The sequence below is a fragment of the Richelia sinica FACHB-800 genome, from assembly GCF_014698825.1.
Classification (GTDB): Bacteria; Cyanobacteriota; Cyanobacteriia; order Cyanobacteriales; family Nostocaceae; genus FACHB-800.
The window spans coordinates 1-57,671 of record NZ_JACJTT010000025.1 but is presented as its reverse complement, the minus strand read 5'-3'; the positions used below and the strand labels follow the sequence as shown (position 1 = coordinate 57,671).

Here is a 57,671-nt window from a genome sequence, read left to right as displayed (position 1 = left end):
CATGACGAGCCATTAAAAAAGCCACCCTAGCCGCAGGATTAATACTGCCAAGAATGCAGGCAAAAAAGCTAAACAGCGCCCCCAGACCTACTAATTCTCCCAAGAAGCCTACCCCAGCTTGTTGAGAAAGAAAACCTAGAGGTTCTTCCGTATGAGCAATCGATACTCCAGTGCCGCTAAAACCAAGAACTTCTATATAAGTAGTAGAAACAAAAAACAAACCAGCTAACATCACACTACCCATAACTGCTTTGGGAATGGTACGTAATGGTTTTTTCGCTTCATCACCTAAGCTAGTTGCACTTTCAAAACCTGAAAAACCAAACATCACTAATACCAAACCCGTCGCTACGTTACCTGGACTGACACCAGAAAGAGTTAACTGCGACATATCCAGGGCAAAACCTTTATGTGCCCAGATGATGAAACACAAGATAGCAATCAAAACTAAAGAAGCACCCTCTATCCACAGCATAGCTATGGCTGAAAGTTGAATATCTTTGTAAGCTGCATACCAAGAAATACCTGCACCAATGGCTAACAGAGTGATACTAGAGGGATGAATTCCTAAATGGGCAATAAATATGCTACTAAAGTTAGCAAAACCACAAAGAACAGACATCCCAGTAAATAAATAAGCCAGTACCAAACTCCAACCACAAATTACACCGGCCGTTGGCCCTAAGCCTTTAGTAATGTAGGCATAGAGGGAACCTGGAGACGCGGAACGGCTAGCAAATTGGTTGATATTAACGCTGACTAACAATAGCCCCACCAAACCAATCAAAAAACTTAACCAAGTGCCATTTCCTGAAAGGGCCACAATCAAACCAATGTTAGATGCTGGTATGGTTGTGGGTGCAATTACTGCAAAAGACTGAGCCAAGACTTCTGAAAAAGATAGACAATTTTGTCTTAGTCCATGAATACTTTGATATGACGATATTTCTTTACTCATTTTCGGATATTGATAAGGGTAAATGAGACCAATGAAGATAGGTTAAGGAGAATTATTGATAGAAGTCTTCATAAATAATTAAGGCAAAATGTAACGCACATTTCTTGGGCTGAATTATGGACAATGACCATCAGAACTATTCTTGATTTGTGATCAATAAGGCAGGCCAAACTGTAGTCATACTCCCTAAAGTCGTGCAAAATATGTTAGATGAATCAGACTTATTTGTAAGTTGGGAGACAACTTTTATATGGCAGAAAACTGTCAAAGCTATCTCTATATAGCTCTGATCACTATAACAACCTGTTGCTAATTTAGATTGGTATTTTTATTTACGAATTAGATATTACCCTATGTATTTCTGACAATCAAGTACGAAATCTAAAATATTTTGATGATTTATGAGCTTTGAAAATACCACAAAATATATCGGAGTTAGTGCTATTTATCTATATAAAAAAAATTTTATGTTATTTGAAATTTTAGTAATAAAATATACATACAAGACAGAAGATTTATACTGTACATATCATCAAACATTATTTTTAGCCTTGATTTTAAATAGTTTTCAGCCTCAAGCAAATTTAAATATAGTAAACATACTATGTATAAAAAATATATTTAGATTATGATTGTCAACAGCAAATGATGATGGTAATTTGAAATTACGGATGTTTTTTAGGTCACTCAAATACTGCTGTTTAACAGTTTTATTTTGAGCGGAAAGTTTCTTTCAAAACTGCTGAAAAATTGTTGATTTCTTATGGCAGTTGCAATTTCAACATAGGCTAAACTTAGGAATATTCAATATGAGCATCTTCAAAAATTGTTTGATGGTTGGTTGCAATCTTTTGTGCAACTCTTATCTTCTCTGTACCAGCTTTTGCAGATCCACCAAGATATGAAAAAAATCCTGATTACATTGCCGTAACAAAAGACTTGAGTTTTCTACAAAATGCCAAAGCACAGCAAACTCCTTTGGAAGGTTATACACCAGAGGAGATTGACCAAAGAATCAGCGAGTTAGAATTACAAAAATTTGCGTTTGAGTCAGGAGTTGATTGGGGGCAATGCAGTAATCAAACAGGTAAGACTTTGGCTATATATGGCCCAGCCGGCAATTCCCAAGAAGGTAATAACATCAACCCAACGGCATTATATTTTTTAGGTGATGGTCAAACTACAAAAAACAAATGGAACTGTAAAGGAATCTATATACCTGCCGATGTTTCAGCCATAGCTTTAGGTGTGAATGGAGACAAGCAAGAATTAACTGGTGGTGTGGTAATCAAAGTACCTAACGGTACTCAGTTAGTGTTGAAAACTAACCAAGATACAGGTGCAATTGAATTTAACCAAGCGGGAACACAAATCCTCCAACCCGGTGAAATTAACTGGTTTATTCCTAATGTTTCCCAAGCAATTGTAGATGCAAGAATTGCCAATGCACCTACGAAAAAAGCTTAGAAATTTATGCACATCAAGTTGCATTTACAACTCAAACTGGGAAATTGTAATTGCAGCTTGACTTCCTCATGAATAGGAAATTACAGCTTGTGGAAACACAGAAATGTTAGAGGTTGTTTCCGGAGATGGCAGAAATTTATCTACCAAAAATTGCTGAAATGTAACGAGGTCGTTTTGCCAGTTATTAATTAACTGTTGTAAATATTGAATTTTAGTGGCTGAATTATTTGGTAGAGGATAATTGAAGCTGCCCGAAAATAAAATTCCCCCTAATTGCTTCTCTCCTAATTGAACATTAACTTGGTTAATTCCTAAGTTCAACACTCCCTGCTGAAGCCGATAATTTAATTGCAAGGCAGCGTTTACTTCACCTTCACCAAACTCTCGCCAAGAACCTGGCGTTAACAGTTTACCCCATATATATTTTTGGGCATCAGCTTCTGAGTCAAAAATTAGCAACCCTCTGGGATTAATTCCCACTCCCTGATATTCAAGTTGCGAAAGTTTTTCTACCAGTTGATTGGCAATTTTTGCTACTTGCATATCATTTCCTGTTTTTCCAGCTATGGCTTCCAGGAGAATAATTTGATTTGGTTGGACAACGATACCGAAGCCATTGGTAAAAAATAGCTGGACTAGTCCATTGTTATAAACTGGTTGACGGGCTAATTCCCAATCTGAGGGAATAATACCTGTGTATTTCAAAAAATCCGGGTTTAGGGCGGCAGGATTCAGATTTTTGGCAGTGAGAGCGATCGCTATTTCTTGTATTTGTAAGTTTGTGGCCATCAAGTGTTTCCCTGGAATTTATTTGCAGATTTTTATCAATGTTGCTTGAAAATTCAACATTGTTATGCGTATACAAATATATAATCAGCCTTTATCCAAATATATAAACCTATTTGCTAGCTTCAAATCTTAAAAAAAGCTTGTTTCCTGCTGGAAAATCAAAAATATAGTAGTTGCTGGTATTAGGACATCAATTGATAATCAAACCCAGATGACAAAGACTTTTTACACTGTCCCCTGTTCCCTCCTATACCTTTTTGAATATTGATATTTTCTCAAATTCTGGGGTAAAGGTAAAGTTTAATATACAATTATGAGAAGGAATATTAAAAAATGTAAAGTTAAGTATCAATGCCCAGTCTTTCCCTTGACAAAAATCCTCGTCGCATCATTGTCATTGGTGCGGGTATCGGTGGACTAACTGCCGGGGCATTATTAGCCCATAGAGGTTACAACGTCTTAATTCTCGACCAAGCCATAGTTCCTGGTGGTTGTGCTTCCACTTTTAAGCGTCAAGGTTTTACCTTTGATGTTGGTGCCACTCAAGTAGCTGGGTTAGAACCAGGAGGAATTCATCACCGGATTTTTTCTGAGTTAGGAATTGAATTACCTGCTGCAACGCCTTGTGACCCAGCTTGTGCAGTCTATCTTCCAGGTGAGTCCACACCCATTAACGTATGGCGTGACCCAGAACAATGGCAAGAGGAAAGACAGCGACAATTTCCCGGTAGTGAACCTTTCTGGCAGTTATTAGCAACTTTATTTGCAGCTAGTTGGGAGTTTCAAGGACGTGACCCTGTACTACCTCCTCGCAATATTTGGGATTTGGGTCAACTGTTAAAAGCAGTACGTCCCAATACATTCATTACTGCACCCTTTACTTTCCTCACTGTGGGTGATGCTTTAAGGTTATACGGTTTAGGCAATGACCAACGGTTGAGAACCTTTCTCGATTTGCAACTGAAGCTATATTCTCAAGTCAATGCCGAGGAAACAGCTTTACTGTATGCAGCTACAGCCTTGAGTGTATCCCAATTACCCCAAGGACTGTTTCATCTCCAGGGTAGTATGCAGGTATTAAGCGATCGCCTGGTGGCATCCTTAGAAAGAGACGGTGGTAAATTATTGATGCGTCACACCGTCGAACAAATTCAAGTAGAAAAGGGTAAAGCTACTGGTGTAGTCATCAAAAATCAAAAAACTGGTGAAGTGTGGACAGAACCAGCTGACCATGTAGTAGCTAACGTCACTGTACAAAATCTGGTGCAGTTATTGGCAGATAAAGCACCATCAGGATACAAATCAAGGGTAGCAAAATTACCACCTGCTTCCGGTGCCTTTGTCGTTTACTTGGGTGTAGATGCTAGTGCTATTCCCTTTGACTGTCCTCCCCACCTGCAATTTTTATATGACAGCAAAGGCCCCATTGGTGAAAATAATTCCCTATTTGTCTCTGTCAGCCATCCAGGAGATGGCAGGGCCCCAGCAGGTAAAGCGACAATTATTGCTTCTTCTTTCGTCGATCCTAAACCTTGGTGGCAAACCCAAGATTATGCCAAGTTAAAACAACAGTTTACCCAAGATGCGATCGCTCGTCTTTCCCAATACTTTTACCTGAAGCCAGAAACCTTAATTTACGTAGAAGCTGCCACACCCCGTACCTTTGCCTATTACACAGGACGCGATCGCGGTATAGTTGGTGGTATAGGTCAGCGTATTCCTACTTTTGGCCCCTTTGGTTTTGCTAATCGTACACCAATTCAGGATTTGTGGTTAGTTGGTGACTCTACCCATCCTGGTGAAGGGACAGCGGGGGTAAGTTATTCAGCATTAACAGTAGTCAGGCAAATTGCAGCTGAAACAAAAAATTTGTAGGGGTCAAGCGCAATGCTCAACCCCCACGACCAAATATACTTTAGGATATCCGAGAATTAGTACAGAACCCTTAAGAAGCTACCTGGGCAGTAGAACGAGTACGTCTTCTTCTGCCATCGGCAACCGTTACCGCAGACCCAGAGGTTGTAGTAGATGTAGAAGTGGATGCAGATAAATGTGTAGGTAGTTCATCAGGAATTTGCATCAACAAGGTCACTGTAGGTTGACATTGCAATTCCTTGCGGAGAGAACGGGCCAATTCTCTTTCTAAAGTTCCTTGCAAACCACCCCAGTCCATATCATCATGACCGTTGCCTGTGCGGAACTCTGCCCAACGGACACTGAGAATTTCTTCTATTCTCTGTTGTACCCATTTTTGCAGCAGCGATCGCTCTATACTCGTCACCACACCCCGCAGGTGAATTTCTGGTTTCGCTAACAGTTTGCCATTCCAACCAATAGCTGCGGCAATGGTGACAATACCTTCGGAAGCCATTTTTTGCCGTTCTTGCAAGACTCTAGCGCTGACCATCCCAGAACTAGATGTATCCACAAGTTCAATACCTGATGGTACTTTTCCAGCCACACGTAAGGAATTTTCTGTTAATTCAATTACGTCACCATTCTGGATAATTACCATGTTTTCTCTGGGAATACCCATACTTTGGGCAGTTTCTGAATGCTTCACCAACATCCGATGTTCACCGTGAACAGGCACAAAGAACTTAGGACGGGTGAGGGCAATCATTAATTTCTGGTCTTCTTGGCAACCATGACCAGAAACGTGAACGCCTTTATCTCGACCGTAAACTACCTTGGCCCCTTGAATCATCAATTTATCGATGGTATTGACCACCGCAATGGTGTTACCAGGGATGGGGTTAGCAGAGAAGACAACGGTATCACCTTCTCGAATCTTGATATGGGGGTGTTCTTTGTTCGCAATTCTGGTCATAGCTGACATGGGTTCCCCTTGAGACCCAGTGGTCAGAATCAGTACGTTTTCATCGGGTAGATGACGGACGTTATTCAAGGGTTGCAGCAGACTATCTTCACACTTGACATAACCTAAGTTCCGGGCATGGGCAATCAAGTTGAGCATGGAACGACCCACCACTGTCACCACGCGGTTATGCTTCTGAGCCAATTGCAAAATCATGTTGATGCGATGGACACTGGAAGCAAAGGTGGTGATAAATAGCCGTCCTTTGGTTTGACTGAATACCCGGTCTAGGTTGGGATAAACAGAACGTTCAGAAGGTGTAAAACCAGGTATTTCTGAGTTAGTAGAATCACTTAATAGGCACAGTACGCCTTTTTCCCCATGTTCCGCTAGGCGTTGGATGTCAAAGTTTTCACCATCGACGGGGGTGTGGTCAAATTTAAAGTCTCCTGTATGGATAACTACACCCAATGGGGTATGCAGGGCAACAGTGAAGCTATCAGCGATGGAATGGGTGTTGCGAATATATTCAACAAAGAAGGATTTACCAATTCGCACCACATCACGGGGTAGAACTGTTCTCAATTCGGTGCGATCGCGTACCCCTGCTTCTTCCAGTTTACCCTCTAGCATCGCCATAGCTAGTCTAGGTCCGTAGATGACAGGAATTTCAAATTGTTTGAGGTGAAATGCTATGCCACCAATATGGTCTTCATGACCGTGGGTGACAATCATTCCCTTAATTTTGTGGCGATTTTCCCGCAGATAGGTTGTATCTGGCAGAACAATATTCACACCGTGCATTGCTTCTGTGGGAAAAGCCAAACCTGCATCCAATAGCACGATTTCGTCATCGTACTCGAAAACACAGGTATTTTTTCCGATTTCGTGTAAGCCGCCCAGGGGAATAATTTTCAGGGCGGAATCAGCCTCGTTTTTAGCCATTTTCTCCTTAGTGTATGGTCGTTTGTTGATGTTCAGTTGATCTTGGTTTTTATGTATCAAATGCAACAGCAAATCTTTATTTAAATTTCAGTTTTAAGGTCGCCCTGTTTTCATAACTACTTGCAATTTTTTGGCGATAAACATGGACTGAAAACTGAATGATTTTTATATCGCTCGGTCAGAGCTAATTAGTTTCAATTACTGCTTACTAACAATTCCTTTATGTGTCTTTGCTTAACTCAGACGATCTATTTTTACTTATTGGCACTCAGATTAAACCAATTTTTTTCAGAACCGCCTCTAACTTTTGACAGATTTCTAAGTCTGTTTCGCATAATGGTGGACGAGTTGAACCTACCTCCCAACCTTGAAGTTTAAGTGCTTGCTTAACGGGAATGGGATTTGTCGTTAAAAATAAAGCTTTAAACAGGGGAAAAAGTTGCAGGTGAATGTTCGTAGCCAGTTGGGTTTTACCAGCATTAAAGGCTTGAATCATCTCCTGTAGTTGATTACCTACTAGATGGGAAGCCACACTCACAACCCCTTTAGCACCTACTGCTAACAGTGGTAAAGTCAAGGAATCATCACCAGCGTAAATCTGAAATTCCTGTGGTGTCAAGCGCCGGATTTCACTGGCCTGATCTAAATTGCCACTGGCTTCTTTGATGCCGACAATGTTGTCTATTGCTGCTAAACGCGCCACTGTTTCAGCACTCAGATTTTGACCAGTACGACCAGGAATGTTGTATAACAACATGGGTAAATCAGGACAGGCTTGGGCTATGGCCTGAAAGTGCTGATATAGTCCCGCTTGGGGTGGCTTGTTGTAATAAGGGACAACTTGTAAAGAGCCATGTACTCCTATTTTAGCTGCTTTTTGGGTAGCAGCGATCGCTTCCTTGGTGGAATTAGAACCACACCCTGCAATTACCTTAGCTCTCCCGGCGACGGACTGCAACACCTCAACAAATAATTGGTATTCTTCATCCCAGGTCAAGGTAGGGGATTCCCCCGTTGTGCCGCACACCACCAGTGTATCTGTACCGTTGTTAACTAGATAATCTGCTAATTTAGCTGCTACATCATAATTAACACTGCCGTCTGTCTGAAACGGCGTAATCATCGCAGTTACAACTGTGCCAAAATCTCCCACCCTCTTTTCTCTCCTAATCGGTCATTTGTGAGTTGTCAATTATCAATTATTACCAGCTATTTTTACTGTTAACCATTCACCACTGACAACGGACGCATTAGATTCTTTTCTACTAACAATTCAGCAATTTGCACGGCATTTAAGGCTGCACCTTTACGGATTTGGTCACCACACAACCACAGTTCTAAGCCGCAGGGATGGGAAATATCTTGACGAATTCTTCCCACTAACACTTCATCTTTGCCACTAGCTTCCATTGGCATGGGGAAATAATTTGTTTGCCAATTTTCCACTAGTTTCACTCCAGGGGCTTGACTTAAAATTTCCCTGGCAGCATCTGGGCTAAAGGGTGTGTCAAATTCTAGGTTAATTGCTTCTGAGTGAGCGCGGAGTACGGGAACCCGTACACAGGTTGCAGTGATGCGGATATCTTGATTACCGAAAATTTTGCGAGTTTCATTCACCATTTTTAACTCTTCCTCGCAATACCCAGAATCAGTTAAGGGGGAGTTGTGGGGAAATAAATTAAAGGCCAAGGGGTAGGGTAGAACTTCGGCTACTGGTTCTTGTCCTTGTAAAATAGCACTGGTTTGGATTTTCACTTCTTCCATTGCCTTAGCACCAGCACCACTGGCAGACTGATATGTGGCAGCAACAATGCGTTTGATTGGCTGGACTTGATGGAGAGGCCAAACCGCCACGGACATTAAAATGGTTGTACAGTTGGGATTGGCAATAATGCCTTTGTGTTTAGCTGCGGCTTGAGGATTTACTTCTGGCACAACTAGTGGCACATCAGGGTTCATGCGAAAGGCACTGGAATTATCAATCACCACTGCGCCTTTATCCACTGCTACACCTGCCCAAGTTTTGGAGGTGCTACCCCCAGCACTGGCCAAGACTATATCTACTTTATCAAAGGCGCGATCGCTCACTGGCTCCACCAGCAAACTTTCTCCTCGAAAATTCAATCTCTTGCCCGCACTGCGTTCCGAAGCGAGTAACTTTAACTCAGCTAAAGGAAAATTCCGACTTGCTAATAATTCCAGCAACTCCGTACCTACAGCACCGGTTGCACCCAAAATAGCCACACGATAGGATTTAGACAAACTGACTTTCTCCTTCAAAGGTTGATTAATAGTTTATAAGCAGCAAAATTTATCTTTATTTATAATTAAGAACGACCAATATTCAATAAACTCTAACTTTGGTTGTTTTCTTTAATTTAGTTTATGCTACGTAGATTTTACTTAAGTAAAACTATAGTTTACAACAACTTCTAAAAAAATAAATCATATACTATTATACAGCAAACTGCAAACCCAGTACCAAATGAGAAAAACTATTGCCTGTCACCAGTATTTCTTGAGGGCTGCCCCAGGAAAGGCCCATGGTCAACCACCAAAGACAAAATCCTGATGTGCTAGCTTTGAGTCAGAGATACCACCAACAGGTACTAGAAAACTCCTGATTTGTCTAATTGCCAAGTTTTTAGGCTGTAAGTTGACTGAAAAAGACCTAGCCGCAGAAAATTGATCAGGTTTTGTCAAACTCAGGACTGAATCAGTGTTAAACACGTAAAAATTCAGGTCAGGAGGCAGTGCTATGAGTAAAGATATAGCAGAAAATTGTTAAGTCCATAGCCATTAGCAGTAAACTGGATCTCTGCTAAAGGGCATCTGTCCCAAATTTGGATTTGCTCTTGTTACCCAAACAAATCCTATCCCTATCTGAAGGCATCAAGCAAGCAATGCGATCGCAAGCCACTTGTATGTACTCGGAGTTAAAAACACCAGAACACAGAGACACAGCATGAAAGTTACCCAGGAGAAACTCCCCGCTAGCCAAATTGGGCTGGAAATCGAAATTACATCGGAAGTTACCCAAAAAACATACGAAAAGGTCATTAAAAATTTAACCAGCACTGCCAATATTCCTGGGTTTCGCAAAGGCAAAGTACCCCGGCAGATATTACTACAGCGTCTTGGCATCACTCGCATCAAAGCCTCAGCCTTGGAAGAAATCATTCAAAATGGCATTGAGGAAGCAGTCAAGCAAGAATCCCTTTCTCCCATTGGCCAGCCTTCACTACGCTCTTCCTTTGAAGACTTAATTAATAATTATGAGCCTGGTAAACCTTTGACTATTTCTGTGGCTTTAGATGTCGAACCAGAAGTGCAAGTCAACCAATACACTGGCTTACAAATCAAAGCTGAGGAAATCAAATACGACCCTGCAAGAGTTGATGAGGCCCTCGATGGTCAAAGGCAACAATTAGCCACCCTCATTCCCGTAGAAGGACGTGCTGCCCAATTAGGTGATGTGGCAGTAGTAGACTTTAAGGGTGTCTTAGCCAAAGAAGAAGGCGACGACCCAGATGCAGAACCCAAACCCATCCCTGGTGGAGAAGGAACAGACTTTCAAGTTGAATTACAAGAAGATAAATTTATCCCTGGCTTTGTCGCTGGCATTGTCGGCATGAACCCTGGAGAAACCAAAGAAGTCTCTGCCCAATTCCCTGACCCCTACGCGAGTGAAGAATTAGCCGGGAAAGCAGCAATCTTTACCATTACCCTCAAAGAAATCAAGGAAAAAGAACTACCAGAGTTAGATGACGAATTTGCTCAAGAAGTCAGCGAATTTGACACCCTGGCAGAATTACGCTCTTCTTTAGAAACCAACTTCCAAAAAGAAGCGGAAGAAAAAACTAGAGAAAACAAACAAGAAGCTTTGTTTGCAGAACTCCTCAAACAGGTAGAAATTGAATTACCCACTACCTTGATTGAAGAAGAAGTTGATGCCCTATTAACTCAAACAGCAGTCCGTCTATCTCAACAGGGATTAGATGTCAGAAAACTGTTCACTCAAGATATCATTCCCCAACTACGGCAACGGTCACGTCCAGAAGCTGAAGACCGTCTAAAACGTTCCTTAGCATTGCGAGAAATTGGCAAAAAAGAATCTATCACCGTCACAGCAGAAGAATTAAACAATAGAGTCACAGAACTGTTAGAGCAATATTCTGAGCAGGACATTGATGAAGATAGACTACGCTCAGTCGTAGAAGAAGAATTGTTAACGAAAAAAATCGTTGATTGGTTGTTAGAACATTCTGCTGTGGAATTGGTTCCTGAAGGTTCTCTCACTCCCCCAGAAGCAACAGAAACCGCCTCCGAAGCGGCTGAAGCAGAAACCACCAGTCCTGAGTAAATAGACAGGGAATAGGGGCAAGAGCAGAAAACTCCACTCCTACCCTACACCCTGCACCTATGACAGGATGCAACGGGATGAAATTCTATAAGGCATAATGGTTAACACATAGCTAAAATCAGAATTTCATCTCACCTCACAGCAGGTATAACTGCTGTAACCTCTGTCCCACATAGTTTTTCAATGTTCTCATATGCTTAGATCGCAGTCGGGAAACTACCCAATCAATAGCTTGAGTCCCATGAACATTAGCTCTCATTTGAGTAGCCCTAGTAATATTGTTCCCATGGTAGTAGAACAATCCGGTATGGGGGAACGGGCCTTTGACATCTATTCCCGCCTACTGCGCGAACGGATTATTTTCTTAGGAACTCCCATTGACGACACTGTTGCTAACTCCATTGTTGCTCAGTTGCTTTTTCTGGATGCAGAAGATTCAGAAAAAGACATTCAACTCTACATCAATTCCCCTGGTGGCTCGGTCTACGCGGGGATGGCAATTTATGATACAATACAACAGATACGTCCTGATGTTGTCACCATCTGTTTTGGACTAGCCGCGAGCATGGGAGCATTCCTCTTAGCATCTGGAACGGCAGGCAAGCGTATGTCGCTGCCAGACTCCCGGATTATGATTCACCAACCCCTTGGTGGCGCTCAAGGGCAAGCCATTGACATTGAAATCCAAGCGCGGGAAATTCTTTACATTAAAGGGAAATTGAACCAGTTACTATCTAGCCATACTGGTCAGCCTTTGGAAAGAATCGAAGCAGATACAGAACGCGACTTTTTCATGTCGGCCGAAGAGGCGAAGAACTATGGCCTGATCGATCAGGTAATTTCTAGACAAAATCTTCCCACAGCAGGGGAAAACGTCACCATTCTGAAATAAGAGGCTGGTATGTCTAAGTACGACTCCCATTTAAAATGTTCGTTTTGTGGCAAGTCTCAAGAGCAGGTGCGTAAATTAATCGCGGGTCCGGGAGTCTACATCTGCGATGAATGCGTTGACTTGTGTAATGAAATCCTCGATGAGGAGTTACTGGACACCAATGGTGCAGCGACACAACCTGCACCAAAGGCAGAACCACCTCAAAAACGCCGGACACGTTCGTCCAATATTTCTTTTGGTCAAATCCCTAAACCCAGAGAAATTAAAAAGTATTTAGACGAACATGTAATTGGTCAAGATGAAGCCAAAAAAGTTCTTTCCGTAGCAGTTTACAATCATTACAAACGCTTGGCGCTGCTTCAGTCCAAAGGTAATGGCAAAGGCAGCCCAGATGATGCCGTAGAATTACAAAAGTCCAATATTCTGTTAATTGGCCCAACTGGTTGCGGTAAGACTTTATTGGCACAGACCCTGGCAAAAATCTTGGATGTTCCCTTTGCTGTAGCTGATGCGACCACACTGACAGAAGCTGGTTATGTGGGGGAAGACGTAGAAAATATTTTACTACGACTTTTACAAGTGGCAGATTTGGATGTAGAGGAAGCACAACGAGGCATTATCTACATCGATGAAATTGATAAAATTGCCCGCAAGAGTGAAAACCCATCCATTACCAGAGATGTGTCTGGAGAAGGTGTACAACAAGCCCTACTGAAAATGTTGGAAGGGACAATTGCCAATGTTCCACCCCAAGGCGGACGTAAGCACCCCTATCAAGATTGTATCCAAATAGATACTAGTAATATCTTGTTTATCTGCGGTGGGGCTTTTGTCGGGCTAGAAAAAGTTGTAGACCAAAGAGTAGGGAAAAAATCCATTGGCTTTGTCCAGCCAGGAGAAGGTCAAAGTAAGGAAAAACGCGCGGCTGATACCTTGCGACATCTGGAACCAGACGACTTGGTGAAGTTTGGCATGATTCCTGAATTTATTGGACGCATCCCCATGGTGGCAGTGGTCGATCCTCTGGATGAGGAAGCCTTGATGGCGATTTTGACCCAGCCTCGCAGTGCTTTGGTGAAACAGTACCAAAAACTGCTGAAGATGGACAATGTCCAGTTAGATTTTAAACCAGATGCCTTGCGAGCGATCGCTCAAGAAGCATACCGGCGCAAAACTGGGGCCCGGGCTTTACGGGGAATTGTGGAAGAACTAATGCTCGATGTTATGTATGAGTTACCATCCCGCAAAGATGTCACTCGTTGTACAGTCACCAGAGAAATGGTTGAGAAACGTTCCACAGCGGAGTTGCTGGTACATCCTTCTTCACTACCGAAGCCAGAGTCAGCGTAATAGTCATTGGTAATTAGTCATTAGTCTTCATTTGTTCCGACTTTTGACTTTTTAATTTTATTTGTGATTTTGACTAATGCCTTATCTCAATCTTCGTGGCGTTGAACATTACTACGAGTGGATGAAAAAACCATCAGGTGTAGCCAAGCCAATTATGGTTTTCATTCACGGTTGGGCTGGTTCTGCTAGATATTGGCGTAGCACTGCTGAGAGTTTATTAGACCAATTTGATTGTTTACTGTACGATTTGCGGGGGTTTGGACGTTCCTGTGGTAAACCCACTATCAGCCAGGTTGGTGAGGCTGTAGCTGAGTCAAAGTCAACCTCAGCACAAGCTGAAGCCCTAGCCGAACTGAGTTATGAATTAACAGAATACGCTGAAGACTTGCTAGTTTTACTCGATGAATTAGAACTTCAGCAAGTGTATATTAATGCCCATTCCATGGGTGCTTCTATTGCCACCTTGTTTTTCAACCGCTATCCCCAACGAGTAAAAAAGGGCATATTAACTTGTAGCGGGGTGTTTGAGTATGATGAACAAGCTTTTGCCGCCTTTCATAAATTTGGTGGCTATGTGGTCAAGTTTCGTCCTAGATGGCTAGTAAAAATACCTTTGGCAGATCAGATGTTTATGGCGCGATTTTTACATCGTTCTATCCCCAAATCTGAACGCATAGCCTTTTTACAAGACTTTATTGATGCTGATTATGATACAGCATTGGGAACAATTTTTACTTCCGTGAGTAAAGCTCAAGCGGAAGTTATGCCCCAGGAATTTGCCAAGTTGACAGTACCAACATTGTTAGTTTCAGGAGAATATGACAAGATTATTCCTGCTCAGTTGGGTAGTCAAGCTGCGAAATTAAATGACAAAGTTGAGTTTGCTTTAATTCCCAATACAGCCCATTTTCCGATGCTGGAAGACCCAGATAGTTATTTGCAAAGGGTACAAGAGTTTTTAAGGGTTGAGGGTGTGAGGTAAAAGTTTAATTGTGTTCTTTGTTTTGAAACTCCTCTCTTAACTTAATCCTAGTTCTCGCTTGAGTAAACTAATAGATTGAAGACTAATGTAGTTTTCACAGCGCACTAATTTGGGTGTGCGAATTAAATCTTCTACTACTGTTTGCAGTCCAGCTTGTACGGCTGTATAGCTGGTTTGGTCGGTACAGAAAATCATTTCTGCCCGTTTCACTATGGCATGGAGTTTATAGGCATCCTTGGGTTGGGAAGTCATCACTAGTAATTCATCGCCACGTAGTCCATGCAAAATGACTTCTGTTGCTCTAAGAATGCCAGGACTGAGACTAACTATGCCAATACAACTAGCTTTAGGGAGATTTTTAACTAGATTAATTTCTTTACCATAGTCATGGATATCCAGGGGAATCACACGCACTGCTTTGGGTGCGGCGATCGCTTCCACATCTCCGATAAAATAGCGACTGGTGACTAATGTGGCGGAAGTAGTTTGGTCAAGAACTGCGGCTAATTCTTCCATTGCTACCAGTTGGACGGGAATTTTTAAGGATTCTTCCAGTTCATCGACCATTAATTCCCCGGCCCCAATATCTTGATATGGTGCAATGACTAATACCCTGGCACTACAACGTAATCGCCAATCTACTTCCGCTAAAAATATTTCCCTGGCTTGATTGAGAGAACAGCCTTGACTGAGTAGTTCATCTAGGGCTTGTTGGACGACCTTGTAAGCGTCAGGATGTTGTTTGAGGATGGGTGATTGTAACTTGCTTCCACCTTCATGTCCTTGGGCGCGAACATAAATTCCTGAACCAGCCAAACTTTCCACCAGTCCATCTTCTTCCAACTGGCGGTAGACTTTGCTAATAGTGTTGCGATGTAACCCCGTCTGCATAGCTAAAGCCCTGGTGCTGGGTAGTTTATATCCTGGTGGATATTGACGGGAAGCGATCGCAAATCGGATTTGATTAAATAACTGGGTTGAAGCGGGAATTTCGCTGTCTGGCTGAATACGGAATTGAATCATCATTTAAACTCCTCAAGATTAGTAGCTGATTTTCACCTCCTTTGCTAGCTGTTAAATTGTTGCCCTGGATGGGGGATAAGTCTGGGGGAAATTGCTAATGCGCTCACTTTGACTAATTGATAATTTGGGTGGAGATAACCAGAAGATACTGGCATAGTTATATCAAACATTTATATAGCTTTAGTAAAAAATATTATGACAGAGCAGGCTCTCCACACTTCCACAGTTAAAATTTCTCTACGAGAAACGACTTCAGATGAGCAAAATCTGCAAATCTCTGCCTATGTAGCCCAACCCCAAACACCCGGTGTATATCCAGGAATTGTGGTTTTGCAAGAGATTTTTGGCGTGAATGCCCATATTCGGGATGTTACAGACAGGATAGCAAAATTAGGCTATGTAGCGATCGCTCCTTCCCTGTTTGAACGTATTGTCCCTGGTTATGAAGCTGGTTATACCGAAGCTGACATCGAACAGGGCAGACAATACGCTTGGTCACAAACAACAGTTGGAGAATTATTAACTGACATTCAAGCCTCCATTAACTACCTGAAAACTATCCCCCAAGTCAAACCAGACAGTTTTGGTTGTATTGGCTTTTGTTTTGGCGGTCACGTCGCTTATTTAGCCGCCACCTTACCAGATATTAAAGCCACAGCAGCTTTTTACGGAGCCGGCATTCCTACCCGTAGTCCTGGCAATCAAACACCCACCTTGACCCGGACAAAAGATATTATGGGTAATATCTATGTCTTTTTCGGTCTTGATGATGCCAGTATTCCCCCAGAACATATTCACGAGATTGAAACTGAATTAGCCAAATACAACATCCCCCATCGTTTGTTTCGCTACGATGGAGCTAACCACGGATTTTTCTGTGACCGTCGCGCCAGCTATAATCCTAAAGCGGCAGCAGATGCTTGGGAGCAAGTCCAACGACTCTTTAGCAATGTTCTCGCAAGCAATGTTCTCGCAGGTTAAGTCAAGAAGGTTTGAGTATGGGATTTTTCCAGAGCCTCATTAGCAAAATTCTCTGGAATTTCTCCAATCCTTAATTTCTTCTTTTCATAAAAATTTATCTTCAAAAGCCATGAATTCCGCATCGAATAGTTCTCAAACAGCCAATTCATCCTTCACCATGGATGATTTCGCCAAAGCATTAGAAACTCACGACTACCAATTCCAAAAAGGACAAATTGTACAAGGCAAGGTCTTTCAAATTGACCATGATGGGGCGTATGTTGATATTGGTGGTAAGTCGTCCGCTTTTTTGCCTCGTGATGAGGCTGCTTTGAGAGCAGTCACTGATTTATCGGAAGTCCTACCCTTAAATGAGAAGTTGGAGTTTCTGATTATCCGTGAACAGGATGCAGAAGGTCAAGTCACCCTTTCCCGTCGGCAATTAGAAATACAGCATATTTGGGAAAAATTAGCCACCATGCAAGAAAATTCCCAGACGGTGCAAGTAAAGGTAATTGGGGTGAATAAAGGTGGTGTCACCGTCAACATTAACTCTTTACGGGGATTTATTCCGCGATCGCACCTGGCAGAACGTGATAACTTAGAAGCATTGGTAGGCCAAAGCCTCACCGCTGGCTTTTTAGAAGTAGACCGTAGCAACAAAAAACTCATCCTTTCCCAAAGATTAGCTGCTCGTTCCAGTAACTTCAACTTGTTAGAAGCTGGTCAGTTGGTAGAAGGAAAAGTCACTGGTATCAAGCCTTTTGGTGTATTTGTAGATTTGGATGGTGTTAGCGCTTTACTGCATATTAAGCAGGTAAGTCAGAAATTCATTGAATCCTTAGACAAAGTATTTCAAGTGGGACAGTCAATCAAAGGCATCATTATTGACTTAGATGAAGGAAAAGGAAGAGTAGCCCTCTCTACCAGAGTCTTGGAAAATTATCCTGGAGAAGTTTTAGAAAACTTCGCCGAGGTAATGACTTCAGCTGAAGCTCGTGCTAACCGTGCTAGTGCTAAGTCAGAATAAATTGCCCACATTTTGGTGTGGGGGTGGGTTCACAGATATCCTCATTTATTAAAAAAGATGCAAATCAATCTACCCCCACAACCATGACCATAATGCAGGGATAAATATATAGCAGGTGACAGGTGACAGGTGACAGGTGACAGGTGACAGGTGACAGGTGACAGAAAGAGAGGAGAGGGGGATAAAAAAGAAGATATTCTTATTCCTCCTTGTCTCCCTTGTCCTCTTAGAAGTGGTTTTTTTTAATTCCATCATCCTTTTTTCCTGGCAATTTATGCGGATTTTATCTCCCTGTATTCATTGATTCAGGAAGTCCTAATTAGATTTATATTTAAGAGATTCCTACAGTGAGGATAGGCTCTAAATTTTATGAATGATATTTATCTATTATATTTAACTTTTAACCACAGAATAATGAGATTAAAAAATAAAGTTATACCATTAGCGAGAATAATTGGTAGAGCACCTAAGATGATTCCATAGATTAACCAGAGAAACAAACCAGACATAAAGGTAATCAACATTGTGTAGGAAACATCCTTAGCTGATTTAGTTCGCCAGGTTTGAAACATTTGGGGTAAAAATGCCATAGTAGTTAAGGTACCAGCCATTAATCCTAATAATGTTAGTAAATCCATTGGTGCTAGCTATTAATTTCTATTGTTATCATATAGCAACATCATAAAATTAGCGAATTCAAGTGATTTTTTGCAGTATTTATAACAAAATCAATTAATCATCAATCAATAGGTCAATCTCAAAAATTAAATATCACCGAAAAAAAACACTTATAGATATTTACAGTAAGATTTATATCAATTTTATGTAAAGTGATAAAATATATAAAAATCTTTAAATGTTAGTTCAACTATGGTTAAAAAAGACACCGAAAAAGATAATTTACAACCAACCATAACTAGAGAAATAAATAAAGAAACAGAGAATGAAAAAATCCTCTGTCTTCATTGTCAGCGTACTGCAACTAACGGGATTAAATGTAAAGGGATTTGTGTTGCTGATAGCGATTATTAAGAGATGAATTATTAACCTAGCGACCGTGATTCATTTTGTCCTTGTCTTTTCAAGTACAATAATCAGGATTTTCCATCCCAAATTGGTAAAAAAGTGCGATCGCACACCATAATACTAATCTCGAAGATTTCTAGTCTTAAATAATCGCATTCCATTGGCAGTCACTAATAAAGAAGTCCCTGTATCTGCTAAAACCGCTATAGCTAAACCAGCAATTCCCAAGGTTGCCAATAGCAGAAATAAACCCTTGGTGACTAAAGAAAATACTACATTCTGTTGAATGACAGACACAGTGCGGCGGCTCAATTCTACAGCATAGGCCAGTCGTCTGAGGTCACTACCAACTATCACCACATCAGCAGTTTCTAAAGCTATATCTATTCCTCCCACCGCAAAACTGATATCCGCCGATGCTAGTGCGGGTGCATCATTGATACCATCCCCTACCATACCCACTACACCATGACGACGTAGCTGTTGAATTGCTTGTAGTTTATCTTCTGGTAATAGTTCAGCGTGATACTCTGTTATTCCCACTTGTTGGGCAATTTGTTCTGCTACACGATAGCGATCGCCACTCAGCATCACTAACCGTTTAATTCCCAGTAATTTCAACTGTGCTAGGGCTGCGGTGGCTTCTAAGCGAATACCATCAGCTAGGGCGATCGCTCCTAATAATTCTTGATTTGTCCCCACCAGCACGGGAATTTGACCACGTTGTTCTATTTCTGCTAACACAGATTCCGTCTGAGGAGACAAAACCATTCCTTGGTCTGCAAACAACCGACGATTACCAATTAAATAGGATATTTCACCAAAGTTGCCCTGAATACCTTTACCTGGCAATGCCGTAAAGTTGACGGGTATTGCTAAATCTAGCCCCATATCATCAGCTTTAGCTAAGATTGCCTTGGCCAGTGGATGTTCTGATTGTTGTTCCAAAGCAGCGGCAATAAATAACACTTGGTTAGCACTGACTCTGCCCAATTCATAAATTTTCTGGACAATGGGTAGTCCTTGGGTAATGGTGCCAGTTTTATCAAAAGCTAGGCTGGTGAGATGTCCGGCCGTCTCTAAGGTATGACCACCTTTAAATAACACTCCCTGACGAGTAGCTGCACCAATAGCACTCACAATGGAAACAGGTGTAGAAATAACTAAGGCACAGGGACAGGCTATAACTAGCATCACCAATGCCCGATAAAACCAGACCTGAAAAGGTTGAGCAAAAACCAAAGGGGGAATCAGGGCGATAGCGATCGCAATAACAATGACAATTGGTGTATAAATCTCTGCAAATTTATCGATCCACTGTTGGGAAGGTGCGCGGCTATCTTGGGCTGTTTCTACCAAATGGATAATCTTAGCCACGGTTGTATCGTTAGCTTGATGGGTAACTTGCACCTCTAGAAAGCCTGACTGATTCAAAGTCCCAGCAAAGACACTATCTCCAACCCCTTTGTCTTCTGGAATGGACTCTCCTGTAATCGGTGATTGATCAATAGCACTTGTTCCCGCAACCACCACACCATCCAAAGCCACACGCTGTCCTGGCCGAATGGTCAAAATTTCACCCACTTGGACATTTTCCACAGGTACAGTAACTTCTTGCTTCCCTCGCTTGACTGTAGCTGTCGGTGGTGTTAAATCCATGAGAGCGCGAATAGCTTGACGGGTGCGACCAAAGCTGAAAACTTGCAATGTTGTTCCCAGGGAAAATAAAAAGACCACTAAAGCTGCTTCAAACCAATCTCCTAAAATCACTGCCCCAATGACAGAAATGGTCATCAGCAGATTCATATCAGCACGACCCAAGCGCAACTCAAACAACCCAGCCCTGGCAATGGGATATCCAGCAACGATGATACCCAGGCTGTAAAAAGCCCGCGCTATAACTATAGGTAAAGCCAAATACTGCGCCACTAAGCCTAAAAATAGCCCTATACCTGTGAAAATAACACTTTGCCCTCGACGGTTTGTAATCCAGAACTTCCAGTTTGTGGGGTCATCTTCCATCCCCACATTTTTTGCTGGTCGAGTTTGAGTATCAGCTATTTTCTCGGATGAATGATTATGATGATGATCGTGGCTGCAATTACAGGTATGAAGCTTCTCTTCTGACTCTGCCCCGGAACTCTCTTCCACTGTATAACCTAAAGCCTGAATGCGATCGCATATAGTCTTTTGAGTTAAATACTCCGGGTTATAAGATACCCTGGCTTTGCCACTAGTAAAACTTACAGATACTTCAATAACACCTTGTAATTGTTGTAAACCGACTTCAATAGTCTTCGCACAACTGCCACAGTCCATACCACTCACTTGCAGAGTCTGGGTTTTCAGGGAAGGCGGTTGAGTCATAGCGGTTTGACACTAAGGTTAACAAAGTTGATTATCAGTATTCTAATCAATATATGAACAACTATTCAATTGTGCAATTATAGAATTTTGGTTAAAATTGAAAGTGATTACCATTATTTCCAGCTAATGCAATGAATCAGCCACAGAGTCAACAAGAGTTAGAATTACTCCAAAATGGAGACCTACCAAAATGCGACACCCATTTAGTACATCTGGATCATGTGCGGTCAATCCAAACACAAATATTATCTTCAGAACAAGCACAACAGATGGCCGAAATCTTTGGCATCCTTGCAGACACAAATCGTCTAAGACTAATATCTGCCTTAGCTTCCCAAGAGTTGTGTGTTTGTGATTTAGCGGCATTAACAAAAATGACAGAATCAGCAGTTTCTCATCAACTGCGATTATTAAAAGCTATGCGTTTAGTCAGCTATCGTCGCGAAGGTAGAAATGTGTATTACAGTTTAGCTGATAGTCAAATCATCAATTTATATACTTCTTTAGTAGAAAGTTTATACTAATTAAATAATAGAATTTTTATTAGCATATAGTTTTAGTTTGTCTGGGGAAAAACAGTTAACTGATAGTAAATATCAAAAACAAGTATTTACAGATGCTAATAAAATTATTTCTCCTACTTTTCCAGAATTAAATATCGATATATAACCCTGGCTCACTGTCAGGGTTTTATTGTGACAATATAAAAATGTTATAGATTATACAAAAAATCTTAAATCACAAAGTGGTAAATTTAACAATCTTTGAATCCTATAACTACTTGGCGTTATAGTCTTAATCTCTTAGTACAAGACTGTAATTATGGTTCAAGAACTTGAACGGAAACGTCAGGGTGCAACATTCCCAGAATCCGCCCCAGCAGACAATCCTGTATTTTTTAGAACTTATAGCCGCCGTACAGAAGCAGGTTTAAGAGAGTCCTGGAACGAGGTGTGCGATCGCACTTTACGCGGTTTAGTCGAATTCGTTAAGTAGGGAGATAGCCATGAGTAATGATGAATTGGCCCTCATTGCTGAACTTGCCGAACTTGGCATTAAGCATAACCCTGCAAAAATAGTGAAGATTGCTAAACAGGCAGATGGCAAAATAGTCTTTTTAGAAGAAGGAAACACTGAAGCAGGACTTCAGCATATATTAGAAGAACATTCTTCACAATTTGCAGAGCAGGGCATAGAAGCAGAGCAGATACCGGATGTAGTTATTACCGCACTAACTGAAGGAAAAATAATTGGGTATCAAGGAAGAAAAAAAACTCGCATTATTTATGAAGTTCGCTTGAATAGCAAAACTCATTACATCGCTGTCACTGTAAGCGATAATGGGTATATAGTAGGAGCTAACCCCAGAACTTCAGCATAAATTTGGTAGATTGATTATGGCAGAAAAAATCAAACTCATGGCTGATTATGGATGCTACCCATTATGGTGGGCTAGTTCTGATAAAGCTGGAGATATTGATCCAGAAACTATGCCATTAAGTGAAGAAACTATCAGTCGTTTGGCAAAATGGGCAGATATTTATGATGCAAAGTTAAACTGGGAAGATCCTAGTTCATCAAGTTTTTCCACTTTAGATGCTCAAACAGCTTTTGAAAAAGAAGGTATTAGTTTGTGGAAACAACTGCAAAAAGAACTAGCACCTAATTATGAAGTTGTATATTTCAGTGAGCAATTACGTAAAGTTGTAAATAATATCAATGAATTAGAATCTTTACTGACTACTAATGCTTAGTAGTAAATGTATAAGCTTTTTGATAATATAAATCACATCTAATTTGTAGATTAAATTTTATCAATCTCTTGTGGGGTGGGCATCTTGCCCGCCCAATTCATGCAACTTAAATGCCGATTAGATTAAAACTGATAGATACAAATTTCAGGATGTATAACCCTGGCTCACTGTCAGGGTTTTATTGTGACAATATAAAATTGTTATATCTTATACAAAAAATCTTAAATCATAAAGTGGTAAATTTGACAATCTTTGAATCCTATAACTACTTGGCGTTATAGTCTTAATCTGTTAGTGAGCAGAAAAACCTTATTATGGTTCAAGAACTTGAACGGAAACGTCAGGGTGCAACGTTCCCAGAATCCGCCCCAGCAGCCAATCCTGTATTTTTTAGAACTTATAGCCGCCGTACAGAAGCAGGTTTAAGAGAGTCCTGGGATGAGGTGTGCGATCGCACTTTACGCGGTTTAGTCGAATTAGGCAAACTCACCCCCGAAGAAGCTGCCCTCTTAGATAAAATGCAGCGCAATATGAAAGCCCTACCCAGTGGCCGCTGGTTATGGGTTGGTGGTACAGAATGGTTAAATAAATCTAAAAACTTTTCTGGTGCTTATAATTGTACTTCTACAAATTTGGTAGACTGGAAAGCCTTCGGTTTAATGATGGACTTGGCCATGATGGGGTGTGGTACAGGTGCTATTATTGAACCCCAGTATATTAATCAATTACCCCCTATCCGTAATCGTTTAAATGTTACCATCACAGGCGAAATTGGCCGCACACCTATAGAACAGCGCCGAGAATTTACAGAAACCGATATACAAGGTAACACTGTTACTATTCACGTTGGCGATAGTCGGGAAGGTTGGGTAAAATCCTACCAAACCCTGTTAGAACTTTCTACTGATGAACGCTTTACCGATGACGTGCAGGTACTTGTAGATATTAGTGATGTCCGTCAGTCAGGAGAAACCCTCAAAGGCTTTGGTGGTGTAGCCAACCCTGTAAAATTACCCGGTTTGTATGAACGCTGCGCCTCTATTCTAAATAAAGCTATAGGTAGACAGTTAACCTCTGTTGAGTGCTGTTTATTAATTGATGAAGCAGCTGTAAGTATAGTTGCGGGGAATATCCGGCGCTGTCTTCCTGAAGATGCCTTGGTTCATACCTATAAAGGTCTTGTACCCATTCGTGATGTGCAAGTGGGTGATTTAGTACAAACTCCTTTAGGATTTCGTCGAGTAGTTGATAAATTCGACCAAGGATTTCAGGATGTTTACGAAATTGAAACTAATGCAACTTACCCTAGAGCAACTTTAAACCACAGACAAGCTGTTTTAGCAGATGCAAAAGGAGGAGTTAAGTGGAAATCTATTGCCAGTTTAGAGGAAGGCGATCGCCTTCTTCACAACACACAAATACTACCTGGTACAGTTACCCATCTTCCTGCTGATTTTACAGAATCAAGACCTTCCCACAGCCGAACAGCCAAAGCTTTTATAGTTCCCGATCTCACACCTGAAGTAGCTTGGCTCATTGGATTGACTCACGGTGATGGTTATGTTGCCCTTGGCCGTAATAGGTATGGTAAGCCCTATGGTCGAGTTGAATGGTCAATGAATGGCTTACAGAGCGAACAAACAGCAAAAATTCAAGCCAAAATAGATTCTGCGCTAGCTTTATTTGGGTTGACTGCTACTCATAGCATGACCAAAGGTGAAAATACTGCTAAGTCAATCTGTTCTTCTATCAGATTAGCTGAATACTTCCACCGCTATATTAAGCAGCCTAACATTCCCTTGGAAATTCCTAGTTTTATTTTGGAAGGTTCAGTAGATATTAGGGCTGCCTACTTAGCTGGATTAATGGACAGTGATGGAGCAGTAAATAATCGGCCACCCCATTTAGTTACATCAGTTTATCGCTCATTTATTAGACAAGTTGGTGTAGTCTTATCTAGCTTAGGGATCGCTGGTAGAACAACAACGATCCGTCCAGAAAAACAGGAATGGCAAGTTAAGTACAACTTGACAATACCAGCCTTCAAAGAGCGTTATAACGCACTAATAGCCCCCCATTCAGTCAAGGGAGAACTGCGTCAGGGACTGAAAATGTATGGTTTTACTGTTCCTGGTGTAATTATGCGCGAGGCTTACACCTACAGCGAAATGCGAGAAATGGGTTTTCAAGGTTCTCGTACAGTTGATTCTAATTATGAACGCTATATTGCTGAAGCTGATATCTCACTAGATATTCCTGTCACTGTTAAAGGTTTGGGCAGTTACGATCATGTTCACACTTATGACATTGAAGTAGAAGAAGCCCATTGTTTTTACTGCGACGGTTATTTGACGCATAACTCAGCTGGAATGAGACAATTCGTTGCAGAAGACCAACAAGGCGCAACAGCAAAAGATAACCTCTGGCAGCAAGACGCAGAAGGCAACTGGCGTATAGATCCAGAACGTGATGCTTTACGTATGGCCAACCATAGCCGAGTATTTCACCATAAACCCACCCTAGAAGAATCTATTGCCGCAGTTCAAAAGCAGTATTACAGTGGTGAAGGTGCAATTCAATGGGCTGGTGAAGCAGTAGCAAGGGCTAATATTGATTTACTCAACACCCCAGAACTGAAACAAGACTTCCTGCACGCTTACGAACAAAGAAAAGCTAAAGCATGGATACAAGAACGTCACCCAAATATTGATGATCAAGAATTAGAACATCGTTTAGGCCGCTACGGGCTTAATCCGTGTGGTGAAATTATAGGTGCTAATTTTCACTGTAATTTGGCTGAGGTACACTTAAACCAACTAGATCCAGACAACTACAAAGAACAAGAGGAAGCATTTAAAGCCGGTGCTTTATCTGTTGCTGCATTGTTAAACCACAAATTCCAAGAACCCCGCTATCAATATAGTCGGGAACTTGATCCCATTGTCGGTGTATCCTTCACTGGTTTATTTGACTTCTTTGTTCATGCTTTTGGTGTGGACTGGTTGCGCTGGTGGGAACAAGGAAGACCAGAAACCGAGGAAGGACTGATATTTAAACGCGGTGAGCAAAAATACTTAAGCAAATGGCGAGAAATAGTCCATCAAGCAGTTTGGGAATATTGCGATCAACACAGAATTAAACGCCCCAATCGTTGTACTACAGTCCAGCCATCAGGGACAAAATCTCTCTTAACGGGTGCTTCTTCCGGTTGGCATCCCCCCAAAGCCCAAAGGTTTATCCGGCGCATCACCTTCCGCAAAAATGACCCCGTGGCTTTAGCTTGTATAGAGTATGGCTATAATGTCATACCATCTCAGTCTGACAAAGATGAAAACGGTAACTTGTTAAATGACCCGTTTGACACACGTTGTACAGAATGGTTGGTAGAAATTCCCGTTGCTGTTTCCTGGGCAGATTTACCAGGGGCTGATAAAATTGATGTATCTAAGTTTTCTGTACTGGCGCAGTTAGATTTTGTGATGCAGGTGCAGAAATACTATACAACCCATAACACCTCAGCGACTTTAGAATTACGTTCTGAGGAAGTTGAAGTTTTGGGAACACGCATTTATGAAGCTATCCAAAATGATGAAGGTTACATTTCTGCGGCTTTATTAGCGCGGTTTGACGACATTCAAACATTCCCCCGTTTACCCTTTGAACCCATAGACAAAGAAACCTATCAGCGGCTATCTGCTGAAGTAAAAGCCAGACGGAAAACAGATGATTTCTGTGGTGCTTTGAGTCGCTATGATTTAGGTGAAATGTCTGAAGCAGGACCTAGCGGTTGTGACTCTGACAAATGTATGTTTCCTGAACAGCAACCAAGCTCTTAAATTTTCCCTGAATTCCCATTAATCTTCTCACCCCTTGAGGGGTGAGATTTTGTTCCACGGTCCACCCTAAATTGCTTTCCAGGTTACGATTAATTAAGAATTAATAATCTTTTACGACAATACCAGGAGAGTCGGAATGTTTATTGATGAATTGTCACCCATTGTTAAAGAATTAGCCCAGCACCCAATTTCATTTTTAGGCGGTTTCGCTTCTGGTGTACTCCGACTAAACCTTGCTGACGACCCTGTAAAAAGTTGGTTATCTCAACAAACCGGTTCAACCAACTTCCCAAGCTCCAATACTGAGAACGGTAAAGCTAGTGGACCCCAACAAATCAATATCGATTAATTATTTCGATAGACATTCTCTCCAACCACTAGCGATATGGGGTCTGAATATGTCTCCGATTAGCTGGGTGAAGAGGTAAATTTCTAATGGTGTGGGTCTATTGGAGCGATAGATCCCACATTTTACAGATGACAAGTTATTCCACTACTTCATTGACTGGGAATCTGTCAATTAATTGCATCGCTCTTTGGGCATTTTTGCGGAAGGAATCAGGTAAATTGGGGACATGGGGAATTTGTGATAATAAGTCTAGTGTGCGGCGTAAAATTCTCACGACATCACCTTCATCTAAGGTGGTATTTTCACATAATTCGCTCCAATCTATTCCTAGTGCCCATTGTTCCACTAAGGCAATGACATTGAGATAGCGGTTTTCTAAACCTACAGGTAGTGCCACACCATGTCGATACTGCACCTTGAGGACGGAACGCCGAATCTTTTGTAGTCGAGACCAAGCCTCATCTACTTCTGGAGACAAGTTAAAGTTTACCTTGGTATCTGGTCGTGGCGTTTCAGTGACTAAAGCTGCAACTGTAGTAGCTAAGTGCTGGGGATCTAAATTGTCTAATTCCCCACTAGCTAAAGCTAAACCCAGCCACAATTCATTTTCACCGCGAATAGCCGCCGCAATTTGCCCCAATTTGCTAGGAACTAACTGGTCTAGACATTCAAAATGCTGCAAAATTTCAATCAAACTGAGAAATTCTTCCCAATGTCGCTGAGATTGCAGGTCTACTTGCTCTTGTAATTCAGCTATTTGTTCTTCTAATTCCAAGCAACGAGATTTACGTTTGAAGAAAGAAGCTGCGTTTCCTGATTTATGTAGGGGATGATTTTCTAACTGTTCTTGGACAGCGGTGACTCTACTTAATTGGGTTTGTACTTCTGGTGGTAGATGTAAAGAATCGTCAGGTTTGGGGATACTTTGAGCAATTAAGGCGCTTTGTTCATTTCCCCGTCGCCCTTGTCCTGGTTTTAAGGGCATTTCTGGTGGAGGTAGCATATCTTCTGGAACGTTAATTCGGGGTAGTTCTGCGTATAAATCAACTACATCTCCGATGGTGGCTACATACCAGCGATTATCTTGCCCTAAACAGACTAAATAAGGGGACTGACCAGAACTAGGGCTTTTTGCCACTAAAACAGTGGTAACAGGTGTGGGGACTGTAATATTTTTCCCTTTCAGACTCAATAATGTGCCTGCAACAGCAAAGTTTAACATCATACCTAGATGTTCTTGTCTGTCTTCCTGTGCCTGTTCTTGCAGTGTTTTTAAGAGTTGGCGTTCTACCCTGAGACGTTGCCGCAATTTCTCATACAGTGCTAACTCATTCTCATCGATGGCGGCTAGTTGCTCTCGGATTTCTGTGAGTTGAGCTTGCATCTCCGTAATGATTTCGTAATCTGGTTGGAGATGCAAATTAGCCATGTATTGGCCGAAACTGCGTTCTACTAGTTCTTTAGCCTGTTCTAAGCTATGGGTTTGCAACAGGTTCAGCACCATCCCGTAGCTGGGGGTAAACTGGCTGACTAGGGGATCAGGTTTGGATGTAGCGAGATATGCTGCTTCTCTGGCTCCTTCAAAGGGGGTTTGTAAGGTAACTACATGGCCTTGTTTATCCATACCCCGACGGCCTGCCCTTCCTGCCATTTGTAGAAATTCGGAAGCGTTGAGGAGGCGGTGTCCACTATCTGTGCGTTTCGATAGGGTGGAAATAACTGTGGTTCTGGCAGGCATGTTAATTCCTGCGGCTAGGGTTTCAGTAGCGAAGACAACTTTAATGAGTCCTTGTTGAAAAAGTTCTTCTACTAAAACTTTCCATGCTGGTAAAATGCCGGCGTGGTGAGCCGCTATGCCTCGATAGAGGGGGGCTATTTGCCCAGAACGTCCAGCTTCAGGATTACGCCTTAAAAATTCATCTATTTGTTGGCGTAAGGTTTGGGACTCTTGCTCATTAACTAACCAGAGATCACTCACTTCTTTGACAGCATTATCACAACCGCGACGGCTGAAGATAAAGTAAATGGCTGGCAGCATATCTCGCTGCTGGAGTTGGGTGAGGGTATAGGTAATGCTGGGTGGTTCTGGTCTACCACCTTTGCCTTTTTCACCTTGGGGTTTTTTCCCCCGTTTGATCAGTCGGGGGTTAATTTTGTTTTTACTGTCGTTTAAAAGGGGGAATAGTCCTTTTGGATTACCAAAGTGAAATTCTAAAGGAACTGGACGAAAGTCGGAGTAAATGAGGTCTGTGGGTCCATGAACGTGGGTAAGCCAGTTGGTCAGTTGATCGCTGTTGGCCACGGTTGCGGAAAGGGCCACCAGTTGCACTTCACGGGGACAATAGATGATGGATTCTTCCCAAACTGTACCGCGTTGGCGATCGTTCATGTAGTGGCATTCGTCCAACACTACAGCTTCTACATTTGTTAAGGAGATGCCAATTTGCCCGATGGGTGTGCCATAGAGCATGTTGCGAAAAATTTCTGTTGTCATGACTAAAATCGGGGCATCTCTGTTGATGGAGGCATCGCCAGTTAATAGTCCGACTTGATCAAAACCAAATTTTTCACGAAAATCACGGAGTTTTTGGTTTGATAGGGCTTTGAGAGGGGTGGTGTAAAACACTCGCTTCCCTCGTGTTAAGGCACGATAAATGGCGTATTCCCCAATCAATGTTTTACCGGAACCTGTGGGCGCACAGACTACAACAGAGCGTCCAGCATTCAGGGAGGCGATCGCATCATGCTGGAATTGATCCAGTTCAAAGGGAAATATCGACCTCAGGTCAATTTCTGTAGACGGGGCGGGATAGTTCACTCAATCATATTTAGCAACCAGACTGCTTTCTATCATAACGTGATTAGTGAGTTGCTACGTTGAGTGCGAAAACACAAGTTTTCCAGGCATTATTGAGCTTTTGTTAGTTCATCTTCATGTTTCAGTAATTTTGCGTAGAACTCCATAGGCATTCTCTAATTCTGTTGGAGTAGACAAAGGTGCCAAGATGCGTGGGATGGTATATTTCAAGAAGCCGACAGATAAAATCGGCAAATCCCTCTAAAACCATACCTGTCCCATTGTGAATTTTTAATTGATATTACCTATCACCCTTTTCCCAATTCTTGAGAACGGTGAGCCGCAGCTTTCACCGCTTCAATGACAGCAGAACGAAAACCAGCTTTCTCTAATTGACTAATCCCAGCTATGGTTGTGCCTCCGGGACTGGTAACTCTATCTTTGAGTTCAGCAGGATGGAGCTTACTTTCTGAGAGCAAAGTTGCTGTGCCTAAAACTGTTTGCAAAGCTAACTGTTTTGCTACCGTCCTCGGTAAACCTGCTGCCACTCCCCCATCAGCTAGAGCTTCTACCATCAAAGCTACATAAGCGGGGCCACTACCAGATAATCCTGTGACCGCATCCATCAGGCTTTCTGCTACTTCTACTACTTCACCTACAGCTTTAAATATTTTTTCTGCTATTTCCTGGTGGATGGGATGAGTGTAAGCACCTAAACAAATAGCTGTCATACCTGCCCCTACTGTTGCTGGTGTGTTGGGCATAGCACGAACCACTGGTAGACGAGGAAAAGTTGCTTCTAGTTGCTTTAAAGGCACTCCAGCCAAAATCGAGATCATCAGAGGAGAACTTTCACCTGGTACGATATCTCCCAATTCTTGAGCGATCGCACTAAAAACTTGTGGCTTGACTGCTAGCATCACAACTTCTTTGGCTTCTGCAAAAACCTGGTGATTATCTGTTGTGACTCCTACCTGATATTGCTGTTCTAAAAAGCTACGGCGTGAGGCTTGGGGTTCACTGACAATGACTTCTGCTCCCTGATAAACCCCCCTCGTAATAAGGCGGGATAACAGCGCTTCTCCCATTACCCCACCACCAATTAAACCAAATTTAATAGTCATGTTTGATTAGTCATTAGTCTTTTGCCATTAGTCTTTTGTCATTAGTCTTTTGTCATTTGTTTCTGGACAACGGACAAAGGACAACAGACAAAGAACCAATAACTAATTTAACTTTATTGTGCGGCCATCCGATTCACTTCATTTCCCCAAGCTTGACTGGTAGCCGCAGGACGCGCTGGACGAACTGGTGGTTGTGGTACTTCGTGAATTAATCCACCTTGAGTGCTGACTTGTACGCAGCTGGGTGTGAACAAAAATATACTTTCGCCAATGCGTTCTTGATGACCATCTAAAGCGTAAGTACCACCTGCAACAAAATCTACAGCCCGTTGAGCTTGATCAGGGTCCATGATTGTCAAGTTCAATACTACTGATTTGCGTTCGCGCAACGCTTGAATTGCCTGAGGCATTTCTTCAAAAGTCCGTGGTTCTAATACTAATACTTCCGAGATACCATTAATTGCGCCTGGCATACCAATAACATTATTCATAGGCTTTGACCCTGTTGCGGCTACATCGTCTCCCATTGTAGACACGTTTTCACGCCAACGTCGATTGGTAGGTGTGGTTTCCTGTGCTACAGGCTGAGGATTATCTTGCTGATAAATATTTTGGTAGCTATCTGTTTCTGGTTCTTCTTCGTAGTATTCGTATTCTACTTGCTCATTCAAACCAACAAAGTCTCTAAGTTTAGAAAATATATTGTTCATTTTGTACGCTCCCGGTGGAAACTACCTTAACTGATCTGGCGGTACTTATTTATCGCCAGTGTTTGTCCTTTATTTAAAATTTCTTCAGCCAGCTATGTAATTGCTGTCTGTAACCTCTGGTACAAGCCTGATTGGTGAAACATATGCCTCTGAAAAAGGCAGTTCACCATGTAGATGCAACAATGAGTCAAGATTATAGCCTAAGGATTGTCCGAAAGATAGTTGGTTTTACCCCATTCTGCTATGAAAAATATTTATGCTATCGCTATATATTTTGACACTTGGCTCACTCAACGTGCCAAGCTAACACGGAATAGCAGAATCGGTCAACGTTCATTTGTACCAATTCAGGACTATGGCCAAGGTCAAGCTACCCTATGAGGGGTTGAGGAAGAAGAATAGTTGGTACTAAGTTCTTGAAAATTCCGTGCCAACCTCAACTTAGAAAATCCTGTAAAAAATTGATTTCTGGATTGTGTATGTTTAATTTTTAATTGTGATTAGAGGCGCTGGCCAAACAATATCGTTCCCAATCTGACCATTGTGGACCCAGCTTGTATTGCTAATTTGTAATCGCCAGACATCCCCATAGACAATTGCTGCATTTGCAGATGTGACCATTGGTGTGCTTGGATTTTTCGTGCTAACTCTTGTGTTTCTTGGAACACTTTCAAGGTTTCCTCTTCATTTAAACCAAGAGGGGGAATTGTCATCAAACCTTGAATTTTTAAGTGATGACATTGATTGAGTGATGGCAAATCGGTTAATAAATCTGAGATTGTCCAACCCGATTTGTTGGGATCAGGGAGAATTTTAACTTGTAGACAAACTTGAGGATTTACACTTAATTGTTGGGCTAGCTGGTCTAGACGTAATGCTAAGTGCAAATTATCGACAGAGTGAATCCACTGAAATAGTTCTAAGGCTTTTTTCGCTTTATTGGACTGTAAATGTCCAATCATATGCCAAGTAATATCCGGTAAATCTTGCAACTCGGCTTGTTTACTGGCAGCTTCTTGAATCCGACTTTCACCAAAATCTCGAATTCCTGCGGTGTAAGCTTCCCGCATTAGTTCTGTGGAAACTCGCTTACTGACGGCGATTAGCCTCACTGAGTTGGGCAGTGAGGCACGGATAGTAGTAATCTGTTCGCTAATGGAACCGCTCATTGGAAGGTGCGTTGGAAAACACTCTGAAGCTGATCGTACTCTTGAGATTGTCCACTACGACGTAAAGTTCGTAAACGATTTTCCAGCATCATTCTGGCTTCAGTACGTCCAATGGGTTGAAATTTAATTCCTTTCACATCGTTTGTTACTAAAAAAAATAAGCGTTGGGCATAAAGTGTAGTGAAAAGATCCTGGTTCTCATCAACCATACAGATCCTATAGAGTAAACCCCAAGTTGGATGATTTATGTAAGTTTCTGAGTTTTCTGGATTCATTTAATAGACAAGGTGGAAGTATATATATTATTTCTTCGCAGTCAATGACAAGCATTCAGACGATAATAGACACCTTTCGTCAGAATTTTTGCTATCAATGCGAAACTAAGGCAGTTTTACCAAGCAATGGGTTTGATTAAAACCTTGATCTAGTTTCTCATTGATGGGTTAAGTACAACTAGCCAGAGCAAACACCACAAAGGTGGTAAGCTGTTGAGTATCTAGTTTGCGCTTTGATGTAGCTTTCTAGAGGCTAGAAAGTTAATTTGGTTAGTTTCCCAACCGAAAAGTGTAGACCTGAGAATGTTCATTAGCTGAAGATTACCTGGTCTGTTAGGAATCGCAATCCCTAATCATGGGGAAATGAGCACAAGGATGTATGGAGTTTGTGCATTGACAATTGTTCCATATGAAAAGTATCCTTGGAACTTCCTGATGTGAGGGCTAGAGGATGGAGTTCTCGTTGCATTGGCTCGTTTCCATCCTGCCATAATTCTTGCGTTATGCTGCAAGCAGGATCAATTTATCTATCTGTACTATTCCCTGGTTAAATGTGGTGGACAGGACAGTTTAGGAGCGATCGCGACAATCCCTAACTTCCTTTCATTCAATGGTTAGCGGGATAATATCTAACGTTCACTTGCTGTTGTAGCTTGACCAATTAAACTTGGCTCAATCCACAAATGCACGTGCAGCACCCAGCGCTAATAATCTTGAGTATAGCGCACAATGTTTTCACAAAACCAAAATATTTAATTTAGTTTCATTTATTATAAAATTTGAGTAAATATACTCTTTGATAATATGTTAATATTTTGACAATTTTTATATTAATGATGTGCATTCAGTCCTGTGAAATTATATCTGTTGCAGTTTGTTTATCACTTCAGACTGAATGCCGAAACAAACTAAATAACTAAATCTTCATGATTCGCTCAAATTTGCTTTGAGAGAAGCAAAATTTCTACCGCCTAATTCAATTTGTCCATGTTTACAGCCAAATTGTAATCTCTCAACTAAATAATTTAGATCATGGGCAATAAAATTTGTACCATGGTCTGGTTCTATTAAGCCAATTAAATGAATATTATCTAAATTCTGATTAGCTAAATTAGCAATTCCCAAAAAATTGAGAACTCCAGACTCATAAGTGCCACAGGGAACTGAAGGATTATTAACACCAAAGCAGTATTCATTTTTTTGAAACCAATCAAAAGTGGGATAACCATGAAAATGAACTATTGGTGCACCATTTTTAATTAAATTGGGTGTGTATAGTGCTGCTGCCAAACTAATAGCCAGCATTACATAAATATCATAGGAAGGTTTTATATCTTCTTGTTGATTTAATGTGTCTATTGGCAATTGAAGATGTAAACCATTATGCAAGCCAATTCTTAAAACATCAGTTTCAATATTTAAATTAGTTTTATTGGCTCCAGACCGGGAACTGACTAACCAAATATCAGGAATTTGTCTAAATGCAAAATCTCCATCGAAAGCCAATTTGATATATTTTCTTCCTGCATCATTTTGGCGTAGCTGATGACTATTAAACCCAGGTACAGGAATTAACTTTTCCCATTCATTGGCAGTTAATTCTGGATTTCCAATATAGACTGGAGGCTCTACATAAGCTAAAAATCCATAAGATACTCCTGTTCTACCATTCACAATCACATTCACAATATCTCTGTGAGATTGTCTTTTGAGGACTTCCGCTAGCTTAAATCCAGGAGGGAATAAACCTGTATTAGATAGTTTCTTGCCTAGCTGTGCTAACTTCTCAGCGTACTCAGATTGTAAGGGATTATACACACCAACTGCAAATCTATTCATTAATAGAGGAGCAATAGGCACGAAAATTTTCGGAATCAGAGATTTAATGGCAAAATTTTTAATTTCTTTGCGCTCAAATATAGAATCAGAAAGATTCATATTTAAAATAGATATCTTTTTATCCGATACTCCAATTACTATTTCTGAAAAAGTTTTAATTAGAGTATTAACACCTATATTAATTTTTTCTACATAGGAAGTAGATTCTCCAATAAATTTATGATCTATGTCAGTAATTACAACAATTTGTGTATTTGTTGGATCTTCAACATATTTGGCCGCATGATCTTCAGCCCAACTACTCAGTTTAGCGATTTGAATAACATTTAATTGACGATTTTTAGCTAATTTATCATAAGATAAACGATATAAAAGTTCAGCAATCAATATTCCTATTTTTCTTAGCCATGAGTTATGTCTTTCAACATCAATTACAGCATCTATCTCTCTTTTTACTCCTCTGAGTATAATTTTTTTCTTAATATTCAAAAATGGCAGCTTAATTTCATATTTAACATCAGTTGTCGCCTCTTGCCAAGAAAAAATTTGCACTCCATAATTTTGTAAAATTATGGCTAATTCCTGACGGAATTGAATTATTTTTTGCTGATGATAACCATGAGGTAATGGTCTAAAAGTAATTTTAAGATTTTGAGCCATTAATTTTGGCTCAATCATTGGTGGTTGGTATCCGATAGGAGTTTCTCCAGTAAAACCACCTATTAATCGACCAATAGTTTGTAAACTAATTCCGTAACTGAAATTATCGCCTTCAGATATATTACTAATATTCATTTCCTGTAATAAAGCTAAAATATCTTCCTTATGCATAGATATTTCGGCTTGAATTTCTGGTGTAATCACTCCTTTAGGAGAACGAATATTTAGTTTATTTTCTTCTACCCAAAATTGCACACCTTGTTGAGTCAGCCTTGCTAATAGTTCTGATGGATTCATTGTTAATCTCCAATATTTAAACAAGGAAGAAAAAGACACTTTGCCAAATTAGTTTTCTCCATTTCGACAAAGTGTCTACATTTCAGGAGGAAAACAAAGCTAATTGATGTGAAAATACAGCATATGTGGGGATTAAAGCTGTAAAATTTCAGCTTGAGAATTTTCTAAATCTTCAGCTAAACGTTGTGATAATTCGGAAATAGTCGGATAATACCACAGATGAATAAGAGACAATTGAATTCCTAAGAATTTTTCAGCTTTACTAGCTAAGACAATTGCTTGTGACGAATCTAGTCCATAGCTGTCTAAAGGTTCATGAATATCAATTTCATCTGCTTCTATACCTAATAAATAGGAGATGTTAGACACTAACCAACCTTGAATTTCAACACTAGAAATAGCTTGTTTAATTGGTGTTTTGGATAGGGAATGAGTCATTTATATACCTCCAAATTGTGGTAAGGAATTATCAGCAGCTACGCGATATAAACAAGAGATAAAATCTTCAACTATTTTCTCCATCGTCTCAGTAGCAATAGCAGGTTGGGAAAACACAAAATTGAACAGCATTTTTTTTTGAAAAGTGGCAGCATGAACTACTAACATCCCTGCATATAAAGCCTGGGAACCAGCAAAACTAATTGTTTCTAGTTCTAGATCACCGTAAATATGAGGTATCTTCACCTTACCCACATTAGACACAGAAACTGTCGCAGCGACTTGTTGGGGAAAGAAAAACAAAAAATCTATTAATAATTTAGCAATGGATATCATATGAAAAATATCGCCTTGCTGAATTCCTTTCGCCAAATTCTGCTTTACTTTTCGTGCTAAGTCCCAAAATGAAGTATTTGTATTTAGCTGATAAAAATCCATTATTGATGAAGCTAAAATTGACATGTTTTCCGCTGCAATAGGTGGATTTAACCTACTACGTAAATCAAGATAAGAAAGACAATTAACATTGATAGGTTGTCTGATTCTTTTAGCTGGAAATTGATTTGCTAAAAAAGTCAGCATAAGAGCAGCACATAAAGCCCCATGGACTGTCGTAGATTCTTGACGGCAACGTTGAATAAACTGTTCAGTTAAATCTGGATCTAGTTGTCTATGAATAATTTCTGAACGACGTTCATCAATAGACACATATTTGGCAATTCCTAATGTTTTTGGTCTCAGGATGATTTTGGCTAATCCTAGCCTTAATAGTAATTTAATCTTGCTAAAACTTCCTCGTATTCCCCTTGTAAATCTGGGTAGTAATGTTTCTACAGGTGCTATTGGAGTTAATGCTGTGATGGCATGATAATTTTCTTCAATACGAAGTTTTTGATAAGAGGATAAAATTTCCGAATGCAGTTGAATACTCGATAAACCATCTGTAATGGCATGGTGAACAGTGGTAAGTAAATAATTGATATTGGGCTGATTGAATATATATATCAATACAACTCTCAGCAAAGACCTACTACTATCGATAACCTGGTTCATCTCTTGGTTAAATATTGTTGTCCATCCTTGAACATCTGGAATGCCAACAATATTTAAACTAATAGTTTCTGTTCCTACTGTTTGAAAATAGTAACTATTTCTCAAATGAATAATTCGAGCATTTAATAAAGGATGATGATATTGAACAATCTCTAAGGATTGCTGCAAAATTTCAGAATTAATTTGTCCTTTTATCCGACTAATTGTCACTAAGTTCCAGGTTTTAGCACGGCTATTGAGAATTTCCATTGCCTGCTCTAGCCGTCCTAATTTTCGATTGAATGGCATATTATTAGGTATTAAGATGTAAGTTTGAAAAATACGGTGAGCTTATACAGAAGCTATGGGATGGTATTGAGAGTATTCATTAGATATTTGCAACCCTTGCATTTTTAAACTGTTGATTCTGTATAAAAATGCGGCTCCATTCATAATATTCTTAGCAATATCTACGACATGGCGATTATTGGGTTCAGACAAATAAGAGCCACGTACCCAATCATTAAAACTACCCATTGCTGGCCCACACCAAATTTGATAATCAATTTCTCTTCCAGCTTCACCAGTATTAGCCCAACGAGATGATAGTCCTAAATACCAGCGAAAAATCAGAGCCATTTTGAGTTTACTGTTAATACTAGCCTTGTTTAATTTTTCAGGATTACGTTGTGATAGATAATTAACTGTTTCTTGCCAAACTTCCGCTATTGTTTTTTGAAAAATTTGCTTTTCTAATTTTTCTCTTTCACTTCTTGGTATTTCTTCAATAGAATTATAGTTTTTGTATAATTCAAATAGCTTTTGAGCGCGGAGAGGGAAGAGAGTACCACGTTTGAGAACTTGCAATTTCACTCCCATTTCAAACATATCTGCCGCGGGAGCCATCATCACATCAGCCATTTCTGCTTGTGCTAGGAGTTCTTTTGTATATTGAGAAGTTCCAGCTTCTATACAAGATTGATTCACAGAACCAGTAACAAGATAAGCTGCTCCCATCATAAAGGCTGCTAATGCAGAATGTGGTGTAGAAATTCCTCCAGCTACTCCAATTCTCACAGATTGCTGATAACAATATTTACGCTGCATTGTATCCCTTAGTTCTATCATGGAAGGCAATAAACAAGTAATAGGACGATTATCTGTGTGTCCGCCAGAATCTGCTTCGACTGTAATATCATCAGCGATAGGAACTTTTTCTGCCAATTTGGCTTGTAATTCGCTAATTAATCCTTGTTGAACTAATTGTTGTAATATTCTATTTGGTGCTGGCTGAAGAAATTTAGTTGCCACTTCTCGCCGAGATACTTTGGCAATAATTTTATGATTAATGGTAATTTCGTTAGCAGAATTTAAGCTAAGTCCAGAAGCTCGATAATAAATGATATTGTCAGTTATATCGAGGAAAGCAGAAGCTTCTATTACCTTGATTTGATATTGGAGATATAGCTCTATTAACCGACGTTCTAGAAGAGGCTCACTGGGGCTGTGAAGTAAGTTAAAAGCATAGGGGTGATGGGGTAAAGCTGTTTGAATTTTATTAATGGCTGATTCGATTCTCGTCAGGGATAAACCACCAGCACCAAATGAACTTAAAATATTTTGTTGACCGAGAGCAATGACCATTTCTTCAGAAGCTATGCCTTGAGCCATTGCACCAGTTGCATAGGCATATTTAACATTGTAAGTTTTGAGAAAGTTTAGGTCGCCTAACTGAGTAATTCCCACTGGTGGTGTAGCTATTAGCAATTCCAATTGAACTGTTTTGCCATTGCTACTATGAGATAGGCTACCTTCATTAGTAATGCCAATTTGCTCCTGTTTTTTGACGATATAGCAAGGTTTATCTAAATTCATCAGTTTAGATTTAATACCATCAGCATCAAAAGATACAGTGTTAATATCCCCAGACCAAATTATAGGTGTATTAACCATTAAGTAGGGGAAATGGAGAACAGGTTTATCAGTATTGGAATTGAGAGAATTTGACATTTTATTTTCAATTTCAGGAGGGTATTTAATTACAGAAAATGTGGATAATAGCAAAAGATTAGCTGGCGCTTTATATCAACAATTTCTTCAGGCAAAATGTTTAATTTGATATCAAAATTTTGCAAATGTATTTAGGATTTAGTGACTAAATCTTGGTATAGTTCTAACTTTTGCTTGACTAACAGGCTGATATTTTGTAGTGATAGCTGCCGTGATTGCAAAAATAAGCTATGGGACTGATGTAAACGCAGATGATTGTCATGAAATTTCTGATATTGTGTAATCTTGGAATGAGTTAGGTGTTGAGAGTTTCTGGCTTTTAGAGGAGAAGGTAATAGTTGAGATGAAGCAACGAATTGTGGTGTGTTAATTTTTGGAAGGTGAGGAAGAGCATCTTGCTCATATTGATTCACTACAGAATATAAGGGAGTTATATTCATTGCTAAACGATGACTAATGAGCTTGGCTAAAGCTTTGAGAATGGAAACATGGTCTTCTACACCACGGCGATTTACGGAAACAGTTACATGGTCTTGATCTTTAAGAATTGTGCTAATCCATCGCGAACAGTTACCATTAACACCTACTTCAATAAAGATTCTATTATTGTCTTTATAGGCACGGTTAATGAGTTTAGGAAAATCTAATTCATGACATAAAGCCTTGGCAATGTTATGTCCAATTAAATCACTGTCAAGGATTATAGGTGCATAGTCAGCGGCAGAATAAAATACACAGTTAGGAACATTTTTAATTGGCAAAGTGTTAATTTTCACTAATTCATCATATTCCGATTGCATGGGTTCACAATGAATTACATGATTAATAGAAGTAGGAAAATAATCACAGTTGAGAGTTTCTATAACTCGCTTACAAGCTTGGGTATCACCAACAATTACAACTTCCTCTGGCGTATTAATTAAAGAAATATATACACGAGGTTCTTGTTTAATAACTTCTTTGACAAGACTAACTGGACAACTCAACAGATAATTACTCCAAAATTCCTCTGTTTGGTTGTTGTGGATAATAGGTAATCCCCAATGTTGACGGACAGCATTTTTAGGGCCTGATAAACGAGTTTTAAATAGGGGGGATGAATTTAAATAATCACTGGTTTTTTTAAAGTTTGTCCACACACCTTGGGCTAACATCATGCTGGTTTCACCAAGACTGTAACCAATGCTAGATTCAGGTTTAATGTGGAAATAATTCTGGAGAATAGCGGTGAAGAGTCCCGCAAAGCCAACTTCTGATTCCAGCATCGCTACTGGGTCATCAATCAATTTTTGTTCGATCGCCTCTAGTTGTCTGTTAGATAATTTATTTATACTGCGGGGGTACAGTATTTTTTCGATGTTAGCAACTCGTTCATAAACGCTGCTGATGAGTGGGTCATCGAAAATTTGTGGAAATAAACGGAAGAGATTACGTCCGATACCTATATAGGAAGTAAAGGAACCAGGATAAACAAAGGCAACTTTACCATGTGGCCCTTGGGGTTGGGCTGTAAAATAGCTACCAAGGGGAGTCTGCCATTCTTTCCCTGTGTCAAAGGCAAGGTTTACACCCTGAATTGCTCTTTCAATTTCCCGCGTCAGTTCCTTATGGTTTCGTGCCAAAATTGCCAGGGTATAGGTTGCTGATTGACGTTTTTGGTATTCTCTATAAGTTTGAGTTGCGATTTGGGACAGAGATGGGGTATGACTATGAATTTCCGTTTTCAGTTGATGAATTTGTTCTAGGAGAGAATTGCGGTTATCAGCTGCGATAGGGAACAAATGTAAGGAAATTTGTTCTAAATATTTACTTCTTCTCTCTTTCTGATTGATATCTTCTGACAAAATTATGTGTGCATAATTGCTATCTAAATCCATCATATTGATAGCAGCTATTCTTCTGGTCGCACCAGGTTCTAAAAACCAAGGTTTCGATTCTGTCGCTACATAAAAAGGACTTCCCTCCCATATTTGTGGCTGTTTAGGACTTGTCCATTGAGGTAGTGCGGGGATATAGCGATGGTATAGGCAAAGTGTAGTTTTAATCAGGCTCATAATTCCTGATAAATTTTTAGTGTTACCAACATTAGCTTTGACGCTACCAACAGCACAACTGAGACTGCGTTTATCTGTGCTGTAAGCCTGGACTAAACCTTGAATTTCTACCTCATCTTCTTGAGGAATACCACTAGCAAAAACTTCTAAATAGCCAATTTCTTGAGCCGTGATGTTCGCTAAATCAAAAGCATTTTGACAAGCTTGTTGAATAGCTTTTATTTGGCTCAATGAATGATTGCTAATACTTATAGCATCGATGATGGCATAGATATGATGATTGTCTTTTTTTGCTAAATCAGAGCGTTGTAAAACTATGGCTGCTGCACCCTCATTCTCTGAAATATCAACAGCGTCTTGAGCATAGCTAAATGTGTTGGTATGTAAATGATTAATTTGTTGGTGAACTAAATTTATAGCGGCAATGACAATTGTGTCATATTGCTGTGTAATTAATAATTGTTCAGCTAAATGTAAGGAGGAAATAACAGAAGATGTGCTAGGTAAATATTCAATATTAAAGTCTTGACAAATTACACCGCTGAAATTTTCATCTTTGCATTGGTTGTTAGTAACTATAATTGTTGCTATGTGACTATTTGGTCTAATATTGGCATTTTGAAGAGCATTAATTATAATTTTAGAAATTAATTGTTGTGAACCTGTTAACCCAGCAGGAGATAAAGTAGTTAATTGTTGATATCCATTATAGATTACATGATCAAATTCATCGAGATTGTTGCTATTAGGGATTGAGCAATCCATACCGACAATTGCCAAGGTAGGAATTGATTGCTGGGTAATTTTTTTCATGATGATATGAGTTAAATAGATGGTGAATTAATCACATTCCCGATAAGGAGAGCATGGGGAATGATGATATATGAGAAAAGATAACTAATAAATTGGATTGGCTAGAGATGGTTTCTCTAATACCAGTTCTCGAAAAGAATCTCACGGATTGGTAAGTTTAGTAGGAGCTTTTGTCTCGCAGAGTCAGAAATTAGCCTGAACAAAGACAAGACTTTGAGGTGTTGGGTTGAGGAAGGAAACCCAATCTACATCTGTTGCAATAATTCTGGAAAATGGGATAAGAAAACCACATCTTGAATTGATTTATTATTTTCCTGTTGGGCTGAAATTTTTAACAAGATGTGGTTTATTCTCTAAAATGAAATTACTTTTTAAAGTGCTATTTTTCTGGGTAAAAATGTTCCTTCCGCACCAATCATGCGATTATATATTTGCCCTTGGTGACTGTAGGTAATAACATCAGCAATGACATTGGTTTCTGTGGTTGATGTGATGCGACAGGTGACGTAAAATTTTTCACCAAAGGGAACTGGTGCAAATTGTTCAAAGGTTTTGATTTCTGATGGTAGGCAACCTACTTGTTTAAAAATCTGGGTCCACAACCATAGTGAATGAATTTGAACATCAGCAATGTAGGGATTAAATGTGATGATTGGGAATTGCCCTTGTTGCTGTGCTGTGGGTTGGGGTAGAGAGCATTCGATGGTGAGATGCTCATGACTAGCATTGAGGACAGATTGTACACCTTGAAAAGTAGTACCGTGGAATAGACTATTACCACCGCTTTGATAGAGAGATTGGTTGATAGGGAGAAATTCTTGATCCTGAACCAAGTTTAATTGTTCGTAATGAGGAGAAACAGGAATGTCTCGCTTTAAGAGCAGGTTGGTACTAAAATGATACCTGATTTTATTTGCTGGTGTATTACTACTAATTTTAGCAGTAAATTCTATTTGCTGATCATTGATTTTTGCTGTTTCTGCTAAGTCAATTGTGTATTGATTAGCAAGATTTTCATCAAAAACAATGCCTTTTAAGACTTTGAAATTGTTAGCAGCAAAGGTTTTAAAGCCAGGATAAAGTTGTTCACAATTATTAGCCATCCATGTTAAGCCGCAGGTAGCGGGAAGGACGGGACGGCTAGCAATCACATGGTCATGTAGAAAGGGATTGGCTGTTAATGTTAATTGGCGTTGAATGGAATAGGTTTTTAATTCCTGGGGTAAGTGATTGGGAATATAAATTAAGGGGCTACCAATGATAATTTGCGGATGATCTATTTGCGGATTTGTTAGTTCTGCGACTAACATTTGTGTGCCAATATCAACAGGAATGGTCTCTATACCTCGTTCCGCAAAAGCTGCTTTTAATTCTGGTGAAACCATACCACTTTCCCAAGGGCCCCAGTTAATGGTGAGGACATGACAATGGGGATGGTGCAGTTTAATGAGATGGGCTGATTTATTGAGAATTTCGTTAGCGATCGCATAATCGCATTGTCCCACATTACCGTAAAAGCCGACCACTGAGGAAAATAAGACCAAATGCTTGAGTTGCTGGGGTGGAACACAATGCAGCAGGTTTTCTAAGCCTTTGACTTTAGCAGTGTAAACTGTCTCAAAATCCTGAACTGACTTTTTCTCAATGCGTTTATCAGCTAAATTACCTGCACCGTGAATAATGCCAGTTATTTCTCCCCAACGTTCAACTACAGGGGCTAGTTTTTCCTTGAGTAACACCCCGTCGCTAATATCCACACTCAAATATTCTACTTGTCCCCCTGCTGCTTCTATAGCTTTGAGGGTATGGTGAATTTCCCGTTGGGAAGAAATGGTCTGAAACTTCTTCTGCACCATCATCGGGGTGGGTTTTTCCCCTTGGGCAAGAAAATATTCCATGATACGCTGTTTTAATTCAGCTTCATTTTCATAACCTTCTGCCCATACTGGTTGTTGTTCTGTGTGAGAACGACCTAAGAGGACGAATTTACATTGATATGTTTGGGCAAGTTTGATGACACATTGGGCTGTTATCCCTTTGGCACCACCACTAACTAGAAATACTTGGTCTTTGTTAATTGATAATGATGGATGGGGAATTAATTCAGTTAATTCTGTACTAATTGTGCATCTACCTTTGCGGCTATAACCTACCTCTGTCACCAAAAGATTGGGGTCATGTAGTTCAGCAATAATGTGTTGAACACAGGTATCACTATCTAGGTCTGGGCTTAAATCTAGGGAACGACAAAATACACCTTCCCATTCCTGATTTAAACTCTTAGTTAGCCCAAATAGTCCTGCACCAATGACACCGAAATTATGATGTTGGGCTAGTCCCAATTCTCCATCTAACCGGGTAACAGCAAGGAAAGCACCGCGTCCTTGACTCGCTGCTTGGTTAAGGGGTTCCTTGAGATATTTGGCAATTAAAAAGACGTGACGCAGGATAGTTTTTTCTGTTTCTAAATATTGGACAGTGTGACTGGTTCCGTTATGGTTAATTGGGTGTAAATGAATGAAGGCAGCAATAGACCCATAATGATGGGAAATATATTCTAATTTTTGTTGTAATGTCTCTTCCTGCCAATCTGATAAAACCACCTGATGAATTCCCTGGTCTAAGGTAGATATTTGGTCAGGGAAGCTAAGAATAACTGTTCGCCAAGCTTTATTTACACAAGTTGCCGCTAGTTTGGCAGTAGTTTCTGAACCATCATCAGTAATTAATATGACGTGATTTTCTGGTAAATTAAATTCTAAAAAATCAGGTTGAGGAAGTGGCACTAACTGGGCAACACTACGCTGAATATTGTGGTCTAATTTGGAAACTGTTGCGGCTGAATGTTGTGTTGTCAGTAAATGAGTGACACTTGATGCTTGCTGTTGAATATATTCAACAATTTGCCCTAAAGTTCGCAATTGACCTAATTCTTCTGGGTTGGGTTTGGGTAAATCAGGGTAAAGTTCTAACAGCCCTCCTAAAATTTCCACTCTTTTAATCGAATCAATCCCCAAATCTGCCTCTATATCCATAGACAGGTCTAACATTTCCGCAGGGTAGCCAGTTTTATCACTGACAATATTGAGGAAAATTTGATTGAGGTCAGTTGGTAATTCAACACATGACTTTGGTTCTAATTCAGGTTCCGCAACTTGGGTAATTGGTTCAGATGGAATCACCTCTGTGGGAACTTCTACCAACTGTTGGGCTGGGGCAATTACCGCTTCCGAAATCTCTACTTGAGGACTGAATAATTCTGGAATTAAAGTTTGAATATATTCAACAATTTGCCCTAAAGTTCGCAATTGACCTAATTCTTCTGGGTTGGGTTTGGGTAAATCAGGGTAAAGTTCTAACAGTCCTCCTAAAATTTCCACTCTTTTAATCGAATCAATCCCTAAATCTGCCTCTATATCCATGGACAGGTCTAACATTTCCATGGGATAACCTGTTTTGTCACTGACAATATTCAGCAGAGTTTGACTGAGGGTGAAATTATCAATTTTAGTTGGGGTAGTGGGAACAACGGTGATAGTTGCAGTGTGTTTTTTATGACCGTTATTTTCCACTGGAGTGGGAGAATGATGACCATGACTAAAACCGTTATGGGGAGATTCTAAAACTAGGTTTTCTGGCTTTATTAGCTGATAATGTTGCTGAAGTAATTGAAAGTAATGATGAGTGTATTCCTGTTGGTAGTTGAGATATTGTTCATGGATGCGGAGGGTATCACCTTGGTGATCATGGAACCGCATCATGTTACGCTCAGAACTAGCGATCGCTAATTGCTGTGTTTGCGACTGATGTTCATTGGCTGGGCTATTGGCCAATAAAGAATGCTGCTGTTGCATTAATTGGACAAAGGCCTTAGTGTATTCTGTCTGATTTTGCAAAGATTGTTCGTGAACTTGCACCAAGTCGCGCTGTTGACGGCTAAATTCTGCTAGGGAGTTCTCCAAGCTATCAATAATTTGGCTGTAACCTGGAAGATGGGTAGCAATTTTCTCGAAATTCTGATTTACAGCTTGACTCTTACCATTAACTAATTCCCCATGTTCGTTGTCAGTGTAGCGATGATGATTACCGTTGGTCAGTTCTGTATGATAATCATTGACAATTGGGGTTGACTGGAAAGCTACTGATTGCAAATTTGGTGAGACATTAATCTTATGGCCATCTGCTAAGGCCTTAGCAAAGGCTGCTTGAGTCTTTTCCTGTAAATTGGTGCTATTCAAGCGCACATTCAACATCTTATTTTGGGCAACTTGTGGGGGAATGGGGGAATAAATTTGATAGGGGTCGAGGTTTTGCAGGGGCATACCAGCGACACGCAACTGCATCACAGCTTCTCGGAGAGTGCGATCGCTTCCCACAGACTGGAGGTGATCATTATTTTTTGTATGATGAGGATTAACTGCCACAGCTATATGTGGTTTATCCCCCAAAATCTCCTTGACTAAATTTGTGAGAATATTCTTCGGGCCAAACTCTACAAAGCAATAACCACCGGCAGCATAGATATTTTCAATTTCCTGTTGAAACTGTACCTGATTGAGTAAATGTTCCTTCAAAATTTTGGGAACTGCTGAAGGTGAATTTGGGTAACATTGACCAGTGACATTGCTGTAAACTGGAATTTGCCCTGGTTGGAACTGCACCTGTTCAATGGCTTGGGCAAAAGGTTTTTGGGCATGGGCTACCAAAGGTGTGTGAAAAGCTGCCCCAACTCCTAATAAAGTCGTATTCAAACCATGGGCTTTGAGAATATCCTCCACCTGGGCAATTTCCGCCTTCTTCCCAGCTAACACCACTTGTTGAGGAGAATTCCAATTAGCCACAGCTACCTGGGGAAAATTGCGAATTAATGCCTGAACTTGACTAACATCGCCTTGAACCGCTAACATGCCTCCCACATCTTCAGAGTCAGAGGGAGTAGCCATTGCTTGTCCCCTAGCTTTGACCAGGAACAAATAATCTGACTCACTCAACACACCCGCAGCCCACAAAGCTGTAATTTCCCCAAAGCTATGACCAGCGACAAAATCAGCCTTAAATCCTGCCTGTTGTAAAATCTTGTACAACCCTAAACTGAAAGTTCCAATGGCTGGTTGGGCATATTCTGTTTTTTGCAGAGTTTCTACCTGCTGTTTCTTTGCCGCTTCAGTAAATACAGGGGGTGGAAAAACTACCTCAGAAATTGGTTGGAGGTTATCTTCACTCAACAACCTATCCATTTCTGTGTAAGCCTGACGCAAGCAAGGGAAATTCATCACTACTTCCCGACCCATTTCTAGGTACTGGGAACCTTGACCAGAAAATAGGGCTACTACTTTCCCTGTAGTATCTATTCCTGTATGACGGTAATAAATACCTTTGGGATGTTTCCAAAATTCCGCTTCTCCTTGGCTTTTCAACCCATCAATGGCAATTTGTAATAACTGCCTCGCATCACCAAGGGAATTAGCAACAAATCCCAGTCTGGCATAGTTAACAGGGATTTCCGCATTTTGACAGCCAACTACCAATTCTCGATAATGCTGTTCTGATTCTTCAGATTGTAACTGCTGTTGAATTTCTGTACACCGAGATAACAATGCACCTGGTGTAGGGGCAAAAATGAGCAATGTTTCCGGAGTTGGGTGTAACCGATAGGCTTGATGATGTTCCCTGGTATATTCTTCCAAGACCACATGATAATTAGTGCCACCAAAACCAAAGGAACTCACCCCAGCCCGGCGCGGTTGGTCAGAGTGACTAATCCAAGGTCTGGTTTCTGTATTTAAATAAAATGGGGAATTCTCAATGTTGAGTTTTGGGTGGGGTTGAGTGACATTAATAGTCGGTGGTAAAACTTTGTGATGGAGTGCCAAGGCAGTTTTAATTAAACTTGCCGCCCCAGCTGCGGCTTTGGTATGACCAATTTGGGATTTGACACTGCCCAAGGCGATATGTTGAGTTTTGGGGTTATTTTGGCCAAATACTTCCGCAATAGCCGTAAATTCCGTTGGGTCTCCCACCATTGTGCCAGTACCGTGGGCTTCAATTAAACCCACAGTTGTGGGAGAAAAGCCAGCTTCTGCATAGGCCCGACGCAAAGCTTTGATTTGGCCTTCCGGACGGGGGGCATAGATACTTTTATACTTGCCATCACTAGAAGTGCCAATACCTTTAATCACTGCATAGATGCGGTCGTTATCTCGTTGGGCATCTTCCAGACGCTTGAGAACTAACATCCCCACCCCTTCACCCAACATCATCCCGTCGGACTCCGCATCAAAGGGTTTGACTCTTTCACCGGGAGATACTGCGGGAGTTTTACTAAAACACATGTAGGCAAAAATTGAGTTATCAGTATCAACTCCACCGGTCAACATCATATCTGCCCGATGTTCTACTAATTCACTAATGGCTACCTTCAGGGCCCCCAAGGAACTAGCACAAGCCGCATCAACTACACAGTTCATCCCTCCCAAGTCGAGACGGTTGGCAATGCGTCCAGAAATCACATTAGCTAACATACCAGGGAAGGCGTTTTCTTCCCACTGCACATATGCACTTTTGATTTTAGTAATGATTTTTTGGGTGTCTTCGTCTGATAAACCACTGTTTTTCAGGACTTTTTCCCAAACAGGGTATTGCAATCTAGTACCTAGTGGCACTGCTAACTGCCTACCAATAGCTACTCCTAATACTACCCCAGTGCGATCGCGAACTGTATTAGCAGCATCACCATAACCGGCATCTGACAAAGCAGCTTTTGCCACCACCAAACCCAGTAACTGGGATATATCCGTCACTTCCAAAATATTTGGCGGCAGTCCAAACTCCATGGGATTAAAATCAATATCAGGTAAAAATCCCCCCCGTTTACAGTAGGTTTTATCTGGTGCTTTCGGGTCGGGATCATAGTAATCATCTATACTCCACCGCGAAGCAGGTACATCAGTAATACAATCCACTTTTTGAATAATTTTTTCCCAATATTCTTGTAAATTTTTTGATTGGGGAAAGATAGATGCCATACCAATAATCGCCACGTTTATCTGTGACAATTGAGAATTAATTTCGCTGATTATCTGGGAATTTTCAGACATATTCTTTCTCACCCTTATTAACCTGAGCAGAGCCTGTTCACAATCGCTGACTTCACTTGCTAACTGTGCCAAGGCAGCTTCAATTTTGGCAGCAGCCATGATTTTATATTTGCTATTTTGCTGGTGCAATTTAGAGATTAGAGGCAGATTAAAATCTTCAGAAAATTAACAAAATTCGAGATAATAATCTACTTGCACAGAATAATTTATTGGTAGCTAGCTTAAAGTTAGTAAAATGCTGCGCTCTGCGGCTCAAGCTGGGATAGCTTCCTGTCGAAAATCTTATCCTCTCCCCCTGTAACAGACATCTATTGCCGCTTTCATTTATCCTAGACTTGTAATTCATCCATTTCAACCCTGATGCAACGTATATGCAACTCAAGATATTTGATATTTATTGATTATTAAAGGCATCAATCAATACAACTATTTTCTTTATATATTTGAGCGAGAGATATTTCCCAAAACTTGCATTTTCTTGATTCAAAATTATAGACATCTTGATTTATCAGTTTTTGAAGATTAATTATTAAAAAAAGACATAATGATTTTGGAAAAAATATTTAACTCTATAACTTTAGACAGGTATCAAATTAATTTATCAACTTAGATCACGACTGATAATTTATTTTTAATTCACTCATTTAATATTGTTGTATTTATTACATGGGTAATCCAAAGGAAAGAATTACATTTTTATTTACTTAACTCGTCAATAGAGACACAGCGAGCAATTGATATTTTCTCTTAAAGATTTAATAAAGCGATTGCTTCACCTATCTCTACCACATCTATCTTCAAGCAGATTTTTTTCATCATTCCTTTCTGACTAGAAATTAGTTAATTACTCACCCTATTTTCCTCTCTCGAAAGTCGTATTTTCACTATTTTGTAGCCATCACCACTAGGAATTATGCCTAAGGGATGAAAACTAATTAGATTCATATCCCTTAAACTCTTGAGTTGAGATGCTGAACCAGCACATAAAATATGGCATTTTTAAAGAGGTAATTTACAAAAAACAATTAAAATTTTTATGAATTCATTAATTTATCAGCAATTAATTAATTTGTTGCATATGGGTTGAAAATGATAAATAATGAGTTTATTCTGTGTAATTGAATCATGTAATTACCTTCTGAAGATTCAACAGATAATTCAGGAAATAGTCAGGTAAATTATCACTAATTTATGGAACTAGATAGCACTGGGACATAGATAACAATTAATCGTGTTGAAAATTATTTGTTATCTGTGTTTATGAAGAAAATTCATAGTTTCCCTGCTATTCACAATATCAACACCTGATTTATCAAGTTGCTATATGGAATGTAAACAAAACTATAAGGGCTTGCTGGCATGAGACTATCTGATTTAGATCCACTCATCCCGCTTAATGAGTTGAGGGAAGAACTACTCAAGTTACCGAAAGGATACTCTTTTTATGAAGATGAATTGGTAGACTTTCTATCACGACGAAGATGGCCAGAAAGCGAGCGCCGGATTGACAGAACAACCTTCTGGCGATGGCGGATGGATAATGGCATTGAACATCAAAAAGTATTTAGTCGATTAGATGTTCTCAAGCTTTGCCAAATTTGCGATCATTATCGTGTTGATGGAACTCGTAGTGAATACTTAGCGATTATGAAGAAAAAGAAAGAGGTTGTTCTCAACAAATAAACTATCCCATTTTTCCCTTGACTTCAGCACTAAAAATTAGCATTTTAGCCTCTCTCCTCTAGGGAGAGGGGTTGAAACAGAGGCTAATATAGCAGGGGACAGGTGACAGGTGACAGGTGACAGGTGACAGGTGACAGTGCTAAAAGCCTTTGAGTGTATAAGTTTTAGTTGTAGTTAATGTCCTAACTGTCTTGTCTACGGCTATATCACTAATTAAAAATTAAGAATTAAAAGTTAGAAACTGGAAGTCTATGACCTATGGAAATTTTCAGGTTTAATCTGTCAGATGCTTTGTTTACCAGGGAATAATTTAGATTCCATAACGCATAGTTGAGGATATTGAAACTATATTGTCATCAAAATCAAAGGGCTAGTGGAGAATTCTGTTAAATCTGAGTTCACCAATATCTTAGCCAAATAATTAGTCCAAAGTTATCAGGGAATGCTATCAGGTGTACTGGCTGTTCTACTTTATCCATAAAGTCAGAACAACAATTATATTTCGTCATTAGCAAAACAAGATTATGGTACACAAAGAAAAGCAGTCTTTACCAAAACCTACGGGTTTATGGTCGATAATGTTGGGAAGTTCTTTGGTTGTAGTTAGTGGTGTAGTTTCTCTCTACAGCCTTCCACATTTTAATTTCACTTCTACCGCACCTCCAGCACCCCCTACCACTAACAGTCCCTCTCCCAGTGTCAATGCTGTTGCAGCTTTAGGACGTTTAGAACCCCAAGGAGAGGTGATTCGTTTATCTGCTGCTAACTCCCTAGCTGGTGTGAGGGTAGCGAAACTTTTGGTGAAAAAGGGGGATAGGGTACGTCAGAACCAAGTAATAGCAGTCCTGGACAATTATGCAGCCAATTTGGCAGCTTTAGAAAAAGCGAAAAGACAAGTTCAAGTTGCGGAAGCTAACTTAAAACAGGTGGAAGCAGGGGCAAAAGCTGGAGATATTTATGCCCAAAAAGCGACTATTGCCCGCTTGGAGGCTGAGTTACGGGGAGAGGTGGTGACTCAAAAGGCAACTATTAGCCGTCTGGAAGCAGAATTAAATAATGCAGACACAGAAAACCAGCGATATCAACAATTATATAAACAGGGTGCGATCGCTGCTTCTGATGCAGACACCAAACGGTTACGATATGATACCGTGCAACAACAACTCAATGAAGCCAAAGCTACCCTCAACCGCACTATAGAAACTCTACAAAAACAGTTAGTTGAGGCCCAAGCCAGGCTAAATAGTTTAGCAGAAATTCGTCCTACTGATGTGCAAGCAGTAAAAGCTGAAGTAGATAGTGCCAAAGCCTCAGTTAAACAGGCACAAGCAGAATTAGATTTAAGTTCTATTCGTTCACCTATTGATGGCCAAGTCCTGAAAATTCATGCTTGGCCAGGAGAAGTAATTGGTAGTGATGGCATCGCAGAGTTAGGCCGCACTCAGCAGATGTATGTGGTTGCTGAAGTGTATGAAACTGATATTAAAAAAGTGCGGTTGGGACAATCAGTTATCATTACTGGTGATGCTTTAAACGGAAAATTAACGGGAAAAGTCACAGATATTGGTTTACAAGTAGGTAAACAAAATATTTTTAATACTAATCCCGGTGCAGATACAGATAACAAAATTGTTGATGTGAGAATTCGCATTGATGAAACTAAAGATAACCAATTAGTTTCTGCCTTAACTAATTTACAGGTGCAAGTCCTAATTAAAATTTAATCTTTAGAGAGGATTTATCAAATCAACTGGAAATTTTCGGGTGCGTTATGGGACATGCTGACTGCACCATAGCTTCATCACAAATTTATTCAAAAGGCACTAATTAAGTATATAAATCAACTCTAAAACCAGGGTGGATAAAGACTCAAGCAAATATGCACAGATATTTTACTTTTTCTTTGTCCATCATCAACATGTTGAAAATTAGGGCTACTATATGCTACTCACCATACCTTTAGCTTGGCTACAGTTAGTCAAACAAAAACTACGTTTTATTGTGGCTTTGGCAGGAATAGCTTTTGTCTCAGTTTTGATGTTTATGCAAATTGGGTTTCAAGATGCACTCTATGCCAGTGCCACTCAAGTACATCATAATTTACAAGGAGACTTATTCTTAATTAGTGCTCAATATAAATCTTTAACATCTAATCAAAGTTTTCCCCGTAGCCGATTATATCAAATCTTAGCTTTTCCAGGAGTAGAATCCGTAGATCCTTTATACTTACAGTTTGCCAAACTTAAAAACCCTATTAATGGGCGTAAGTATCCTATTTATGTAATTGGCTTTAATCCAGTTAATCCTATTTTGAATTTACCAGAAATTCAGAAAGATTTTTCATTATTAAAAATACCTGATCAAGTCTTTTTTGACCGTTCATCCCGCCCAGAATTTGGTCCTATTGCTGAATATTTTCAAAAAAATCAACCTTTAAGCCTAGAAATTTTTAGTTATTTAGGTTTAATCGGATATAAAGTGAAAATTTGTGGCTTATTCAGTCTTGGACCTTCCTTTGGTGTAGATGGAAACTTAATCGTTAGTTCCTCTACATTTATGCGAATTTTCAAAGAACGTTCTGCGGATGATATTGATATAGGATTAATTCATCTTAAATCTGATGCAAATATTCAAGAAATTATCAAAAAACTATCTGAACAACTACCTAAAGATGTGTTAGTTATGACACGTCAAGAATTTATTGAATTTGAAAAAAGTTATTGGACTCTCAGGACTCCCATCGGATTTGTTTTTAACTTGATGGTAATTATGTCCTTTGTAGTTGGTGTCATTGTCGTTTATCAAATTCTCTATAGTAATATCTCCAGTCATTTAGTAGAATTTGCAACCCTTAAAGCCATGGGTTTTCAAAATCAATATCTTTTGAATGTAGTCTTTAAACAAGCCATGATTTTAGCAATTTTAGGCTATGTTCCTGGTTTTGCTATTTCTACCATTCTCTATGATGTAGCTAAAGGTGCTACAAAACTACCTGTGCTGATGGATATTAGCAAAATGATATTGGTTTTAATTTCCGTAATTTTTATGTGTCTAATTTCTGGATTCTTTTCCACTACTAAGCTACGCAGAGTCAATCCTGCCGATATTTTTTAATGTCTGATAAAATAACCAATAATATATGCTATTTACGCCAGTTATCCAAATTAAAAACCTCAATCAATATTTTGGTAAACATCAAATTTTGTTTGATATTAATCTTAATATTTATGGTGGAGAAATAGTAATTATGACTGGTCCTTCTGGATCAGGTAAAACCACTTTACTCACCTTAATTGGTGGACTACGTTCTGTACAAGAAGGCAGTTTAAAATATTTAGGTCAAGAATTAAATAGAGCTAGTGATCAAGATTTAGTCCAAATTAGACGGCAAATCGGGTATATTTTTCAAGGTCATAATTTACTCGATTTTCTGACAGCTAAACAAAATGTTCAAATGTCATTAGAATTACACAACCATATCTCATCATGGGAATCTAGCCTCAAATCAGAAGCTATGCTACAATCTGTTAAATTAGGACATAGAATTGATTATTTCCCTTCAGATTTATCAGGTGGACAAAAACAAAGAGTTGCCATTGCTCGTGCTTTAGTAAATCATCCTAAATTAGTGTTAGCTGATGAACCAACAGCAGCTTTAGATAGCAAATCTGGCAGAGATGTTGTGACATTGATGCAGCAACTAGCAAAAAAGCAAAATTGTGCGATTTTAATTGTCACCCATGACCATCGTATTTTAGATATTGCTGACCGTATTATCGAAATGGAGGATGGTTGTTTAAAGGCATAAAGATTGATTTCAAATTTATATCATCTACTTAAGGAGAGATTTTACCGATCCTGAATATAGCATTAAGGAATTCTCCAGAGATTTTAGTCAAAAATCTTGATTAGTGTTCCTCAATAAAGTGAATTGATAATTCTTCCATTTGATGGAAGTAATCACCAACAGCAACTCTTACCTTGCTTATTAGATTATGAGTTGTCAATAATTTACTCATGTTTAAATTTCTGCAACAAGTTGGTGATTACACAAAACAAAGCTTTCAAGCTGGTCGATATATCGGACAGGGATTAGCTGTAACCTTTGACCATATGCAGCGTCGTCCTATCACTGTCCAATATCCTTATGAAAAACTGATTCCTTCGGAACGATTCCGAGGACGGATTCACTTTGAATTTGATAAATGTATTGCTTGTGAAGTCTGTGTACGGGTTTGTCCGATTAATTTACCAGTAGTAGATTGGGAATTTGATAAACAAAATAAGAAGAAAAAACTCAATCATTACAGCATTGATTTTGGAGTTTGTATTTTCTGTGGTAATTGTGTGGAATTTTGCCCGACTAACTGCATATCATTTACCGAAGAATATGAACTATCTGTTTATGACCGCCATCAATTAAACCTAGATAGTGTAGCCATGGGAAGACTACCTTATAAAGTCACAGATGACCCAATGGTAACACCTTTGAGAGAATTAGTTTACTTACCTAAAGGCACTTTAGAACCTCATGAACTGCCGGCTGATGTGCATCGCGCTGGTCTATTTATTGATGATATTTTAGACCAAAAAAAATCAATAGTAATTTAAGTAAAAATAGGAAAATAAAAATGAATTTACTACAGAAAATCTTCGCCAAATAAAATTGATTAATTTGAGGGGAAGGGTTGGTGTTAGTGCTGCACTCGCTATTACTTATTCACACTTTAACCAACCAGCAGTCGCTTGTTAAATCCTGGCAACAACCGATAGAATTACTAGAGTAAATGAGCAGAATTTATATCTAAAAATAAAGTGGCTTGAGGTTGAAGCCGTAAAATAGAGGCTGGGCAATTAGTAGTAATATTACCTTGCAGTGTTTCCTTGACTATCTTGGCTTTACGCTGATCTGGTGCCAGACAGATTATTTTTTTCGCTGCACAAATGGTCGGAATAGTGACAGTAAAAGCATATTGAGGCACAGCTTCTAAATTGGGAAACTGGCCTGTATTGACTTGTTGCTGACGGTTGTCTAAATCGAGTTTGACTAGTTTCACTCCAGAAGTATCCTGAAAATCAGCAACAGCAGGGTCATTAAAGGCTAAATGTCCATTTTCTCCTATACCCAAACAACATAAATCAATTGGTTGGGCTTGGAGTAATTTACTATAGCGATCGCATTCCTTAATTGGTTCTAAACAATCACCCTCTAGATAATGAAAATGGCGTGGTAATACTTTTATTTCTACCCGTTCCCGTAAATAACGGCGAAAACTGGCTTGATGGTCAGCCTTAATCCCCAAATATTCATCTAGATGAAATAAAGTCACCCTTAACCAATCAATTCCACCCAAGGCAATTAAGGCATCTAAAAATTGAATTTGTGAATTACCTGTAGCTAGTAATATAGCTACTTCTGCCTGTGTTTGCAGTAAATTTGTTAAATATTTGTGGACAATTTCGGCCACACCGATGGCCATTTCTCCTGACGAGTTGTAAATCTCCACCGAGAGAGAATCGACATCAAATGATTTTGTAGCAGTTGGCATTTGCTTACACAGAAGGTTAATGATTTTGCCGGACATAACCCATATACACCCCCTTGCATATGGGTAACAGGATTTAGCCTAATCATTTTCGTATTAAATCTGACTCAACCTGCGACGGAAAATGAAGAGCAAAAGGATCTAAATTATGTAAACTAACTGAATACTGGTTTATATCTTACCAAAAAATCATGCTGGCTGCTATTCTCTTTGATTTAGATGGAACTATTGCTAACACTGACCCCATCCATTACCAAGTTTGGAGAGAAATACTCTTAAACTATGGTGTAGAAATTGATGAAGCATTTTACAAATCACGAATTAGTGGCAAGCTAAATCCAGAAATTATCAAAGATATCTTACCCCAATTATCTCCTGTAGAAGCCGAAGACTTTGCAGATGAAAAAGAAGCTATTTTTCGACAATTAGCATCTCATCTTCAGCCTTTACCAGGATTTAGCGAATTATTATCCTGGACAAAAAAACATAACTTAAAACGAGCCTTGGTGACAAATGCACCGAGATTGAATGTCGAGTTTATGCTATCTACTTTGGGAATTCAAACAGCATTTGATACGGTTGTTTTAGCAGAAGATTGTGTTGCACCTAAACCAAACCCTACACCTTATAGAGTAGCACTAGAAAGACTAGGTATTACAGCTAATCAAGCGATCGCTTTAGAAGATTCTTGCCCAGGGATTCGTGCTGCTGTGGGTGCAGGAATTCCAACCGTGGGTGTTGCTTCCACCCATGAACCCCAAACATTAAAGGAAGTAGGTGCGTTTATCACTATTCCTGATTTCACAGACCTACAACTGTGGAGTTTGCTCAATACTTACTTAGAGGAAGATGATCTGAACAAAATTGTGGTTTAGCAAATTTTCAGTAAAGGCATAATTACCCCTTCTCCAACAGCAACCAACACATTGAGTAAACCCCTCCCCAACCCTCCCCGCAAGCGGGGAGGGTGCGGGACAGCGTTGGTGGGGTAATCATCTGTTGCAAATATTTTTCGATTTGATATTACAGGAAATTAATGTATTTTCGTTATTGCGACCACAGAAAAGCAACCTCAAATCAATTTCTTCTAGACTACACCTAAGTCCTAAATCCCACCTTCCGCCCCCTAACTGTCACAGAGGGAAATTACGGAGAGAAAACATCTAATTGAGAATAAAAACAGACATATTGAGTGTAAAAAGACATTTGAATAACAGT

42 protein-coding genes (1 of these 42 running past the window's edge) are annotated in these 57,671 nt (G+C 39.9%); 22 read left to right on the top strand and 20 right to left on the bottom strand.

Translation table 11 applies throughout. The features are described from left to right. Positions 1-958: the 5' portion of an APC family permease gene (locus H6G73_RS16595; protein ID WP_190606448.1), read on the bottom strand. It extends 497 nt beyond the left edge of the window; the window shows 958 of its 1,455 coding nt (coding positions 1-958); it begins with the start codon at positions 956-958; its stop codon lies off the left edge, out of view. Between the two features lie 837 nt (positions 959-1,795). Here H6G73_RS16595 and H6G73_RS16590 point away from each other — a divergent pair. Further along, complete coding sequence (locus tag H6G73_RS16590; protein WP_190606446.1) at positions 1,796-2,425, top strand: hypothetical protein; 630 nt, start codon at positions 1,796-1,798, stop codon at positions 2,423-2,425. A gap of 66 nt (positions 2,426-2,491) precedes the next feature. On the opposite strand, the gene H6G73_RS16585 is transcribed toward H6G73_RS16590, so the two are convergent. Then, positions 2,492-3,214: a hypothetical protein gene (locus H6G73_RS16585; RefSeq protein WP_190606444.1), complete on the bottom strand. Its 723-nt coding sequence runs from the start codon at positions 3,212-3,214 to the stop codon at positions 2,492-2,494. Positions 3,215-3,565: 351 nt separating this feature from the next. Here H6G73_RS16585 and crtD point away from each other — a divergent pair, with 351 nt between their 5' ends. Next, positions 3,566-5,089: a C-3',4' desaturase CrtD gene (gene crtD / locus H6G73_RS16580; RefSeq protein WP_190606442.1), complete on the top strand. Its 1,524-nt coding sequence runs from the start codon at positions 3,566-3,568 to the stop codon at positions 5,087-5,089. 70 nt (positions 5,090-5,159) lie between these two features. Here crtD and H6G73_RS16575 read toward each other — a convergent pair whose 3' ends face one another. The 3 genes from H6G73_RS16575 to H6G73_RS16565 form a co-directional block, all read right to left on the bottom strand. Next, on the bottom strand, positions 5,160-6,977 hold the full coding sequence (locus H6G73_RS16575; RefSeq protein WP_190606440.1) for a ribonuclease J: 1,818 nt from the start codon (positions 6,975-6,977) through the stop codon (positions 5,160-5,162). Between the two features lie 268 nt (positions 6,978-7,245). Beyond that, a complete protein-coding gene (gene dapA / locus H6G73_RS16570) occupies positions 7,246-8,130 on the bottom strand; it encodes a 4-hydroxy-tetrahydrodipicolinate synthase (RefSeq protein WP_190606438.1) in 885 nt (294 codons plus the stop codon). A 68-nt stretch (positions 8,131-8,198) separates the two neighbouring features. Then, the gene (locus H6G73_RS16565; RefSeq protein WP_190606436.1) at positions 8,199-9,239 is read right to left on the bottom strand and encodes an aspartate-semialdehyde dehydrogenase; all 1,041 of its coding nucleotides are present in this window, start codon (positions 9,237-9,239) and stop codon (positions 8,199-8,201) included. A gap of 703 nt (positions 9,240-9,942) precedes the next feature. On the opposite strand from H6G73_RS16565, the gene tig reads away from it, so the two are divergent. The 4 genes from tig to H6G73_RS16545 all read left to right on the top strand — a co-directional run bounded on the left by tig (position 9,943) and on the right by H6G73_RS16545 (position 14,564). Continuing rightward, complete coding sequence (gene tig / locus H6G73_RS16560) at positions 9,943-11,340, top strand: trigger factor (RefSeq protein WP_190606434.1); 1,398 nt, start codon at positions 9,943-9,945, stop codon at positions 11,338-11,340. A 193-nt stretch (positions 11,341-11,533) separates the two neighbouring features. Beyond that, positions 11,534-12,232 (top strand): ATP-dependent Clp endopeptidase proteolytic subunit ClpP, encoded by a 699-nt coding sequence (clpP, locus tag H6G73_RS16555; protein WP_190606432.1) that lies wholly within the window; start codon positions 11,534-11,536, stop codon positions 12,230-12,232. Positions 12,233-12,241: 9 nt separating this feature from the next. Further along, the gene (gene clpX / locus H6G73_RS16550; RefSeq protein WP_190606431.1) at positions 12,242-13,582 is read left to right on the top strand and encodes an ATP-dependent protease ATP-binding subunit ClpX; all 1,341 of its coding nucleotides are present in this window, start codon (positions 12,242-12,244) and stop codon (positions 13,580-13,582) included. A gap of 76 nt (positions 13,583-13,658) precedes the next feature. After that, positions 13,659-14,564: an alpha/beta fold hydrolase gene (locus H6G73_RS16545; RefSeq protein WP_190606429.1), complete on the top strand. Its 906-nt coding sequence runs from the start codon at positions 13,659-13,661 to the stop codon at positions 14,562-14,564. 36 nt (positions 14,565-14,600) lie between these two features. Here the strand turns inward: H6G73_RS16545 and H6G73_RS16540 are convergent, their stop codons facing one another. Next, complete coding sequence (locus H6G73_RS16540) at positions 14,601-15,587, bottom strand: GntR family transcriptional regulator (RefSeq protein ID WP_190606472.1); 987 nt, start codon at positions 15,585-15,587, stop codon at positions 14,601-14,603. Positions 15,588-15,782: 195 nt separating this feature from the next. Between H6G73_RS16540 and H6G73_RS16535 the strand changes: the two genes are divergently transcribed. Together H6G73_RS16535 and H6G73_RS16530 are read left to right on the top strand one after the other, a co-directional pair. After that, positions 15,783-16,568, top strand: a complete 786-nt coding sequence (locus H6G73_RS16535) for a dienelactone hydrolase family protein (RefSeq protein WP_190606427.1) — start codon at positions 15,783-15,785, stop codon at positions 16,566-16,568. Between the two features lie 109 nt (positions 16,569-16,677). After that, entirely contained in the window at positions 16,678-17,577 is a 900-nt protein-coding gene (locus tag H6G73_RS16530) for a S1 RNA-binding domain-containing protein (protein WP_190606425.1), read from the top strand. Positions 17,578-17,957: 380 nt separating this feature from the next. Here H6G73_RS16530 and H6G73_RS16525 read toward each other — a convergent pair whose 3' ends face one another. Continuing rightward, positions 17,958-18,215, bottom strand: coding sequence for a SemiSWEET transporter (locus H6G73_RS16525; RefSeq protein ID WP_190606423.1), 258 nt, complete (start codon positions 18,213-18,215; stop codon positions 17,958-17,960). Positions 18,216-18,447: 232 nt separating this feature from the next. On the opposite strand from H6G73_RS16525, the gene H6G73_RS16520 reads away from it, so the two are divergent. Then, positions 18,448-18,609, top strand: coding sequence for a hypothetical protein (locus H6G73_RS16520; protein WP_190606421.1), 162 nt, complete (start codon positions 18,448-18,450; stop codon positions 18,607-18,609). 114 nt (positions 18,610-18,723) lie between these two features. On the opposite strand, the gene H6G73_RS16515 is transcribed toward H6G73_RS16520, so the two are convergent. Further along, positions 18,724-20,970 carry a heavy metal translocating P-type ATPase gene (locus H6G73_RS16515; protein WP_190606419.1) on the bottom strand — a complete coding sequence of 749 codons (2,247 nt, stop codon included), beginning with the start codon at positions 20,968-20,970 and terminating at the stop codon, positions 18,724-18,726. A 131-nt stretch (positions 20,971-21,101) separates the two neighbouring features. Here H6G73_RS16515 and H6G73_RS16510 point away from each other — a divergent pair, with 131 nt between their 5' ends. From H6G73_RS16510 to H6G73_RS16485, 6 genes are all read left to right on the top strand, one after another. Continuing rightward, complete coding sequence (locus tag H6G73_RS16510; protein WP_190606417.1) at positions 21,102-21,494, top strand: ArsR/SmtB family transcription factor; 393 nt, start codon at positions 21,102-21,104, stop codon at positions 21,492-21,494. Positions 21,495-21,792: 298 nt separating this feature from the next. Next, positions 21,793-21,966: a hypothetical protein gene (locus tag H6G73_RS16505; RefSeq protein WP_190606474.1), complete on the top strand. Its 174-nt coding sequence runs from the start codon at positions 21,793-21,795 to the stop codon at positions 21,964-21,966. Positions 21,967-21,976: 10 nt separating this feature from the next. Beyond that, on the top strand, positions 21,977-22,351 hold the full coding sequence (locus H6G73_RS16500; RefSeq protein WP_190606415.1) for a hypothetical protein: 375 nt from the start codon (positions 21,977-21,979) through the stop codon (positions 22,349-22,351). 16 nt (positions 22,352-22,367) lie between these two features. After that, positions 22,368-22,724: a hypothetical protein gene (locus tag H6G73_RS16495; protein WP_190606414.1), complete on the top strand. Its 357-nt coding sequence runs from the start codon at positions 22,368-22,370 to the stop codon at positions 22,722-22,724. 314 nt (positions 22,725-23,038) lie between these two features. Continuing rightward, positions 23,039-26,560 (top strand): ribonucleoside-triphosphate reductase, adenosylcobalamin-dependent, encoded by a 3,522-nt coding sequence (gene nrdJ / locus H6G73_RS16490; RefSeq protein ID WP_190606412.1) that lies wholly within the window; start codon positions 23,039-23,041, stop codon positions 26,558-26,560. A gap of 136 nt (positions 26,561-26,696) precedes the next feature. Beyond that, positions 26,697-26,909 carry a hypothetical protein gene (locus H6G73_RS16485; RefSeq protein WP_190606410.1) on the top strand — a complete coding sequence of 71 codons (213 nt, stop codon included), beginning with the start codon at positions 26,697-26,699 and terminating at the stop codon, positions 26,907-26,909. 136 nt (positions 26,910-27,045) lie between these two features. On the opposite strand, the gene H6G73_RS16480 is transcribed toward H6G73_RS16485, so the two are convergent. The 3 genes from H6G73_RS16480 to H6G73_RS16470 form a co-directional block, all read right to left on the bottom strand. Next, the gene (locus H6G73_RS16480) at positions 27,046-29,727 is read right to left on the bottom strand and encodes a DEAD/DEAH box helicase (RefSeq protein WP_190606408.1); all 2,682 of its coding nucleotides are present in this window, start codon (positions 29,725-29,727) and stop codon (positions 27,046-27,048) included. Positions 29,728-30,014: 287 nt separating this feature from the next. After that, entirely contained in the window at positions 30,015-30,830 is an 816-nt protein-coding gene (proC, locus tag H6G73_RS16475; RefSeq protein WP_190606407.1) for a pyrroline-5-carboxylate reductase, read from the bottom strand. A 113-nt stretch (positions 30,831-30,943) separates the two neighbouring features. Beyond that, a complete protein-coding gene (locus H6G73_RS16470; RefSeq protein WP_190606405.1) occupies positions 30,944-31,540 on the bottom strand; it encodes a cell division protein SepF in 597 nt (198 codons plus the stop codon). Between the two features lie 243 nt (positions 31,541-31,783). On the opposite strand from H6G73_RS16470, the gene H6G73_RS16465 reads away from it, so the two are divergent. After that, complete coding sequence (locus H6G73_RS16465; protein WP_190606403.1) at positions 31,784-31,921, top strand: hypothetical protein; 138 nt, start codon at positions 31,784-31,786, stop codon at positions 31,919-31,921. Positions 31,922-32,040: 119 nt separating this feature from the next. Here H6G73_RS16465 and H6G73_RS16460 read toward each other — a convergent pair whose 3' ends face one another. The 8 genes from H6G73_RS16460 to H6G73_RS16425 form a co-directional block, all read right to left on the bottom strand. Further along, a complete protein-coding gene (locus H6G73_RS16460; protein ID WP_190606401.1) occupies positions 32,041-32,709 on the bottom strand; it encodes a YggS family pyridoxal phosphate-dependent enzyme in 669 nt (222 codons plus the stop codon). Then, positions 32,706-32,984 carry a transcriptional coactivator PipX gene (gene pipX, locus H6G73_RS16455; RefSeq protein WP_190606400.1) on the bottom strand — a complete coding sequence of 93 codons (279 nt, stop codon included), beginning with the start codon at positions 32,982-32,984 and terminating at the stop codon, positions 32,706-32,708. Before pipX ends, H6G73_RS16460 begins: the two co-directional genes overlap by 4 nt. Before the next feature lie 924 nt (positions 32,985-33,908). After that, positions 33,909-35,780, bottom strand: a complete 1,872-nt coding sequence (locus H6G73_RS16450; protein WP_190606398.1) for a TubC N-terminal docking domain-related protein — start codon at positions 35,778-35,780, stop codon at positions 33,909-33,911. Between the two features lie 132 nt (positions 35,781-35,912). Then, positions 35,913-36,218, bottom strand: coding sequence for a phosphopantetheine-binding protein (locus tag H6G73_RS16445; protein WP_190606396.1), 306 nt, complete (start codon positions 36,216-36,218; stop codon positions 35,913-35,915). Then, positions 36,219-37,559 (bottom strand): phthiocerol/phthiodiolone dimycocerosyl transferase family protein, encoded by a 1,341-nt coding sequence (locus H6G73_RS16440; protein ID WP_190606394.1) that lies wholly within the window; start codon positions 37,557-37,559, stop codon positions 36,219-36,221. A 42-nt stretch (positions 37,560-37,601) separates the two neighbouring features. Further along, entirely contained in the window at positions 37,602-39,203 is a 1,602-nt protein-coding gene (locus H6G73_RS16435; RefSeq protein ID WP_242034227.1) for a PfaD family polyunsaturated fatty acid/polyketide biosynthesis protein, read from the bottom strand. A gap of 188 nt (positions 39,204-39,391) precedes the next feature. Next, complete coding sequence (locus H6G73_RS16430; RefSeq protein ID WP_190606390.1) at positions 39,392-42,127, bottom strand: PfaB family protein; 2,736 nt, start codon at positions 42,125-42,127, stop codon at positions 39,392-39,394. Positions 42,128-42,498: 371 nt separating this feature from the next. After that, complete coding sequence (locus H6G73_RS16425; protein ID WP_190606388.1) at positions 42,499-49,323, bottom strand: type I polyketide synthase; 6,825 nt, start codon at positions 49,321-49,323, stop codon at positions 42,499-42,501. 1,260 nt (positions 49,324-50,583) lie between these two features. Here H6G73_RS16425 and H6G73_RS16420 point away from each other — a divergent pair. From H6G73_RS16420 to ndhI, 5 genes are all read left to right on the top strand, one after another. Further along, positions 50,584-50,907: a hypothetical protein gene (locus H6G73_RS16420; RefSeq protein WP_190606386.1), complete on the top strand. Its 324-nt coding sequence runs from the start codon at positions 50,584-50,586 to the stop codon at positions 50,905-50,907. Between the two features lie 524 nt (positions 50,908-51,431). Then, complete coding sequence (locus H6G73_RS16415) at positions 51,432-52,631, top strand: ABC exporter membrane fusion protein (RefSeq protein WP_190606384.1); 1,200 nt, start codon at positions 51,432-51,434, stop codon at positions 52,629-52,631. A gap of 217 nt (positions 52,632-52,848) precedes the next feature. Continuing rightward, a complete protein-coding gene (gene devC / locus H6G73_RS16410; RefSeq protein ID WP_190606382.1) occupies positions 52,849-54,021 on the top strand; it encodes an ABC transporter permease DevC in 1,173 nt (390 codons plus the stop codon). 25 nt (positions 54,022-54,046) lie between these two features. After that, complete coding sequence (locus tag H6G73_RS16405) at positions 54,047-54,715, top strand: DevA family ABC transporter ATP-binding protein (RefSeq protein ID WP_190606380.1); 669 nt, start codon at positions 54,047-54,049, stop codon at positions 54,713-54,715. Positions 54,716-54,924: 209 nt separating this feature from the next. Further along, the gene (gene ndhI, locus H6G73_RS16400) at positions 54,925-55,518 is read left to right on the top strand and encodes an NAD(P)H-quinone oxidoreductase subunit I (protein WP_190606378.1); all 594 of its coding nucleotides are present in this window, start codon (positions 54,925-54,927) and stop codon (positions 55,516-55,518) included. Between the two features lie 167 nt (positions 55,519-55,685). On the opposite strand, the gene H6G73_RS16395 is transcribed toward ndhI, so the two are convergent. Further along, positions 55,686-56,456 (bottom strand): glucosamine-6-phosphate deaminase, encoded by a 771-nt coding sequence (locus H6G73_RS16395; protein WP_190606376.1) that lies wholly within the window; start codon positions 56,454-56,456, stop codon positions 55,686-55,688. Positions 56,457-56,644: 188 nt separating this feature from the next. Here H6G73_RS16395 and H6G73_RS16390 point away from each other — a divergent pair, with 188 nt between their 5' ends. Beyond that, positions 56,645-57,328: an HAD family hydrolase gene (locus H6G73_RS16390; RefSeq protein WP_190606374.1), complete on the top strand. Its 684-nt coding sequence runs from the start codon at positions 56,645-56,647 to the stop codon at positions 57,326-57,328. Positions 57,329-57,671 lie beyond the last annotated feature (343 nt).

Bases quoted from the DNA above. Each gene is read 5' to 3' on its own strand.
- H6G73_RS16585 (WP_190606444.1), bottom strand. From the start codon at position 3,214: ATGGCCACAAACTTACAAATACAAGAAATAGCGATCGCTCTCACTGCC.
- crtD (WP_190606442.1), top strand. From the start codon at position 3,566: ATGCCCAGTCTTTCCCTTGACAAAAATCCTCGTCGCATCATTGTCATT.
- H6G73_RS16575 (WP_190606440.1), bottom strand. From the start codon at position 6,977: ATGGCTAAAAACGAGGCTGATTCCGCCCTGAAAATTATTCCCCTGGGC.
- tig (WP_190606434.1), top strand. From the start codon at position 9,943: ATGAAAGTTACCCAGGAGAAACTCCCCGCTAGCCAAATTGGGCTGGAA.
- clpP (WP_190606432.1), top strand. From the start codon at position 11,534: ATGCTTAGATCGCAGTCGGGAAACTACCCAATCAATAGCTTGAGTCCC.
- clpX (WP_190606431.1), top strand. From the start codon at position 12,242: ATGTCTAAGTACGACTCCCATTTAAAATGTTCGTTTTGTGGCAAGTCT.
- H6G73_RS16545 (WP_190606429.1), top strand. From the start codon at position 13,659: ATGCCTTATCTCAATCTTCGTGGCGTTGAACATTACTACGAGTGGATG.
- H6G73_RS16540 (WP_190606472.1), bottom strand. From the start codon at position 15,587: ATGATTCAATTCCGTATTCAGCCAGACAGCGAAATTCCCGCTTCAACC.
- H6G73_RS16535 (WP_190606427.1), top strand. From the start codon at position 15,783: ATGACAGAGCAGGCTCTCCACACTTCCACAGTTAAAATTTCTCTACGA.
- H6G73_RS16530 (WP_190606425.1), top strand. From the start codon at position 16,678: ATGAATTCCGCATCGAATAGTTCTCAAACAGCCAATTCATCCTTCACC.
- H6G73_RS16525 (WP_190606423.1), bottom strand. From the start codon at position 18,215: ATGGATTTACTAACATTATTAGGATTAATGGCTGGTACCTTAACTACT.
- H6G73_RS16520 (WP_190606421.1), top strand. From the start codon at position 18,448: ATGGTTAAAAAAGACACCGAAAAAGATAATTTACAACCAACCATAACT.
- H6G73_RS16515 (WP_190606419.1), bottom strand. From the start codon at position 20,970: ATGACTCAACCGCCTTCCCTGAAAACCCAGACTCTGCAAGTGAGTGGT.
- H6G73_RS16510 (WP_190606417.1), top strand. From the start codon at position 21,102: ATGAATCAGCCACAGAGTCAACAAGAGTTAGAATTACTCCAAAATGGA.
- H6G73_RS16505 (WP_190606474.1), top strand. From the start codon at position 21,793: ATGGTTCAAGAACTTGAACGGAAACGTCAGGGTGCAACATTCCCAGAA.
- H6G73_RS16500 (WP_190606415.1), top strand. From the start codon at position 21,977: ATGAGTAATGATGAATTGGCCCTCATTGCTGAACTTGCCGAACTTGGC.
- H6G73_RS16495 (WP_190606414.1), top strand. From the start codon at position 22,368: ATGGCAGAAAAAATCAAACTCATGGCTGATTATGGATGCTACCCATTA.
- nrdJ (WP_190606412.1), top strand. From the start codon at position 23,039: ATGGTTCAAGAACTTGAACGGAAACGTCAGGGTGCAACGTTCCCAGAA.
- H6G73_RS16485 (WP_190606410.1), top strand. From the start codon at position 26,697: ATGTTTATTGATGAATTGTCACCCATTGTTAAAGAATTAGCCCAGCAC.
- proC (WP_190606407.1), bottom strand. From the start codon at position 30,830: ATGACTATTAAATTTGGTTTAATTGGTGGTGGGGTAATGGGAGAAGCG.
- H6G73_RS16470 (WP_190606405.1), bottom strand. From the start codon at position 31,540: ATGAACAATATATTTTCTAAACTTAGAGACTTTGTTGGTTTGAATGAG.
- H6G73_RS16465 (WP_190606403.1), top strand. From the start codon at position 31,784: ATGAAAAATATTTATGCTATCGCTATATATTTTGACACTTGGCTCACT.
- H6G73_RS16460 (WP_190606401.1), bottom strand. From the start codon at position 32,709: ATGAGCGGTTCCATTAGCGAACAGATTACTACTATCCGTGCCTCACTG.
- pipX (WP_190606400.1), bottom strand. From the start codon at position 32,984: ATGAATCCAGAAAACTCAGAAACTTACATAAATCATCCAACTTGGGGT.
- H6G73_RS16450 (WP_190606398.1), bottom strand. From the start codon at position 35,780: ATGAATCCATCAGAACTATTAGCAAGGCTGACTCAACAAGGTGTGCAA.
- H6G73_RS16445 (WP_190606396.1), bottom strand. From the start codon at position 36,218: ATGACTCATTCCCTATCCAAAACACCAATTAAACAAGCTATTTCTAGT.
- H6G73_RS16440 (WP_190606394.1), bottom strand. From the start codon at position 37,559: ATGCCATTCAATCGAAAATTAGGACGGCTAGAGCAGGCAATGGAAATT.
- H6G73_RS16435 (WP_242034227.1), bottom strand. From the start codon at position 39,203: ATGGTTAATACACCTATAATTTGGTCTGGGGATATTAACACTGTATCT.
- H6G73_RS16430 (WP_190606390.1), bottom strand. From the start codon at position 42,127: ATGAAAAAAATTACCCAGCAATCAATTCCTACCTTGGCAATTGTCGGT.
- H6G73_RS16425 (WP_190606388.1), bottom strand. From the start codon at position 49,323: ATGGCTGCTGCCAAAATTGAAGCTGCCTTGGCACAGTTAGCAAGTGAA.
- H6G73_RS16420 (WP_190606386.1), top strand. From the start codon at position 50,584: ATGAGACTATCTGATTTAGATCCACTCATCCCGCTTAATGAGTTGAGG.
- H6G73_RS16415 (WP_190606384.1), top strand. From the start codon at position 51,432: ATGGTACACAAAGAAAAGCAGTCTTTACCAAAACCTACGGGTTTATGG.
- devC (WP_190606382.1), top strand. From the start codon at position 52,849: ATGCTACTCACCATACCTTTAGCTTGGCTACAGTTAGTCAAACAAAAA.
- H6G73_RS16405 (WP_190606380.1), top strand. From the start codon at position 54,047: ATGCTATTTACGCCAGTTATCCAAATTAAAAACCTCAATCAATATTTT.
- ndhI (WP_190606378.1), top strand. From the start codon at position 54,925: ATGTTTAAATTTCTGCAACAAGTTGGTGATTACACAAAACAAAGCTTT.
- H6G73_RS16395 (WP_190606376.1), bottom strand. From the start codon at position 56,456: ATGCCAACTGCTACAAAATCATTTGATGTCGATTCTCTCTCGGTGGAG.
- H6G73_RS16390 (WP_190606374.1), top strand. From the start codon at position 56,645: ATGCTGGCTGCTATTCTCTTTGATTTAGATGGAACTATTGCTAACACT.